The 42440-nt window shown below is 45.5% G+C and carries 44 protein-coding genes; 18 read left to right on the forward strand and 26 right to left on the reverse strand.

Annotated features, from left to right (window positions below):
* Positions 1-46: 46 nt before the first annotated feature.
* From ICN36_RS11610 to ICN36_RS11630, 5 genes are all read right to left on the reverse strand, one after another.
* Positions 47-1363 (reverse strand): Y-family DNA polymerase, encoded by a 1317-nt coding sequence (locus ICN36_RS11610; RefSeq protein WP_216228509.1) that lies wholly within the window; start codon positions 1361-1363, stop codon positions 47-49.
* Between the two features lies 1 nt (position 1364).
* Entirely contained in the window at positions 1365-1865 is a 501-nt protein-coding gene (locus ICN36_RS11615) for a LexA family transcriptional regulator (RefSeq protein ID WP_216228510.1), read from the reverse strand.
* 281 nt (positions 1866-2146) lie between these two features.
* On the reverse strand, positions 2147-2650 hold the full coding sequence (locus ICN36_RS11620; RefSeq protein ID WP_216228511.1) for a DUF1993 family protein: 504 nt from the start codon (positions 2648-2650) through the stop codon (positions 2147-2149).
* Between the two features lie 53 nt (positions 2651-2703).
* Positions 2704-6237, reverse strand: coding sequence for a UvrD-helicase domain-containing protein (locus ICN36_RS11625; protein ID WP_370623505.1), 3534 nt, complete (start codon positions 6235-6237; stop codon positions 2704-2706).
* Positions 6234-9218, reverse strand: a complete 2985-nt coding sequence (locus ICN36_RS11630) for a PD-(D/E)XK nuclease family protein (protein WP_216228512.1) — start codon at positions 9216-9218, stop codon at positions 6234-6236. The genes ICN36_RS11625 and ICN36_RS11630 overlap by 4 nt, the downstream gene beginning before the upstream one ends.
* 110 nt (positions 9219-9328) lie before the next feature.
* Here ICN36_RS11630 and trxA point away from each other — a divergent pair, with 110 nt between their 5' ends.
* The 5 genes from trxA to ICN36_RS11655 all read left to right on the forward strand — a co-directional run bounded on the left by trxA (position 9329) and on the right by ICN36_RS11655 (position 14923).
* The gene (gene trxA, locus ICN36_RS11635; RefSeq protein ID WP_062309025.1) at positions 9329-9655 is read left to right on the forward strand and encodes a thioredoxin TrxA; all 327 of its coding nucleotides are present in this window, start codon (positions 9329-9331) and stop codon (positions 9653-9655) included.
* A 254-nt stretch (positions 9656-9909) separates the two neighbouring features.
* Positions 9910-11172: a transcription termination factor Rho gene (gene rho / locus ICN36_RS11640; RefSeq protein ID WP_011903147.1), complete on the forward strand. Its 1263-nt coding sequence runs from the start codon at positions 9910-9912 to the stop codon at positions 11170-11172.
* A 200-nt stretch (positions 11173-11372) separates the two neighbouring features.
* The gene (locus tag ICN36_RS11645) at positions 11373-11720 is read left to right on the forward strand and encodes a type B 50S ribosomal protein L31 (protein WP_068948267.1); all 348 of its coding nucleotides are present in this window, start codon (positions 11373-11375) and stop codon (positions 11718-11720) included.
* 89 nt (positions 11721-11809) lie between these two features.
* Positions 11810-13528, forward strand: coding sequence for a glycosyltransferase family 39 protein (locus ICN36_RS11650; RefSeq protein ID WP_216228513.1), 1719 nt, complete (start codon positions 11810-11812; stop codon positions 13526-13528).
* Between the two features lie 3 nt (positions 13529-13531).
* Entirely contained in the window at positions 13532-14923 is a 1392-nt protein-coding gene (locus ICN36_RS11655) for an MATE family efflux transporter (RefSeq protein WP_216228514.1), read from the forward strand.
* A 21-nt stretch (positions 14924-14944) separates the two neighbouring features.
* Here the strand turns inward: ICN36_RS11655 and ICN36_RS11660 are convergent, their stop codons facing one another.
* The 7 genes from ICN36_RS11660 to ICN36_RS11690 all read right to left on the reverse strand — a co-directional run bounded on the left by ICN36_RS11660 (position 14945) and on the right by ICN36_RS11690 (position 20672).
* A complete protein-coding gene (locus ICN36_RS11660; RefSeq protein WP_216228515.1) occupies positions 14945-15988 on the reverse strand; it encodes a hypothetical protein in 1044 nt (347 codons plus the stop codon).
* 35 nt (positions 15989-16023) lie between these two features.
* Positions 16024-16614: a penicillin-binding protein activator LpoB gene (lpoB, locus tag ICN36_RS11665; protein ID WP_216228545.1), complete on the reverse strand. Its 591-nt coding sequence runs from the start codon at positions 16612-16614 to the stop codon at positions 16024-16026.
* 57 nt (positions 16615-16671) lie between these two features.
* Positions 16672-17028, reverse strand: coding sequence for a YcfL family protein (locus ICN36_RS11670; RefSeq protein WP_216228516.1), 357 nt, complete (start codon positions 17026-17028; stop codon positions 16672-16674).
* 11 nt (positions 17029-17039) lie between these two features.
* Positions 17040-18797, reverse strand: a complete 1758-nt coding sequence (locus ICN36_RS11675; RefSeq protein ID WP_255531320.1) for a COG3014 family protein — start codon at positions 18795-18797, stop codon at positions 17040-17042.
* Positions 18798-18914: 117 nt separating this feature from the next.
* Positions 18915-19910, reverse strand: coding sequence for a tripartite tricarboxylate transporter substrate binding protein (locus ICN36_RS11680; protein ID WP_216228518.1), 996 nt, complete (start codon positions 19908-19910; stop codon positions 18915-18917).
* Positions 19911-19943: 33 nt separating this feature from the next.
* On the reverse strand, positions 19944-20507 hold the full coding sequence (locus tag ICN36_RS11685; RefSeq protein ID WP_216228519.1) for a disulfide bond formation protein B: 564 nt from the start codon (positions 20505-20507) through the stop codon (positions 19944-19946).
* Positions 20508-20513: 6 nt separating this feature from the next.
* Positions 20514-20672: a DUF5993 family protein gene (locus ICN36_RS11690; RefSeq protein WP_216228520.1), complete on the reverse strand. Its 159-nt coding sequence runs from the start codon at positions 20670-20672 to the stop codon at positions 20514-20516.
* Between the two features lie 87 nt (positions 20673-20759).
* Between ICN36_RS11690 and ICN36_RS11695 the strand changes: the two genes are divergently transcribed.
* Positions 20760-21539 (forward strand): enoyl-CoA hydratase/isomerase family protein, encoded by a 780-nt coding sequence (locus ICN36_RS11695; protein WP_216228521.1) that lies wholly within the window; start codon positions 20760-20762, stop codon positions 21537-21539.
* Between the two features lie 32 nt (positions 21540-21571).
* Here ICN36_RS11695 and ICN36_RS11700 read toward each other — a convergent pair whose 3' ends face one another.
* From ICN36_RS11700 to ICN36_RS11710, 3 genes are read right to left on the reverse strand one after another with little or no spacing between them, the layout of a single operon-like run.
* Entirely contained in the window at positions 21572-22621 is a 1050-nt protein-coding gene (locus ICN36_RS11700; protein WP_216228522.1) for an alpha/beta fold hydrolase, read from the reverse strand.
* A gap of 21 nt (positions 22622-22642) precedes the next feature.
* Entirely contained in the window at positions 22643-23335 is a 693-nt protein-coding gene (locus ICN36_RS11705; RefSeq protein WP_216228523.1) for a fumarylacetoacetate hydrolase family protein, read from the reverse strand.
* A 38-nt stretch (positions 23336-23373) separates the two neighbouring features.
* A complete protein-coding gene (locus ICN36_RS11710; RefSeq protein ID WP_216228524.1) occupies positions 23374-23652 on the reverse strand; it encodes a SemiSWEET transporter in 279 nt (92 codons plus the stop codon).
* A gap of 106 nt (positions 23653-23758) precedes the next feature.
* On the opposite strand from ICN36_RS11710, the gene ICN36_RS11715 reads away from it, so the two are divergent.
* A complete protein-coding gene (locus ICN36_RS11715; protein WP_216228525.1) occupies positions 23759-24760 on the forward strand; it encodes a tripartite tricarboxylate transporter substrate binding protein in 1002 nt (333 codons plus the stop codon).
* A 12-nt stretch (positions 24761-24772) separates the two neighbouring features.
* On the opposite strand, the gene ICN36_RS11720 is transcribed toward ICN36_RS11715, so the two are convergent.
* The 6 genes from ICN36_RS11720 to ICN36_RS11745 all read right to left on the reverse strand — a co-directional run bounded on the left by ICN36_RS11720 (position 24773) and on the right by ICN36_RS11745 (position 31153).
* Complete coding sequence (locus ICN36_RS11720; protein WP_216228526.1) at positions 24773-25570, reverse strand: transporter; 798 nt, start codon at positions 25568-25570, stop codon at positions 24773-24775.
* 211 nt (positions 25571-25781) lie between these two features.
* Entirely contained in the window at positions 25782-26825 is a 1044-nt protein-coding gene (locus ICN36_RS11725; RefSeq protein WP_216228527.1) for a fumarylacetoacetate hydrolase family protein, read from the reverse strand.
* A gap of 96 nt (positions 26826-26921) precedes the next feature.
* Entirely contained in the window at positions 26922-28835 is a 1914-nt protein-coding gene (locus ICN36_RS11730; RefSeq protein WP_216228528.1) for a ferrous iron transporter B, read from the reverse strand.
* On the reverse strand, positions 28828-29073 hold the full coding sequence (locus ICN36_RS11735; protein ID WP_216228529.1) for a FeoA family protein: 246 nt from the start codon (positions 29071-29073) through the stop codon (positions 28828-28830). The genes ICN36_RS11730 and ICN36_RS11735 overlap by 8 nt, the downstream gene beginning before the upstream one ends.
* Positions 29074-29305: 232 nt before the next feature.
* Positions 29306-30061, reverse strand: a complete 756-nt coding sequence (gene modA, locus ICN36_RS11740) for a molybdate ABC transporter substrate-binding protein (protein WP_216228530.1) — start codon at positions 30059-30061, stop codon at positions 29306-29308.
* A gap of 51 nt (positions 30062-30112) precedes the next feature.
* The gene (locus ICN36_RS11745; RefSeq protein WP_255531321.1) at positions 30113-31153 is read right to left on the reverse strand and encodes a substrate-binding domain-containing protein; all 1041 of its coding nucleotides are present in this window, start codon (positions 31151-31153) and stop codon (positions 30113-30115) included.
* Between the two features lie 69 nt (positions 31154-31222).
* Between ICN36_RS11745 and ICN36_RS11750 the strand changes: the two genes are divergently transcribed.
* A complete protein-coding gene (locus ICN36_RS11750; RefSeq protein WP_370623510.1) occupies positions 31223-32038 on the forward strand; it encodes a substrate-binding domain-containing protein in 816 nt (271 codons plus the stop codon).
* Positions 32039-32126: 88 nt separating this feature from the next.
* On the opposite strand, the gene ICN36_RS11755 is transcribed toward ICN36_RS11750, so the two are convergent.
* Complete coding sequence (locus tag ICN36_RS11755) at positions 32127-32708, reverse strand: hypothetical protein (RefSeq protein ID WP_255531322.1); 582 nt, start codon at positions 32706-32708, stop codon at positions 32127-32129.
* A gap of 171 nt (positions 32709-32879) precedes the next feature.
* On the opposite strand from ICN36_RS11755, the gene ICN36_RS11760 reads away from it, so the two are divergent.
* From ICN36_RS11760 to ICN36_RS11780, 5 genes are all read left to right on the forward strand, one after another.
* A complete protein-coding gene (locus ICN36_RS11760) occupies positions 32880-33317 on the forward strand; it encodes a GNAT family N-acetyltransferase (protein ID WP_216228532.1) in 438 nt (145 codons plus the stop codon).
* A 6-nt stretch (positions 33318-33323) separates the two neighbouring features.
* The gene (locus ICN36_RS11765) at positions 33324-33755 is read left to right on the forward strand and encodes a YbgC/FadM family acyl-CoA thioesterase (RefSeq protein ID WP_216228533.1); all 432 of its coding nucleotides are present in this window, start codon (positions 33324-33326) and stop codon (positions 33753-33755) included.
* 20 nt (positions 33756-33775) lie between these two features.
* Entirely contained in the window at positions 33776-34354 is a 579-nt protein-coding gene (locus ICN36_RS11770) for a hypothetical protein (protein ID WP_216228534.1), read from the forward strand.
* 144 nt (positions 34355-34498) lie between these two features.
* Positions 34499-35779: a DEAD/DEAH box helicase gene (locus ICN36_RS11775; RefSeq protein ID WP_216228535.1), complete on the forward strand. Its 1281-nt coding sequence runs from the start codon at positions 34499-34501 to the stop codon at positions 35777-35779.
* A complete protein-coding gene (locus ICN36_RS11780; protein ID WP_370623508.1) occupies positions 35780-35956 on the forward strand; it encodes an AIR synthase-related protein in 177 nt (58 codons plus the stop codon).
* Positions 35957-35969: 13 nt separating this feature from the next.
* Here ICN36_RS11780 and mmsB read toward each other — a convergent pair whose 3' ends face one another.
* Together mmsB and ICN36_RS11790 are read right to left on the reverse strand one after the other, a co-directional pair.
* Positions 35970-36848: a 3-hydroxyisobutyrate dehydrogenase gene (mmsB, locus tag ICN36_RS11785; RefSeq protein ID WP_216228536.1), complete on the reverse strand. Its 879-nt coding sequence runs from the start codon at positions 36846-36848 to the stop codon at positions 35970-35972.
* A gap of 29 nt (positions 36849-36877) precedes the next feature.
* Positions 36878-37147 carry a cupin domain-containing protein gene (locus tag ICN36_RS11790; RefSeq protein ID WP_216228537.1) on the reverse strand — a complete coding sequence of 90 codons (270 nt, stop codon included), beginning with the start codon at positions 37145-37147 and terminating at the stop codon, positions 36878-36880.
* Between the two features lie 60 nt (positions 37148-37207).
* On the opposite strand from ICN36_RS11790, the gene ICN36_RS11795 reads away from it, so the two are divergent.
* On the forward strand, positions 37208-37498 hold the full coding sequence (locus ICN36_RS11795; RefSeq protein WP_216228538.1) for a DUF1330 domain-containing protein: 291 nt from the start codon (positions 37208-37210) through the stop codon (positions 37496-37498).
* Between the two features lie 80 nt (positions 37499-37578).
* Here ICN36_RS11795 and ICN36_RS11800 read toward each other — a convergent pair whose 3' ends face one another.
* Positions 37579-37767: a hypothetical protein gene (locus tag ICN36_RS11800; protein WP_072582937.1), complete on the reverse strand. Its 189-nt coding sequence runs from the start codon at positions 37765-37767 to the stop codon at positions 37579-37581.
* A gap of 161 nt (positions 37768-37928) precedes the next feature.
* Between ICN36_RS11800 and ICN36_RS11805 the strand changes: the two genes are divergently transcribed.
* The gene (locus ICN36_RS11805; protein ID WP_216228539.1) at positions 37929-38903 is read left to right on the forward strand and encodes a tripartite tricarboxylate transporter substrate binding protein; all 975 of its coding nucleotides are present in this window, start codon (positions 37929-37931) and stop codon (positions 38901-38903) included.
* 47 nt (positions 38904-38950) lie between these two features.
* Positions 38951-40540: a rhodanese homology domain-containing protein gene (locus ICN36_RS11810; RefSeq protein ID WP_216228540.1), complete on the forward strand. Its 1590-nt coding sequence runs from the start codon at positions 38951-38953 to the stop codon at positions 40538-40540.
* A 38-nt stretch (positions 40541-40578) separates the two neighbouring features.
* Here ICN36_RS11810 and ICN36_RS11815 read toward each other — a convergent pair whose 3' ends face one another.
* Positions 40579-41628 carry a fumarylacetoacetate hydrolase family protein gene (locus ICN36_RS11815; protein WP_216228541.1) on the reverse strand — a complete coding sequence of 350 codons (1050 nt, stop codon included), beginning with the start codon at positions 41626-41628 and terminating at the stop codon, positions 40579-40581.
* Between the two features lie 164 nt (positions 41629-41792).
* Between ICN36_RS11815 and ICN36_RS11820 the strand changes: the two genes are divergently transcribed.
* The gene (locus ICN36_RS11820; protein ID WP_216228542.1) at positions 41793-42074 is read left to right on the forward strand and encodes a hypothetical protein; all 282 of its coding nucleotides are present in this window, start codon (positions 41793-41795) and stop codon (positions 42072-42074) included.
* 21 nt (positions 42075-42095) lie between these two features.
* Positions 42096-42320: a TIGR02450 family Trp-rich protein gene (locus tag ICN36_RS11825; protein WP_216228543.1), complete on the forward strand. Its 225-nt coding sequence runs from the start codon at positions 42096-42098 to the stop codon at positions 42318-42320.
* Positions 42321-42440: the final 120 nt, after the last annotated feature.

The following is a 42440-nucleotide window of genomic DNA, read 5'->3' on the forward strand; positions in this document are numbered from 1 at the left end:
GTTGTTGCTTGTTATTTACTGATTAATTGGTTTATTACTGAATTCTTTATCTAGCTACTGGAAGCTCATCCCAGCGCGTCGTGTAATTTGGTGATCTATTGTTCGATCTCATCTGCCACTCTTGTTTTGCGCCATTGGTTCCTGCCGCTGCAGATCTGATCACCGCATTACCAAAGCGGGTATTGATCTCATCTACTGCTTTCATTAAATGAGCGGACTTGCCTTTAGTCTCGATATCATCAAACAAGGATTGCTGGGCTGTTGGCTTATCGCTAATCAGATTGAGAATGACGCCGGCTTTCTTGTAACGGAAGTTCGCTTGATAAATCTGTTTGAGGCCTGCTAGCGCTGCATTCGTTAAGGTCAACGTGTTGTCTGTTGGGTCTGCCAATGGAATCGTGACGCTTTGGTGATGCTGCGGTTCATTTTGCTTAAACGGATTAGTCTGAATAAATACCGTAAGCGCGCCCGTAGTGCTGTTTTGGGTTCTGAGTTTTTCAGCTGCACGCGCTACATGGGTGGCAACAGATTCAGCAAGCTCCACCTGGCTAGTCACTAACTTACCAAAACTACGCGAGGCAATAATCTGTTGTTTGGCCGGAGCCACTTCTTCTAGCTGCAAACAAGATGTGCCGTGTAACTCATAACAAAGGCGCTCCATCACCACACCAAACTGTTGACGCATGGCTTGTGGTGAAGCTTGCAAAAGATCAAACACGCTCAGAATATTTTGAGCTTTGAGTTTCTTGGCGATTTGTTTACCAACACCCCATACCTCACCCACTTCGGTCTCACTCATCCACTGATAGAGCTCTTCTTTTGCCATGGCATTGACATCACATACACCAACGAACTGCTTGTGCTTCTTAGCCAAGTGATTAGCCAGCTTAGCCAAGGTCTTGCTAGCGCCAATACCCACACAGACTGGTAAGCCGGTGGTGTCTTTAACTTGCTGCTTGATCTTCTGGCCTAGTTCGATAGTGTCTTGATACTGTTTTAAGACAGTCTCGATTTGCAAGAAACTCTCATCGATGCTGTAAACCTCTAGATTGGGCGTGAACGCCCTGAGCACTTGGACTACACGACTACTCATGTCGCCATACAGGGTGTAATTAGATGAGTAAGCCTGAATACCATGCTTCTTAGCCAAGTCCTTCATCTGAAACCAAGGTGTTCCCATCTTCACGCCAAGCGCCTTGACTTCAGCGCTACGCGCAACGGCACAACCATCGTTATTGGAGAGCACCACCATCGGCACTTCTTCTAACTTGGGCTGAAACACACGCTCACAAGAAACGTAGAAGTTGTTTACATCCACGAGTGCGAAGAGTGGAGTTGATATGGTTGGTAAATTGGAGTTCATCTCACTTCCCCTCTTTGTTGTATCTGCCGCTAGCATTGCTGTACTTGCGCACTACTCCAACCACTACACCCCAGATTTGTAACTCGCTGCCTTCGTTAAAGGTGATGGGTTGATAGTTAGCATTTTCTGGTTGTAGCTCGATGCGGCCACGTAGTTGGTAGAGGCGCTTGATGGTGTACTCGCTATCCACTACGGCAACCACAATATCTTTATGTTTTGGCTTGAGGGCTTTATCAACGACGACTTTGTCGCCATCACAAATCCCTGCGCCCAGCATCGAATCCCCCTTCACGGTGAACATGAAGGTGGCTGGCTTGTTTTGGACGAGGTAATGGTTCAGATCGAGGCCGTCTTCGGCGTAATCTGCCGCTGGGCTAGGGAATCCAGCTGAAATCCGGTGACTGAGGAGCTTGAGCTCATAGGCGGCAAAATGGCCTGCCAAGGCTTGTGGTGCCTGGCTAAGAGTTACTTTTGCGGGGTTCATTACTTGCGTCATAGTCATTAATATACTGTATGTTTATACAGTATATGTAAAAACCGCAGAAATAAGGCTATTTTTGTTGTTTTGGGGCTATTTGCCTAATATTTAGGCAATAAAAAACCACCGAACATGCGGTGGTTTTTTATTGGGCGCCTACTTTCTGTCTTAGCAAAAAGCAAATGCCAGAATCGCAGGATCATCCAGAAAAGCATTGGATAGGTAAATACTGACTCGGTAAAGCCAAGGATTTACCTCATTAATGATTTGTGAAAAATATTCCATAGACCTATTGTAAAGGCTGCTTAGCCGCCCAAGTAATCCGTCTTCCCAACCTCTACCCCGTTATGACGCAGAATGTCATAAGCAGTAGTCACATGGAAATAGAAATTAGGAATGATCCAAGTCAGCAGATATTGCTCGCCGACAAACTCAAAATTCCATTCTTTAATAGAGAACTTAATTTCTTTTGCTTCCGTGCCATCAATTTGCTCTGGCTTGAGGCTATTGGCAAATGCGATTGTTTTGGCGATGCGTTCCTGGAGGTCCGCAAAAGTTTCCTCGTTATCTTCAAATTTAAGCGGCTCAACGCCAGCTATACGTGCCATGCCATTTTTCACCTGATCACAGGCGATTTGAACTTGCTTGGTTAGCGGAAACATATCTGGAGCAAGACGACCCTCTACCAACGTTTTGCTATCAAGGCCCTTAGCAATTGCAAACGCTTCACCCTTTTTGAGGATATTTGAAAGATTGGTGAGCATCTTTGTCAGTTGTGGGATTGACGCTTGGTACATTGAAATTGCCATGGAGTTTCCTAAGAAGAAATATGAAGCAGGATTAGTGTGCTACTCAGGCCAGTTTACTGGATCTCTTTGATTTCGCCCTTAGATGAAATCAAATAGGCCTTGTTTGGCTTGTCTTTTCTGATGCGCGTGAGTTCAGCTTGGTAGCCCTGTAATTGCTTGCGGTACTTTTCATACTTCTCGCTACCCACCTCTGGGATAGTGAGTTTGTAATCAATGATGGCCAGATGGTCGCCAAACTCTACTAAGCGATCCATGCGATAGCTCTTGCCATCTTCACTAGCGATATCGAGCTCATTCCAAGCTTGCAGCCATTCACCTGATGTCAGGTAGCGTTTGAGCTCTAGAGCATCTAAGACTGTTTTGGTGCGAGAGAGTAATGTTTTCGCATGCTCTTGATCTACAACAAGCCAATTCATAAGCTCTTGCTCGCTTGGCATAGGTGGCTTTACTTCATTACTAGAATCTGGGGTGAGGAACTCGAGCAGCCTATGGAAGTTTGCACCCTCTTCCAAGATTTCTGGATCGGAATTTCTGGCTTGCTCATCTTCACTTGCAAATACTTCAACCGTCACACCGCTCTCAATGTTAGACAGCATTTGCATATGACTTTCTTGCGCATAGCCCCAATCCAAGACAAAATCCTCGACTGCATTTTCTTGCGTAGGTTTAATCGCCTCAGACCCCTCTGTAGCCACTAATTGCTCGCCTACCTGATACACAGGCAACTCAGCCTTGCTTGCTTTGCCATACCAAGAAGTCTTATCCAAGCCACTAGGATTATTGGCAGTAGGCTTTTGGGCATCACCACTAATCCATAGACCTTGACGTGCGCGAGTCATTGCGACGTAAAGCAGGTTCCAGTTTTCTTTTTCACCGATTTGTTTCTCAGCCTCATTGATTTCGGCGCGGGGGGTAGTCAATGTTTTAGAAGTAAATAGGGATAAATGGGATGGACTCTCTTCTTGAGGCGCCCAATCAATTAAGACACCGCTATAGTCCACATTAGTATCAGTATTGTTAGCATCGAGAATGATGACAAATGGCGATTCCAGTCCTTTAGCACCATGAATCGTCATTAGGCGCACGCGCTTATGGCGATCCTCCTCTGACATCTCGCTCTCTTGATCCACTTCAACCAAGTTGTCATCGCTAGCCGCATCGACGTCACCTTCGTCGGGCGTTTCATCATCATCACCACGGCGCTTGGTATTCATCTCCTGAATAAAACGACTCAAGCTTGGGTATTGCCCACCATCTTGATTGAGTGCCACCTCTAGGAATGCATCTAAGTTCGCCAATACCTGTGGACGGTCCAATTCCTGACAGACTACGGCATATTTAAGTCGCACATCACCTTCTTGGTAAATACGATCAAGTAGGTCATGAACTGGCAAGCGCTCACCCAATAGGTGCCAATGCTGGAGATAATGCGCAGCTCCTTGTAGCTTTGCATCCTGACTATCCTGCAACGCATCCCACCAAGAACGGTATTGACCAGAGGTCATTGCTACAGCCAATTGCTGCATTTGTTTTTCCGCAAAACCAAAAATGGGGCTTCTAAGAACCTGGGCTAGCGGTAAATCATGCCGAGGTGTTACCAATACAGCAAGCAAAGCAATTAGATCATCGACCTCAAGAGTATTGAGTAAGCCACCAAGGCGTGGACTTTCGTAAGCAAGCTTTACATCACGTAGAGCTCTTTCATATTGAGGCAAGTATTTACGACGCTTTACTAGCAATAGAAAATCGCTTGCTCTAGCCTCACGCCAAATTTCCTTACCACCTTCTTTATCGGCGACCTTGCGTGTGGCGATAACTTCTTGAATCAGGCGTGCAACCAACTCGCCCTCATGCTGACGCTGAATTACTCCAACTGTTTCACTTGAATCGGCAATCGCTCCATCAAATGCACTACCCTCTCGCAACTCCTGTGTCTGCTCTGCATAGGCAATCAATGGCAGCAAATAAATCTCGCCTTGCCCAGCATAAGCGTCGGCTGGCTTACCCTCATCTGGGGTGGACCATAGTGTTTGTTGCTCTGAATATGGGTAATCAGGGGGTACTTGCTCACCCTGAAAGATTCTATTAACTGACTTGTTAATTTCAGGAGCGTTGCGGCGCGTTTTGTCCTGCTCAATGTAAGCGGCATCATGGTGTTGGTGCAAAAACTGCGCCGCACTTACAAACAATCGAGGATCGGCACGGCGAAAGCGATAGATTGACTGCTTAGGATCGCCCACAATAAATACTTTTGGCCGCTCATCACCTTCGCTATAGCCCGCTAACCAAGCTCGCAGAATTTGCCACTGCAATGGGTTGGTGTCTTGAAACTCATCTACCAATATTTGCTTGTACTTTGCATCCAGACGAGACTGAAGATATGCCGTATGCTCAGGCTCTCCCATTAATAAGCTAACGCCAACTTCTAAATCATCAAAATCACGCACGCGCATATTCTCTTTTTGGGCGTTGGCGTGTGCCATCATTGATTGACTCAGAGCAAACCAAGCCTCATTGATGGCAAAGACATCTTTCTCCGCTTGCCAGAGAAGGTATTCCTCAAAAGCGTGGCCCCAATCTTGCTTAATAGCGATGAACTCATCAATACGATGAGGCTCACCTATTTTCTCGAGATATTTTTTAGCCTCACCCAAAGGCTTATCGTTACCACTACGATATTTGAGATCTTTAGTTAAGAAAGTCGTTTGAAAGTTGCTTGCGACCTCCATCACATCACCAGCACGCTCTTTGCAGGCAATGGCAGGCAACAGATATTGCAGAAGATCGCTATCTTTTACGCTACTATTTTGAAAACAGCGCGCTAAGAACTGTAGATCGTCTAGCGCATTAGGCGCATTCCACGGAGCTAGCAATGGATTAGGTAAGCTTAACTTATGCAAGGATTGCTTTAGACGCTCTATTGGAGTGATTCCGGTTTGATTGCATTTCTTTGCAAAGAAAGTCCATGCCCCTCTTTGCTTAAAGAGACTGCTTTTACCCATTAAGAGTTTTTGCGCCTCATGTGAGCCCAAGTATTTGAGTAAGACGTCGTAATGGGCTTTGAGCTCTGGCGAGAGATCACCCCACCAATCATCAAGGCACTCTTCTTGCAGTCGCTTAGCATCTTCGCGTAGCTTGAAGCCTGGCTGAACACCCAGCGAAACTGGGGCCGCACCTAGTAATCTGCCAAACCAGCCATGAAAGGTATCGATCACGATCGGCTGTGGGTTTGCAAGTACTTGCTCATACAGTGCTTTGGCTTTAGGCAGGCGCTTTTCAGCCTGCTCTTTTTCCATTCCTCTAGCGGTGAGCTCTTTGATCAAAGAGGCATCATCACTTTTAGAAAATTGTTCCAGTAATCCATATAAGCGGTCACGCATTTCTTGCGCTGCTTTTCGCGTAAACGTTAGCGCGAGGATTTCTTGTGGCTTCACATCATCGAGCAACAGCCGTACCAGCCGCGCAACTAGCAACCATGTCTTGCCGCTTCCCGCGCAAGCAGAAACAATCACTGAGCGCTGCGGATCACAGGCCAGCTTTTCTGAGTAAGCTTGTTTGCTTGGGAACGCGCTCATGTGATCACTCACCAGATCCCCTTCCTGCAAATACCCCTTGCTTCACAGTATTGACAGACCCCTTCAGGCGCAAATGCTTGCATTGGCTTTTTAGCCCAAAGCTGCTCCACATCTTCTGTGATTTGCTCAGAGAAGAGTTGCATCATTTCTGGCATATCTACTACCTCTTGACTGCGCGTAGCCTTTTGTTCACCCTTGAAGATATCTGCCTTTAAGGCCACCCATTCAGCTTGAGTGACTTGATGTCCCGTTAACTTATGGCTTTCTTGGCCTTCATTGGCAGCCCTGGCATAGATCAAGAGCTGAGGATCATCCAAGACATGTTCGGCCCTTACTTTGACTCTCTCGAAGCGTTGATTTTTGTAGTCAATTACCGATGCAAGTTTGCAGTTGTCTACATTGACGTCATATCGATCGGCATAACCTTCAATACGAATCATTTTTAGATCACCATCGGCATCCTTAAATGGCAGATCAAAGCCAACCTTGACCTCACCATCATAGTATTGCCAACCCGCTAGCTCACGTTGCAATTGCCACTCTACAAAACTGGGAATTTGTTTTTGCCAATCTCTTAATGCGCCCATGACTCTAGCGTCACCCTCAATCAAAGCAGCAAACTCTTGCTCTGAATAAATGCTTAAGCTTTTCTCCATCCAGGCGCGCCTCTGATTTGCGTCGTCCTTAATTGACGGATTGGTATGTTCGTGAGTTTTAAGTGCTTGGTAGAAACGCTTCAGCAGTTTGTGCAAGGTTTGCCCTGCTAAGGAGGCATCAAAGCCTTCATCGAACTCTTTATTCTTGCGTAAGCCCAATAGACTGCGCACATAGTAACGATATGGGCAATCTCGTAGAGCCTTATAGGCGCTGGGGCTCATTGATAGCGGCATCGGTAGATCTTCTTCAAAATGCGCAACCGCCATCCCCATTGGCTTTGGTTCAAAAGCACGTTTTTTAAGTTGAGCCGGAATTACTTCCCACTCAATTTGATTTTGTAATCGCTGAATCCAAGCGGAGGGCCTCAATGGCTCGCCATTATTACTTTTGCTTTGCCAGAGTAAATCCACATTAGGACATGACACTAGCAGTTGTGAAAGATCTTTAGCTTGCTGTACAAACTGCATTGCTATCGTTGACGTCTTTAATAGTTGATTGAGTGCATCCGAGAAAAATAATGGTGGCTCTGAATAAGCCGGTAGCTGCTGCTCATCACAGCCCACAAATACTACTGCCTCAAAATCACGCATACGCGTAGAGCTCAACGGCAGAATACTCAGCGTGGCTTTAGCTTCTTTGCCTACCTCTTGATAGCTAGCACCCTCAATAACGGTCTTCAGCAAGCTCAACCACTCACTCAAACGAATGGGCACTTCCTGATGTTGTGTCTTATTTAAATCGAATGTCTTGAGAACTTCCAGCAGCTGCTTACCAGCCGAGTCTTTCTCAAGGTTTTGAGCCATACCAGTGGCCTGCAGATTGGCCTGCAGCTGACTATAAGCCTTGTTGCAATCAACCTTGAGGGTCATCCACTCATGATGACGCTCTCTGACAAACTGTAATAACTCAAACAATGCAGCACTTGGCAGCGCACTTGAAGTTTTTGCAGCGTTATCTTGAGCGCCTTCAATGGCTAAGTGGAAAGTTTTCCAGCCAGACTCTGCCTTACTAGCAACCAAGATGTCTTCAAGCCCTGCAATCAATCCAATGCACTCTTGTTTATCTCGATTCAGAATCTTGCCAAGATCTAAAAATGGGTTTTGCAAAAACTCGAGCAAAGTCTTCGCGCTCGGACCATCTTTGGGCGCCTTAATGAGCTCTAACCAGCTATTCAGTGCAGCAGCGGCACGCGTAGTAGATAACTTCCAACCGGTTTCATCGCGGATATTAAGTGATGGCCCAAATCGTGAAAGTAGTGCACGCGCCCTTCTTGCCACCAAACGATCTTGCGCAACTAGTGCTAAATTGGTTTTGCCATCAATGAGATGTTTCTCAATAGTTTTGGCAGCAGCCCATGCTAATTCTTCAAAACGTTTAGCGGCAATGAGTCGCCAGCCTTCATTTTGGGCTTGCTTTGTGTTTGCTAGCGCCTGAACCTGCGCCCGCTCAGAGTTTTCCGAGGCAATACACTCAGACCATAAGCCCACGTCACACCAATCCATTTTGGCTTCTACGGTTGGCGCATGCTGGGCATACTCATTAAGCAACCTACCTATGATCTCCTGATCAATTGGAGTTGGGTCGGCAGTTTCAACCCATATTAATGGCCTTGCTTGATTTACCCTTTTTGCAGTTTCAATAGCATTCAGGTGTGCAGCCATTGCAAACTGATTACGAAATGCTGGATCACTCACGCTCGCTGTATAGCGCCAAAACTCGAGCAAGACCTTAGTCTCTTGATCAACTACCTTGCGAGCCATTCCTGAATAGACTTTAGCAACAGTGCTATCTAATAACGCTTGCGCTTGGCTAAGACAGATTTCGCCAAGATTGCTTGGTTGGTTTTGATTGTGTTGAATGCATTCATGAATCTGTTTTTGCAGCTGTGGGCTCACTGCTGTTGATAAGGTGTCGCACGCCTTTACGATCGCTTGCGCCAAACCCCATGCACCAGATTCAGTTTCAGCCTTAAACCATGCCTGCAAACTTTTATGTTTACGCAATGTGGCATAGACACCTAACCATCTTTCCAAATCACTTTGCTTCTTTGGAAACTTCCATGCGCCTGGTGCAGCCTCCAGCCAATCTGTAAAGCTGATCACTTGAGGCAAGAAGGCGATATTGCTGGGCAGATCTTTTGGACGGTTTAGTTCAAGAGCTGCCCTCACCCCAATAAGTGGCCCCGCAGTACTTAGCACTACTAAAGGGCGCTGATTAGTTTGCACTGCACAATCCCAAATGCCTTTTGCCAATTGAGCAAGTGCTTGGCTATTGGGCGTAATTGCCCAAGCCTGAGGCTGCTTTTGGTCAGAAAGAATGGGGAACGACTGGGACATTAATTGGGTAATTTATCTATTTTGAGCAGAACGTTCCGCTTATTGCTAATATAAGCGTTGTAACGACATAATTAAATAACTTACTAAATAGGTCTAAATAAGGAATTTTCATGAGTGCCGGCATTAAATATGTAACTGACGCCTCTTTCGAACAAGACGTCCTCAAGTCCGATAAACCTGTTTTGCTCGATTTTTGGGCTGAGTGGTGCGGTCCTTGCAAAATGATTGGTCCGATCCTGGAAGAGCTTGCTGGCGAGTATGGCGACAAGATTCAGATCGCAAAAATGAACGTAGATGAGAACCAAGGCGTTCCTGCCCAGTTCAATATTCGCGGCATTCCTACCCTGATCCTCTTCAAAAATGGCACCGTGGCTGCTCAAAAAGTAGGCGCTTTGGCCAAATCCCAGTTGACTGCTTTTATTGATAGTCATCTGTAAATAGTCTCAGACCACAGGCTCACCCGCTGAGCCTGTGGTTTTTACCGCTTTAAACGCTTGTCACACCCTTTTTTTGGTGTAGTATTACTCAAACGCACTAATCAGTGCTCCGATTTTCAGCAATTTACCTCCCCCTTCTTTTAGCAAATTCCAAAATTCTGTTTTTCCATATCTGCGTGATCTAAATCAGCGCAGCGATACCCTAAAACATATTCCCCCATTCAAATTTATATTTATCAACACCCGAGAACCACATGCAATTAACTGAACTCAAAGTCCTCCACGTATCCGCTCTGCTCGAAATGGCAGCTAGCTTGGAGATTGAAAATACTCAACGGATGCGCAAACAAGAATTGATGTTTGCCATTCTGAAAAAACGTGCGAAGGCTGGTGAAACTGTTTTCGGCGATGGCACTTTGGAAGTATTGCCTGACGGCTTTGGTTTCTTGCGCTCTCCTGAAGCCTCTTACATGGCTTCCCCAGACGATATTTATATTTCCCCTGCGCAGATCCGTCGCTTTAACTTACACACTGGTGATAGCGTTGAAGGTGAAGTACGTACCCCTAAAGATGGTGAGCGTTACTTTGCATTAGTCAAAGTAGACAAGATCAACGGTTTGGCTCCAGAAGCTCTTAAGAACCGCATCATGTTCGAAAACTTAACGCCGTTACACCCAAATCGTGTAATCAGCTTAGAGCGCGATATCAAGGCCGAAGAGAACCTTACCGGCCGCATCATCGATATGATCTCCCCAATTGGTTACGGCCAACGTGGCTTGATCGTGGCTTCACCAAAATCCGGTAAGACCGTGATGATGCAGCACATTGCTCATGCAATTGCAGCCAATAATCCTGAAGCAATTTTGATCGTACTGCTCGTTGATGAGCGTCCAGAAGAAGTTACTGAGATGCAACGTTCTGTTCGCGGTGAAGTAGTTGCCTCTACCTTTGATGAGCCAGCAGTGCGTCACGTTCAAGTTGCTGAGATGGTGATTGAAAAAGCTAAGCGCCTAGTGGAGATGGGTAAAGATGTGATTATCTTGCTTGACTCGATTACTCGTCTTGCTCGCGCATACAACACCGTTGTTCCTTCATCAGGCAAAGTACTCTCTGGTGGTGTGGATGCCAATGCATTGCAGCGTCCTAAACGTTTCTTCGGTGCCGCTCGTAATATCGAAGAAGGTGGTTCATTAACCATTATCGCTACTGCATTGATTGAAACTGGTAGCCGCATGGATGACCTCATCTATGAAGAGTTCAAAGGTACTGGCAATATGGAAGTTCACCTTGAGCGTCGTTTGGCTGAACGCCGTGTTTACCCATCTATTAACCTTAATAAGTCTGGTACCCGCCGTGAGGAGCTCTTGGTTAAAGCTGAGAATCTCCAGAAGATCTGGGTATTGCGTAAATTGCTGGCAGATATGGACGATATCGAGGCGATGAACTTCATCGTCGATAAGCTCAAATCCACCAAAAACAATGGTGAATTCTTCGACTTAATGCGTCGCGGAGGCTAATTTAGGAGCCCCCAGAGGGCATCTAAATCCAGAATTACTGCAAATGGGGGCTTTTTAGCCCCTTTTGCACACCTTAAGAGCGCTTTGTTGTTGATTTCATGGCATAATTTCGCTTTTGCTACTTCTGTGGCTGCTTTTACAACCTGGGAAAGTATTTCAGCCAATTTGGCTCAAACGGCTACCCGCTCATAGGACTCAACATGAAACCTGGCATTCACCCCGAATATCGTGAAATCGTCTTTGTAGACGTTTCCAATAACTTCAGCTTCAAGACTCGCTCCACTATGTCTACTAAAGAGACAATCAAGTGGGAAGATGGCAATGAATACCCATTGGCCAAGATTGAGACTTCATCTGAATCACACCCTTTCTACACTGGTACCCAGAAAATTATGGATACCGCTGGTCGTGTTGAGAAATTCCGTCAGAAATTCGGAACTAAAGCTGTTGCTAAAGCTTCCGGTGATGGCGCTGCTAAAACAGCTGAGAAAAAAGCTGCTGCTGCAGAAGCTAAAGCTGCTGAAAAGCCAGCTAAGAAGAAGGCTTAATCCACTTCTATTCGCAGGGTATGTTAAATACCTGCTCTGCGAGATAATCAAGGCAGCGTTTGCTGCCTTTTTTATTTTGAACTTCACACATGGTCAAACTTACTGCCGCCGCCACTAAATCAATTCCGCGCATTGTTATTTTTGCGTTGACCCTGATTTATGGTTTTGCTGGCCTCTTCTTTCGGGACCCCTGGAAGAACGAAGATGCAATTGGCTTTGGTGGTATGTGGACCCTCTTTCGCGGCAACTCCATTGATTGGATTGTTCCGCACCTAGCTGGACGCGACATCTCGCTTGGCACGCCTTTGCCATATTGGATGGGTGCCACATTGATTAAATGGTTTGGCCCATTCATTGGCGCTGCGAATGCTGCACGTTTATATGCAGCTATTTGCTTCTTCGCTGCCGCACTGGCGATTTGGTACGCCACCTATTTATTAGGACGGCGTCGTGAAGTTCAGCCAATGGCATTAGCTGTTGGCGGTCAGCCCGACATGAAGAGCTACGGCATGACATTGGCTGATGGTGCGCTGCTCATTTTCTTGGCATGTGTAGGTCTCGCTCAGCGCGCACATGAAACTACGCCCATGATGGCGCAATTGATGGGCATCAGTATTGTCCTGTACGGCACTGTTCGCGGTTTAGATAAACCTTGGCAAGGCGGCTTATGGACTGGCCTTGGTATTGCGATCGTAGCGTTATCAAGCAATCTCACGCTAAGCCTCATCATTGTCAGCTCCACCATCATTGCAGTAATTGCTAGCAATGCGAAGTTGCGTTTTCGTTGGACACTGACGAGCACTGTTTTAGGATTAATTGGTTTTGCAATTTGGCCGCTCATTTGGTATGCGTCCGATCTACCCGTGCAATGGCGACACATTGCCGAAGAAGGCTGGCGCAATATGCCAGAAATGCGCGCCACTCCATCCATCGAATCGCTTGGTTTCTTGAGTGTGAACTTTTGGGCATACGCCTGGCCTGTCTGGCCTCTCGCCATAGTCTCCCTCGCACATTGGGGTCGAGTTAAGGAGGCAGGTGCATGGCGCGCTCCACATCTAGCCATCCCATTGAGTTTGTTTATTGGTAGCTTAATTTATGTGCTGTTCCGCCTAGAAGCAAACGAACATGACTTAATGATTTTGATTCCAAGCCTTTCGATCATTGCTGCATTTAGTTTGCCAGTGCTTAAGCGTAGTGTTATTAGCTTTATTGATTGGTTTGCGATGTTCAGCTTTACGCTGATTGCTTTAGCTATTTGGATTATTTGGCTGGCTAAAGTAACTGGGTATCCAGAATCCACCGCGGCCAATATTGCACGCCTACTCCCTGGATTTGAGAGTCAATTTAATGTGCTTGCTTTTATCGTAGCGCTTGCGATTACGGGCATATGGTTATCAGTTGTGCGCTGGAGAACTTCACGCGCACCAAAAGAAATTTGGCGCTGCCTCATCATCTCAGCATCCGGCACTACATTGATGTGGGTACTTCTGATGACTTTATGGCTACCAACTATTAACTATGCCAAAACCTATCGTCAGGTTTCTGCGCGATTGGCTCAAGTAGTTCCAACTGGTGGTGGCTGTATAGACACGAGCAACTTAGGATCTGCGCAGCTAGCCTCTTTTGAATACTTCTCTAAGCTGAACTTACGTGATGACCCCAATTGCCCTTGGATGCTGACCCACAGCCAATCTGAAGCAAAAGCATACGCTCAGCTGAATAATAAAAAGCTAACCCTGCTTTGGGAAGATCGTCGCGCAGCTGACCGTGACGAACGTCTGCGCCTCTACGAAGTTATCCCGGAATAAATCGTGTTGCGCTTTAAGCTATCGCGCCTTCGCGAGGATATCCCCTCCTTACTAAAATTAGCTGGACCTTTATTAATTGGTCAGCTTGCTGTTATTGCATTTGGTGTACTCGATACCGCCATGACTGCGCGTTATTCCGCTGACGATCTCGCTGCACTTGCCATGGCTTCAGCTATCTTCATTAGTATTTACGTTGGCCTAACCGGAGTCATCTCGGCGCTCGCACCAATCGCAGGCCAACTCTTTGGCGCTAAACGCTTTGGAGAAATCGGTGAAGAAGTTAGGCAGGCGACTTGGCTTGCTTTAGGCCTTACTGTGTTGGGCTGCTTTATTTTGCTCAATGCTGATCACTTGCTAGCCATCTCACAAGTGAATGATGCTATCGAAGGCAAAGCAAGGCTATATCTCAATATCCTGGCGATAGGTTTGCCGGCCAGCATGGCTATGCGCGTATTGATGGCGCTGCATAACGCCGTGTCACGCCCTACTGTCATTACTGTGGTGCAAATCATTGGTCTTGCCCTAAAGCTACCGTTAAACCTGCTATTCATTTATGGTGGTTTAGGCATCGAGGGTATGGGTGGGCCAGGATGTGCCGTGGCTACCGTTATCATCAACTGGTCTTGGCTGCTCATGACCTTAGGTTTTGTAATATTCGACCGCTTCTACCGACCATTTAAGATCTTTGCCCGCTTTAGCATGCCGGATTGGCATCGCATTTGGACATTGCTCAAGCTAGGTGCTCCGATTGGCTTTAGTTACTTGATTGAAGTGACCTCTTTCACTTTTATGTCTTTGTTTATTGCTCGCCTCGGAACTACAGCATTGGCTGGACATCAAATTGTGGCCAATATGGGGACCGTCATTTATATGGTGCCCCTATCACTCTCGATTGCAACGATGACACTGGTATCCCAATCGATTGGCGCTAATAAACCTGAGCGTGCTGAAGAGATTGGTTGGTCATCCGTATTGTTTACAACTACGCTTTGTATCAGTATCGGTATTGCCGTCTGGATATTTAGAATCCAATTGCTTGACTTATATGATCCGCCTGCAGAAGTGAAGGCATTTTCCATTCCTCTCTTTTTGTTTATTGCGTTTTATCAAGTATTTGATGCACTACAAATTACTGCGGCATTTATTTTGCGAGCCTATCGTATTGCGTTTTTACCTATGGTGATTTATGCCGGCTCACTCTGGGGCGTAGGTCTTGGTGGTGGCTACCTGATGGGCTTTAATGTTTTGGGCAATACGCCTGCATTCTTGCAAGGCGCCAATGGCTTCTGGGCTGGCAATAGCTTAAGTCTGGGCTTGGCTGCGTGCTTCTTACTCTACCTCTTTAGAAGAACGGCTGAGCGCTATGAGAAAACGCATCCGCCGGTAGAGGTTTAATAAAAGCCAATTTATTGGGCTTTACTTGTAAACCTTTAAAGTAGATGCATCATCATCTAGACGTCTTTTAAGATTACGCATCTGTCCAGCCGAACCGGGATTGTTGGTAATAAAGTTTTGATCACCCAAGTTCTTGCGCACATCTTCCGCTAAATCCAAAGAAGCCAACTTCATCAACTTAGCCATGCTTGGCTGATGACCTGTATCTCTGCCATCAATTTGGACATCCTTACCTTCGCCTAATGCTACAAAGGAAGCTACTATTTGAGTGGTTTTGGTATCGACGATATTAAAGTCTACTGTTACCTCAAGTGTTACCTGTTGCGAAGTAGATTTAGTTCCGGGAATATCAGCAACATTATTTGTACTAGAGATTTCAGCTAAAACGCCGTACAGCACATAATCAGCATCACCAAAATCACCAGCTTTGATGCGCTTCACAATATCAAAGTATTCATCGCCTTGATTAGGGGCTGCGGGGGTAGATTTAGCCTGCACTACTTTATAGCCAGACTTAATCAGTAAGCCACGAATCGGGTTGGCTAGATAGCGCAATTCACCATACTCATTATTGCTTTGATAGCCTGACTTTTTCATGCTTTGGGTATTGACACTTGAAGAGCTATTGCTTGGCGTTGCTGCATCTACTACAGGCCTAGGAGGAGACGCTGTGCCAGGGCTGCTTGCCTTTGGATCGGATAAATCAGTGAACTTCACTGGAAACGCAGAAGAATTTGCACCACCAGTAATGGCTGAAGCATTCGCTTTATCAGCATCAATCTCAATTGTCTTAGGCGTAATCGTAGAAGAGACACTGTTATCAGTCGTTACCCTTGTCTCTTCAATGTAAGTTAAGTTCTTACCTTCTTTTTTGAAGTAGATATCCGTTACAGCGATTGATTTGGAGTCTGCCTTGAGCGCTTCTGCACTAATCACGGGGTTCTTTGGTGGATCTGCAGGCACTTGACCCACCATTACAGATTCTGCTGGTGCTGGCGGCTTAGTGGCGCACCCACTCAGGAGGATTAGACTGACGCCGGTACAAGCTAATAAGATTTTTTTCATGTGTTGCTCAATTCTTTATGGTAATCAGCGACGTATTAACGTGTGGCAGTCTTGCGAATCTCTTTTTCATCAGCCCACTCGAGTAAACCAGATTCATTATTGATGAGGTTTAAGTTAAAGACGTAATACACATCTTTAACATCCTTAGTGTTCTTCACGATGGATGCAATCGACCCCTCGATACGATATTGCGCTCCTTGCATATTGCCAGTCTTGGCAATCGTACTGTTCTTATATAGTCCTGACTGGTTCTGTCGCTTAAGCTCATCAGTTTGATTTTGCATTTCAGTAATGCTGACCGCAAACCGCACTTGGCCACTCTTCATCAGTTGCGTACGAATCTTATCGGTAATGACGCGTGTATCGATATATTCAGAAGTCTTATTCTTGACATCGGCCAGCGTCACAATCGGCGCATCCTTACTTCCAGAAATCGCTTTTGATTGCAATAGTGATCTCGTCATTGACTCGGCAATCATCTGCAGGTCTGTAGATCCATAGTCGGCATTCACAGTCTCAACAGCTTTAGCATCCCCATAACGAACTTGCGGGCCAGAGCAAGCCGCAAGGGCTGCTACTGACAATGCAATGGCAGATAAGCGAATTGTTTTAGTGTTCATGATCATCCTTAGTATGCTCAAATTCATTTGAATATTAAATAGTAATTTAATCTTTATTGATATTTACTTGTATTGATTTAACTCAAAGCGAAAGTCGGTAGCATCTGGTGTTGGAGCTATACCCATAATAACGGTCGACTGCCCTTTCCCTGCTATTACAGGCTTCCATGCCTCTTCATCTGTCACAGTCATACCGTTTTTACCAATCCACTTGAATCGATAAGAAACGAGATTTGATTTACTGTCATTTTGAATGGTCACTTGCGCAGTCAGCACACCATTGCGTACTAGGCTTCGCATATCTGTAATTTGAATGCTATCCGTATCACCCATACGCACTGTCATATCTTTCATAGACGGGGTTGAGCTGCACGCCGCTAGAGCAAGTGCGGTCATTAAGATTGCAAAGTATTTTTTCATCTGGATATTTCCTAATTAAAAAGCTGCTGAAAACTATTTAGCAGATTGGGTGGCTCGTAAGGCTTAGCCTCTTCTATATTACTGCTAGCAGGACTATTCCTGGGGGCGGGATTGGGGTTGGAAACCGGGCTTGAAACTACAGCCGGGGCAGTCTGTGTAACTGCTGGTACCACTGGAGCAGGCTCGACAGGTTGAGGGTCCTGAGATCCGCCCCACAACTTCTTGAAGCCGGCAAAAGCACCTTCGGAGGCCTTAGGCTCTGGGGTGACTGCTGCGGGAGTCGGCAGTACTGGCGCCTTAGGCGGAAGTGCTGCCGGATCATTCGAAGTCAGAACTGTTGCTCGATTTCTGAACATCCGGATATAAACCACGTTATAGCCCCCTACTAAATTGACTGTCTGCGAAGCTGTCACTCCAGAAGGCAAAGTGTATTTAAGTACAGTAGGTCCTATTGGCAAACCCATTCTGGTCATATAGGTCTGGGCAGGCAAAGTTGACCAGTGGCGAACATCAGTCACATTAATTGCTTGCAATGTGTAACCCGTAATCATTCCAGCAATAGCGCCAATCAGCGCTGCACCGCCATTGTTTTGATTGTTCTGATTCTTTCGATTGGCTGCTTGTTGGGCTGCACGATCTGCGGCGTATTGAGCGGCTAAGGAAACCAACGCCCTGGATGAAGCTCTTAAAACATAGGCTGGCATTTCATCACGCAAGTTCTTGCGAGCCATAGCATCGATATTTGCTACCAACTCTGGATTGGCAATCCGATCTCCTAACTGAACCATAGTTGGTCTAAAACGCTCTGTAGACTTTTCGATAACTGGAAAAGTTAAAGTGACCAACCTTGAAGTGCCACCAACAGGAAAAGATTGGCTGATTTGATAGGGAACAATTTTAGGCATATACCCCGTATCAATAATGATCAAGGTGTCAGCAAAAGATTTACTGCTCTGATTTGCGATATTGGAATCGAGCTTAGCAATACTGGTTTTAAAGAAATTTACCTGTGGTCTTAACTCAATTGCCAGCCGATATCCTGGCGCAGCCAAGCTGGCCTCTCCTTGTGACTCATGAATAAAGCCCGATAGGTAATACGCTCCCGGGTTCTGATAAGAATTCTTGAGACTACGTGTTTCTTCATCATCCAACAAATTAATTGGATAGCCGCTGATATTTTGAATCCGACTCGTAGCACCTTGAGTGTTGGGATTGGTTTGTTGCTCTCGTTCTGCATTAGATACTGCAGCAACTTGGCTTTGAATAAGCTCTTCAATTATCTTCTCACGCTGAGCCATTTTTTTGGCCTCAACCATGGCATCATTCCACCGACCTTGTGAGAGGTGATTTAATGCCAAAGTTTGACTTAATAGAGTCACCTCGTAAGGCTTGGGATCGTACTCGCTACTAAAGCCTTCAGATAAAACATAGGAGCTTGTTCCTGAAAAAGAACGTCTCAGCTTGTCGCTAGTAGTCAGCTCCCAGCGACTCACTAGCTGATCTGCGGCCAGTAGGTTTTGAGTGCTACTTGGAATCTGCGTGGGCCCTTGCAGCCTTTGAACTTCACCCAGCTCCATGTAATACAAAGTGTTTTTATCTTTAAAAGCGCCCTGTATCGCGGCCGCTGTATTTTGCAGGTCGCCGTTCTTAAACTGCTCTTTAGACTCATTCATTTTGATTTGCTGGGTTTGCGTAGCGCAACCCATCAGCAAACAAACAGCCAAAGTCGCCGCGAATTTAGAAAAGTCTAATGCTGAAAATTTAGGCAAATTTAGGGACCTGGAAATGGGGTAAAGAGTAGAAAGTGATCTCAAGCAAATAGTTCTCATACCTTTAACACTTGAAAAGAGGCTGGAGCTGACAAAAAACCGTTGTTACCCTAATTGTTACTCTAATTTAGCACCCGATTGCTGCACTACCTTGCCCCATTTACTAGCTTCTGTAGCAATCAACCTGGAAAGATCTTTAGGGCTACCTGGAGCTGGATCTAAGCCGCTAGCTAAAAGACGTGATTTGACCTTTGGCTTGCTCAGGGTTTGATACACCATCTGATTGAGACGTTTTTGAATATCGGGAGGCAAATTCGCTGGCGCCATCAAAGAAAACCAAGAAATCGCCTCAAAACCCGTTAGACCTTGATCGGCTAAGGTCGGAATTTCTGGGGCAGCTTGTGAACGCTTCAGCGTGGTGACCCCCAAAGCTTGAACTTCCCCAGCTTTGATCAAAGCCAAAGAGGATGAAAGATTATCAAAGAGCATTGAGATGCGGCCACTCAGTAGATCCGGCAATGATTGTGCCCGCCCTTTGTAAGGAATATGGCGTATCTGGACGCCTGCCATTTCTTTAAATAATTCACCAGACATATGAAGCGATGTACCGACCCCAGATGAGCCGAAAGTTAATTGACCAGGCTTTGCTTTTGCAAGTTCAATTAATTCATGAAGATTAGTAACGCCTAATTTTTTATTGACGATTAATACGTTCGGCGTGCTGGCTAAAAAACTAATGGGCGTGAAATCCTTCACAGGATCAAAAGACATCTTTTCATAAAGCGCGCCATTGATCGCATGAATACCCACCGTACCAATCAGTAAGGTGTAGCCATCGGGCTCACTCTTAGCCACGAGGTCGGCACCAATATTACCGCCATAACCAGGGCGATTCTCAACCAATACCGGTACGCCCAAAGTTTGCTGCCAGCTTTCGGCTAAAACACGCGCCAATATATCGGGAGCCCCGCCGGGGGTAAAGGTCACAACAATACGTATAGCTTGCTTAGGCCAGGCAGTATTTTTTTGCACGGTTTGGGCTTGAGCTGAGAGCGCAAAAGCCCACAGTACAGCCGCAATGAAGAAGCTCTTCAGAACTTGGAAGAATGGCATATTAAAACTCAGAGCTAGACCGAATGGTCTAGATTAAAAGCCAAAGCGAGAGCGTAACCACAGCCAGCCCTCATACTTCACTGGATCATCAGCGCAGGGACCGATGCCACAATCTAGAAGTGTAGATACGAGGTTGCCAAAAACCAAAAGAATGAAAGCGATGACCAAGGCATTTGCAAACCAAGAGCGTGAGCGTACTTCGCGATTGGGCAGCATTAAGAGAATTGCTAGACCCATTAATAGTCCTGTGTAACCAACATATGCCCAGGTATAGAAATGTAATTCTAGAAATGTTTTTCCGAATCCTTTGTCACCGGGCAGAATGTGTAAGAACACCTGGCGAAGAGAAACCATCATCCCCACTATGCCGCCAATGATGCCCCATCCGTAGTGAGAAGAATGTGCACCGAAACGAATATTCAAAACCAATGCAAAACCAATAATCACAAACCCAATACGTTGCATTAAACATAAGGGGCAAGGTAGCTCACCAAAATACAGTTGATCGAAAAATGCATACGAAAGCATACCAACAACAGCCAACAATGCCAGCTGATTGCCTAGGGCCGCTAATGAAGGAAGAGAATGTCTACTCACGATCAATTACAAACTGATGTTGAGATGGTCGGTTGCGTGAACTCGGAACCAAACCAAAAGGATGCCGACGGTAATCGCCAAAACAATCAAACCCGCAAGACGTTTCTCAAACCAGACTAAAACAAGTCCGATAAAAGCCGTCAGAAAAGGTAGGAACATATACATGAGATTATTCTAGCGCAGGACTCTACCGATAAGGGTAATTCTGTAAATACAGAGCCTGGAGGAAGGTCTTTTGATTAAAATGGGCCCATGAATACAAGCTCTACCCCGCCCTGCATCGATTTAGACGTTGATGGAAAAATTGCTTGGGTGACCTTCAATAACCCTAGTGCCCGTAATGCCCTGACTTGGCCGATGTATGAAGAACTCAAAAAGATCTGCGACTCACTAGCAAGCAATCCTGAGGTTCGGGTGGTTATTTTTAGGGGTGCTGGAGATAGGGCATTTGTTTCGGGTAGCGATATTCAACAGTTTGTGGATCTCAAAAAAGATGAGGCTTATGAAATAGCTGTTGATCAAGTCTTTGCATCACTACAGCAACTGCCCATGCCAACCATTGCCATGATTGAAGGTTTGGCTGTTGGTAGCGGACTTTTAATAGCAACTGCTTGCGACTTTCGTATCTCAACAAAGGATGCCCGTTTTGGCATACCAATAGCAAAAACTTTAGGAAACTGTTTATCGCCAAGCAATCTATCTTGGATTGCAGCTCACCTCGGAATTCCGATGGTCAAAAAAATGCTGCTAACCGCTGAGCTGATTAAGGCACCAGAATTATTAGAGTCAGGATATCTATATCAAACAGCAGAGGCAACAGACATCCATGGGGCTGCAAATGCACTTGCACAGAAGTTAGCGGCTTTAGCACCCATCACGCAAAAAGCCAGCAAACTGACCTTAGCGCATTTGCTTCAAAGTAATCTTCCGGACTGCACTGAACTCATGCGTGAAACCTATAACAGCAAAGACTTTAAAGAGGGAGTGAATGCCTTCTTGGAGGGTCGACCACCTCAGTGGACCGGGGAATAAGATCGAAGATCGCCCTTAGTCTAGCGCTTGGTTTAACCCTTCGCGTTTAAGAACTCCACGACGATCTTCACAAACTGATCAGGTACCTCAACATGGGGCACATGACCTACATTGTCGATCGGGACTAGTTTTGCATTTGGCATAGCCGCTTGCACCTTCTTACCTAGCTCCGGAAAATTACCCAAGATCTTCACTGCTTCAGGTGGCGCAAAGCGTTTGCCAAATACCGTACGGTCTTTTTGGCCGATTACCAATAGAACCGGCATCTTTAATTTTGGCAAATCATTTACTACAGGCTTTTCTGCAATCATTTGATATGTAAGGACAGAGGTCTTGGCGTAAGCCGGATAGTCAGAGCCTTTTTGAACTCGTACATAAACCTCCACAAACTTTTCATAGCTCGGTTGCCAGTTGGGAAAATAGGTCTGCAGGAAACGGCGATAAGTCGTTTCTGTTTGGGCCATCTCTAGCTTCAGTAAATCATCGTTTTTCTGCGGAGGAATGTCTTTGCTGTAATCCTCAAGGCCCAATGGATTCTCAAGCACGAGTTTTTGTACAGTTTGAGGGTAGAGATGAGAAAAACGTATCCCCACCATGCCCCCCATTGAATTAGCTATCACTGAAACTTGCGCAATATGGAGAGACTTCAACAAAGCTTGCGTGTTGGCGGCTAAATCATCAAAGTGATACTCAACATCTGGCTTAGATGATTTACCAAAGCCAATCTGGTCAGGCGCTATGACACGATAACCAGCCTTAGAAAGACCTGCAATCGTTGGGGCCCAGTAATCACTGGAGAAATTCTTCCCATGAAACAGCAGCACCACACCTTTTGGCTTACCGAGTGCCGGCACATCCATATACATCATGCTGGCTGGCTGGCCCTGTAGAGAAGTCTTAAATTCTTTTAAGGGATATGGATAAGGCCATTGACTTAAGCGCAAATCCAAAGGGCTTGCATTGGCGTAAAGACTGACTGAAGGAGTTGAAGATACTTGCTCAGGGCTGGCGCATGAGACTAAGAGTATTGGTATAGCTATTGCAGAGCAAGCAACTGCAATTTTCTTAAGCAAACCGTTCATAACCCCAACTCTCTTCTGCATTTAAATTATTTTTGTCTTTAAGTTAGTTAGGCCGGCAACGCTACCCTCAAGTACGTCACCTTTCTTCACTGGGCCCACTCCTGCTGGAGTACCCGAGAAAATCAAATCACCCGGCTCCAAAGTAAATAAGGTTGAGAGATAAGCGATTGTGTCAGGCACATTCCAAATTAGTTGATTGAGGTCGCCTTCCTGACGAACCTCTCCATTCACCAACAGCTTGACGGCGCCCTTAGCGGGATGACCACATTGAGCTGCTGGAGTGATCTCACCAGAGGGTGCTGAATGATCAAACGCCTTACCAGTATCCCAAGGACGTCCCATCTTTTTCGCTTCACCTTGAAGATCGCGTCTAGTCATATCTAAACCCACTCCATAACCATAGACATGGTCTAGGGCTTTATCAGCAGCAATATTCGCGCCACCCTTTCCGATTGCAACAACCATTTCTATTTCGTGATGCACATCACTCGATAGACTTGGGTATGCCATATCTTTTCCATCTGTGACAATCGAATTCGCTGGCTTCATAAAAAAGAATGGCGGCTCACGGTCAGGATCATGACCCATCTCACGCGCATGATCAGCATAGTTACGCCCTACGCAGTAAATGCGATTGACAGCAAAGCGACGGCTATCACCTGTTACCGGCAATGAAATAACTGTTGGTGGATCAATCACAAATGCTGAGGACATAAGAACCTTTCTATGAATTTTGATAAATACATGCTCTATTACTGTTTTCTGGAAGTATGACGCAATTTCAACAACAATATACTGAGTGCCAAAGCAAAGGTCATGGCATTTGCAAGGATCAGGGGCCACTTTTCGATAATGAGCCCATAAACCAGCCACAAACCTACCCCCGCCGTAAACAAGGAATACATTCCCAAGGAGATCCCCGAGAGATCCCGAGTTTGCCAGGACTGTATTGCCTGTGGCAAAAAAGCAATCGTGGTCAAGAAAGCGGCGCAATAGCCAATAATTTCAATATGGTGGGGCTCTAGAGTCATTTATCGATTGTAGTTAGGGAAATTGCCAAATCATTGACCCAGCGCATGAATTTTATTACTGTAGATAATAGAAAATCGTAATTCAACTCACCACTAAAAATACAAAATGAGACAACACATTATTAAAGGCCTAGGCCTACTGCTTTGCAGCAGCTTAATCAGCACCCCGCTGCTTGCACAAAACAATACCGCCGCAATCAAAAGCTATCCTGACAAGCCTATTAAGCTGGTCATTCCCTATCCGCCAGGTGGAGCAACTGATGTCATTGGGCGCATCATGGCGCAAGAGTTATCCAAGTCGCTGAACCAACAAGTGATTCCAGACAATCGCGCTGGAGATAGCGGCAATATCGGCGCTGATATGGTCGCAAAGTCTCCGGCTGATGGCTACACCTTATTAATGGGTGCACTCACATCACACTCCATTAATGCCAATCTTGATAAAGACAAGATTCGATACAACTTAGAAAAAGATTTCACGCCGGTTGATGTGGTGGGTGTGGTGCCATTGGTGTTTGTAGTCAACCCTTCAGTTCCCGTAAAGAACATGAAAGAATTCATCGCTTATGCAAAAGCAAATCCAGGCAAACTCACTTTTGCCTCATCTGGTGCCGGCGCCCCACAACGCCTTGCCATGGAAATGTTTCGCTATCAACTTGGTTTAGATTTATTGCATGTGCCATACAAGGGCAGTGGTCCAGCTATGACTGACTTGGTGGGCGGTCAGGTGTTGACCATGTCTGAGACCGTTCCGGCAGCCTTGCAATTTATTCAGTCTGGTCAATTGAGGGCTCTTGCAGTAACAACTGCAAAGCGTATTAGTCAATTACCTGATGTGCCAACAATTACTGAAGCCACTGGCTTGCCGAACTTTGATGTAGTGAGCATGTTTGGTATTTTAGCCCCAGCAGGCACACCAAAACCAATCATCGATAAGCTCAGTGCAGACATTAAGATGATATTGCAACGCCCTGATGTGCAGGAGCGAATGCTTGCAGCCGGCGTTTATGTCAACTATCTTTCACCAGCAGATTCAAGCAAGCGAATTACACGAGAGATGAATATGTGGAGCAAGGTCATTAAAGATGCCAATATCAAGCCTGACTGAGACTGACTAAGGCTAATTTAATGGAATGGAAAAAATCGCTTTAAGCGTTAATGAATCCGTGCTGTTAGAAAAGCCTTTACCTACCCCAGCTTGAAACGAAATTGGTTTGCCATCGTAGTACATCATCAAGAAACCTAGTTGTTGTGTATTTTGATAATTGATAGGCTGACCAAGTTGATTTAGGTTGGAGTAATACTCCACTCCAAGAGCTAACTCAGGAGTCACCTCCCTAGATAAGCGTGTTGCCGTCGAGAAGTAAGGTGACTGATGTACATAGGGTTGGGAGAGCGGCATATCCACAATGGGGTTAAATGAGAAAAGCCACTCATCAAAATGCTTACCGATTATGAAACGTACTTCACTGTTATATCGGGACTCATCAAACTGTGGTTGTACGTTAGATATCTCTAGATTTGCGCCTGCGAAAAAAGAGTCGCCCTTATCTTCGCGAATTGGTAACCATTTCATGCGCACTTTCGTTGCTGCGTATTGAAACTTATTGTCATAGTTCACATAAGAGATATATAAGCCAGCCTCTAGATCATGGCCTAAGCCATAGGCAAACTCAGGGGTCACCCGTACACCATTATTGTTCATCACCTCACCTGGATAGGAGGGGGTTTGAATACCTCTGGGGGTGCTGTTTAAATGCACCTCAAGACTGGCTTCTCCCTTGGCATTAATTTCATCGTCGTAAACCTGAATTTCATCCTGCAGAACCGCCATGCTGATTGATGGCGAGAGAATGGCCGCAGTTAACATCAGCCCCTGGATAAGCGCTTTCTTGAGGAGGTGAGCTTGCATCTGCATGATGTGTGAGTTTAACAAGGATTAGTATTTTTTGACGTGCTTGCCTCAAAGCTAGCAAGGACGCCTAATAGCTTTCTTAGTCACCTCCTGCGCAGAAGCTGACTCCGTTAAAAAGCGGCTTTTAGGGCGGTGTTTGCAGCAAACCAAACATCTTCTCATGAGAAAAGCCACCCTAGGGCGGCTTTCTTTTTGAATGAAGATTCCGAAATAATCAAGCCAAGGTGAACTTCAGGTCGCCCAGTTTTTCTACTGAACTTACAATCTTATCACCCTTCTTCAGCCATACCTGCTTGTCTTTCGGCATACCGGCAATTACGCCTTGTGGTGTGCCAGTAAAAACAATGTCTCCTGGTTCTAATGTCCAATAGATACTGATGTAAGACAACATTTTCTGGGTGTTATGAATGAAGTCTGAAGTATTAGAGTTCTGACGCAACTCACCATTAACCCATGTCTTCACCTGGAGCTTATTGGGGTCACCTACTAAGTCAGAAGTAACAAAGTAAGGTCCAATTGGAGCGTATTGATCTAAAGTCTTACCAATCATCCACTGCCCACTCGGCAACTCTAATTGCAAATCACGTGATGAGAAATCATTTGAGGTGCAATAGCCAGCAACATAATCCAAAGTAGCTGATTCCGGAACGTTACGCATCTGCTTACCAACAACAATCAACAACTCAGTTTCATAATCTAACTTATAAGAAACTGATGGCGGTGGAATTTGCAATAAACAGTTGTGAGCCGCAAGACTATTATTGTACTTATTGAATAGCGGCGGCACTCGTGGATGAGCCATACCAACCTCATCCGCATGCGCACGGTAATTTAAGCCAACACAAACAATCTTTCCAGGGTTTTTAAACAGGCACCCGAAAGTAATGTCGGATTCTTTTAAGTAAGGCACCCCAGATTTATCGGCGCTTGCTACTACCTTATTAAATCCTAGAGCATTACCCTCTTGCAATAATTGATCTAGAGTTAGCGGCGCCGCAATCTTCATTTTCTTAGCAACAGCACGAACATCGATGACGCCTTTTGGCGTCACTACACCTAAGGTTTCTGTTCCATCCGCATTTTGGATCGAGAGAATTTTGCTGTTTTTTACCATTTCGCGTGGGCCAGTGTAAACCTCACCTCCCCAGACTGAAGTGGGGTGAGCTGAAGCCTCCTTCATTACACCCATAGTAGAGGCAGCTACTAAACCAGCCCCAGCAGCTGAAGCAGTTTTCATAAATTGGCGGCGAGAACTCATATTTATCTCCTTTTGTTGTTATCTATTTTTAACTTCAAAAGGAATACTACCCCACCCATTTATGCGGTGCTGCAGCAAATATCAACTACAGGAGATTTAACCGAGGCCCAAAAAAATCGCTAGGTGATAGGTAATAAATGATGCCAAATAGGCCAAGCCGAATAAGTAGCCCAACATAATGACCGGGATTTTCCAGCCCCCAGTCTCGCGCTTGACTGCAGCAATGGTAGATAAACACTGAGGTGCAAATACAAACCAAGCCAGCAAAGAAAGTGCAGTTGCCAAGGACCAACCGCTAGATATCAATGGAATCAGGGCATCAGCCGCATCCACACCAGAGCTAGATAGTGCATAAACCGTTGCTAAGGAACTCACCACCACCTCGCGAGCTGCCATGCCTGGTACTAAAGCAATACTGATTTGCCAATTAAAGCCGATAGGCGAGAACACATGGGCTAAGGCCTGACCAATCATTCCGGCAAAGCTATATTCGATCGGCGATCCCGTAGCTCCTTCAGGTGGAAAAGGAAAGCTAGACAGCACCCATAAACCAATGGTCATTAACAAAATAATTCCGCCAACACGACGTAAAAATATTTCTGCTCTTTGCCATAAGCTGATCGCTAAATTACCCAGACGTGGTAAGTGATAGCTGGGCAACTCCATCATCAGTGCATTCATCTTAAATTGCTCACTAGTAAAGCGCTTCAGAATCCAAGCAACTACCATGGCGCCCAAAATGCCTGCAAGATAAAGCAAGAACAATACGAGACCTTGCAAATCAATACCAGCCCATAGCTTTTGCTCTGGAATGAACGCAGAAATCAGTAAGGCATAAACAGGGAGTCGCGCGGAGCACGTCATCATAGGTGCAATCAGAATCGTCACCATGCGATCACGCGCATTAGAGATACTTCTAGTAGCCATAATTCCTGGGATGGCACAAGCAAAACTGGATAGTAGCGGAATAAAAGATCTGCCTGACAGCCCTACTGATCCCATCACCCTATCAAGCAAGTAAGCAGCTCTTGGAAGGTAGCCGGATTCTTCAAGCAACAAAATAAAGAAGAACAGAATCAAAATTTGCGGCAAGAAAATCACCACACCACCTAAGCCCGCCAAAACACCATTGATTAAAAGGCTACGTAACCAACCATTAGGCAAAAATTCAACGATCTGACCACCAAGATATTCCACGGCACTCTTGATCAGATCCATGGGTACTGTTGCCCAAGTAAATACGGCCTGGAATATGCAAAAAAGTAATACCACCAAAATAATGGGGCCAACTACTGGATGCAGTAGCACTGCGTCTAATCGATCGCTTAATTGATCGGGAATAATGCGATCGAGCTTGAGGCTTTGCAGAATTCTTTTGACTTGAATGTTATCGGTCTCAGTGTGCGCAATATGAGCAGCAACATTCTCAAGGGTGGCATCGCTTGTACCTGTTCGCAAGCCATTCAAATTACGCCAATCCAGGTTCGATAAAAACTCTTTGATCTCATCAGCACCATGAGATTGAATACCAATACTAGTGAGCACCGGCAATCCGAGCTCATTTGATAAGGCAGCAGTATCAATCTGCAAGCCTTGGCGCTTGGCGATATCCAGCATATTTAGCACCACAACACAGGGTAAGCCAAGGCGCTTTGCAGCCAATACCAAGCGCAGGTTGCGACGTAAATTCATTGCACTTAATATGCAGATAACCAAATCGGGGCGCTTCTCACCTTCAGCCCTGCCAAGCAATACATTGCATGTGACTTTTTCATCGAGCGATCTTGGATAAAGACTGTATGCACCCGGTAAATCGAGAACGCGAATGTTTTTACCGGACTCGAGGGCTAAGCGCCCTTCTTTGCGTTCAACAGTGACGCCAGAATAATTAGCTACCTTTTGACGGCTACCAGTGAGTAAATTGAATAAAGCAGTTTTACCGCAATTGGGGTTACCCAATAACGCAACGAGTGGCTCGTTCGAGTAAAAGTGAACCTTAGATTCAGACATGCGGGAGAGATTCAACCATAATCATGCGCGCTTCTGATTGACGCAAAGCAAAAGTTGAGGCACCTACGCGAACCATATAAGGTCCTTTTCCCAAAAGACCTTTGCGCAATACTGTCACTTGCTCTCCAGGTAAAAAGCCAATATCTTCCAGCTGCCCCTTAATTTGAGGGGCAGCCTTGGGGGCATTAATGTCACTAACGCGATAAAGACTGCCTAAGTCGACTTGGTCTAAATTCATGCAATATGCTTTTTAGCTGGTGTAGAGGCCATTATAACGACAAATGAGAATGAATATCATTCGTTTAAAGGGGTATTTAATTAGCAATAATGCGTCATATAAGCCCATCAGAGCTTGATCCAGAACAAAAAGAGGGGTGATTAATGGGTGCTGATGCACATTCCATTTAATCTATCTGGCAATGTACCTACCAAAACATTTTTCAGTTGAGGATCAACGGTACTGGATCAGCTCATTGAGTGGTGTAGCCATATTTTTGCAGAATCAATTTAGCTTGAGGGCCTTGCATAAAACGATATAAATCAACCGCCTCTGGTGGAGCGCCCTTTATTAGAACCATGCGCTGCTTGATAGGCTCATAGAGATTTGGATCGACTAATAAGAAACTGGTTTGCCTCACAACCTCAGGTGACCTAGCTAGTGACAACGCAGTAAAGCCAATGTCAGCGGCTCCGCTGAGTACGTAAGTCGTGGCTGCCCCAATATTGTCGGCATACACCAACTTATCTTTAGCGATATTCCAGAGGCCCTCTGCTTTTAAATACTGGACCGCTGCTCTACCGTAAGGAGCTAGCTCAGGTTTTGCGATGACCACTTTATTCGCTCTTGAAATGGCTTTGGCCATATCTGATTTGCTATCTGAGAGAGCAATACCAGATGATTTTTGAGTAATGATGGCCAACTTACCAATGGCATATACCGCGCCCTCATCTATTGTTCTGCCTTTATTAAAAAGCTCAAGCGGGAATTTCTCATCGGCTGCAATAAATAAATTAAATGGTGCCCCATTCATAATTTGCGTGGCAAAGTTACCGGACGAGCCATAGACCACTTTCATCTCTGGTTTGCCTAGAGATGGAGATGCCGCCACGATCTCTGCAAAGGCATCTTTCATATTGGCAGCAACAGCAACAGTGGCGGCCTGTGCAAATGCACCGCCCGAAAAAAATACAAGCGCAGCAAATAAAGTGGCTAGACGCATAGTCATATGAAATGCATTCTAGCGGATACGCTCAACTTTGACGACTCAACCTACAAGCTACAGCCAATCCTGTATTTGCCGATTGAGGCTAACCGCCTTGTATCCGGGGGTCTCTCCAGAAGTACTTCGTATCTTTCGAATCAGCTTTGATGATTCTGATTGCGCAGCCATCTCTTTGCTCATGGCGACAAAGAAAATTTCATCCTTAAGCGGCACAAAACCTAGGCCGTTTTCTAAAGCAATATTCTTGACGCCCAAGCCTACATCCGCCTTGCCAGCCAAAATGGCGTTGGCAATAGCCGAGTGTGTAAATTCCTCAGCCATATACCCATTAATCTCCAGTGGATCGATACCTCCTTCCATAAGTAACGTATCCAATAAGAGTCTAGTACCAGAGCCAATCTGGCGATTAATAAAGCGTACTTTTTTACCCACTAAATCTTCTATAGAGATTATATGGAGGGGGTTGCCCTTCTTCATAATCAATCCCTGAATTCGTTTCATGACCGGATAAATTTCAATCTCATTTTTTGAGAGGCGCTGGTAGATTGCTTTTGAACTCTTTTGATCGGAGACGTGATAACCGGCAATATGCGCTTCATTATTTAAAAGCTTCTCCAAAGATTCTCCAGAGCCGGCAATTTTTAAATCTATTCCCGCTACCTCTCCTACTGCCTTTTGAATCACTGAATCACTGCTAGAGAAAAATTTCCACCGCAGACTTTCAGACTTTTGAATTTTCTTAATTTCTTTTAACAAGATGTCATGGTATTGAGCATCATGCTTTAAGTATCCCGCCTGCATATCCTCAATAAATTGAATCAAAAAGATCCCAAATTCAGTAAGCTCAGATCCATGACCTTTGGTTCGAATCATTAAAGTCATACCCAATGCATCTTCGACCTGATTCACCTTGCCCCAGGCACCCCGATATGAAGTGCCTGATTTTTTACTGGCGACCACTAAAGAACTGCCCCGGCCAATATCCTTGAGCAATTGAGATAGCCAGATAAGGTCTACAGAGCTCTTCCCGTCGGTCTGAGTTTTAACAATAAGAGTTGGGCGTACTTCAATTTGCATATATGTAATATTTTGCATATTCAATAAGTATTAATGTATGCGATCATAAGACTTTAATCAACTACTTAGAGTGCAAATATGAAAAAGATGATTTGGAGAGTGCTCCTTGCTACCCTAACGACCTTGTCAGTCACTTCACTTCAAGTTTATGCCCAAGAGAAAAGTATTGTGGTCTCATCCACAACCTCAACTGAGCAGTCTGGCCTTTTTAATTACATGCTGCCTATTTTCAAGATGAAAACGGGCATTGAAGTCAAAGTAGTAGCCGTAGGTACTGGTCAAGCACTGGACATTGGTCGCCGTGGTGATGTAGACGTGGTGTTTGTTCATGACAAACCTGCAGAAGAAAAGTTTGTTGAAGAAGGCTTTTCAACCAAACGCTACGAAGTGATGTACAACGACTTTGTCTTGATTGGGCCTAAGTCTGATCCAGCAAAAATCGGTGGCGGTAAGGATGTTCAAGTCGCACTTCAAAAAATTGCTGCGGCACAAGCCCCATTTGTATCTCGTGCAGATAAAAGCGGTACACATGCAGCAGAGCTTCGCTATTGGAAAGGTGCTGGAATCGCTCCCTCATCCGGCCAATCTTGGTACAAAGAAACAGGCTCCGGCATGGGTCCCGCTCTCAATACGGCATCCGCAATGAATGGCTACATCTTGGCTGACCGCGGCACCTGGCTGAGCTTTAAGAATCGTGGCGATCTCGTTATCTTGGTTCAAGGCGATCCAAAACTATTCAATCAGTATGGTGTGATGTTGGTAAACCCCGCTAAATTTCCTCATGTGAAAAAAGCACAGGGTCAAGAATTTATTGACTGGCTTATCTCCAAGAATGGTCAAGATGTGATTGCCAGCTACAAGATTGATGGCGAGCAGCTCTTTTTCCCAAATGCCAAGAAATAGCATATTCAATAAGTAAAAAAGCCCGCAGATGCGGGCTTTTTTATTGCCGGTGGACTACCCGGCAAACTGCATACTGATTACTGAATACTTACTTCTTAGGTGTAACAAAACCAATAGCTGTGTCGTCAACGAACTCAACCATCACGTCATCACCTGCTTTGAATTTCTCAAGACCTAAAACAGATGGGTCCACTTTAACTTTTTGCTTCTCGCCGCTTGGCATTGTGAAAGTAACCATACGTGTCTTTTGATCAATTGTTGAAATCTTTACAGTGGCATAAACCGTTTCTGTAGTTTCTTCAAACGGCTTAGCAGAACCTTTGCCGGCTATAACTACAGAGCGCAAACCAGATACTCCTGGCTTTTGATCCTTACCAACAGCAGTCAAACCAACTGCAATCGCTTGAGCATGCTCAACCAAAAATACATCGCCCTTTTTAACTTTATCCAAATCATTAATGGATTTAGATACGTTCATTTGCACCAAATTACCGTTAGCATCTTTCAATACAACGATGCGCTTCTTGGCATCTACTGAGTCAACGGTTGCGCTCAAAACTGCAACATCAGCTGCTAAAGGCATCATCTTTGCAGGAAGTTGTGCAAAAACAGAACTTGCAAAGGCAATGCCAACTGCAGCAAACAAACCAGCTAATAAAGATTTCTTCAAGATAACTCCTAATTGAGTAAAAGGTTTCAGACGGGCTCAATTCAGAGCCACAATCCATTGTAACCATGGAAAGTGGCACTTTTGGTGCGGAATCGAACTATATGCAAAGCCTAGACAACCCCCTTCTTTGGTAAATTGGGGTTATTAATAGCTCTTCGAGACACCAACCCTGTGGAAATACTGATAAAACCGTGGAATGAAGCGAAAGCGGGCGCTTTTTTGGTGCGCCAGGAAGTTTTTATCCACGAACAAAGAGTTCCGGCCGAACTCGAACTGGATGAATTAGACTCATTGGCCACCCATGCCCTCGCCTACATAGATGGAAGCTGTATCGGTACCGGTAGGCTGGTAGATTTAGGTAATGGACGAGCTCAAATTGGTCGTATGGCGGTTTTAGCCCCCTTCAGAAATCAGGGGGTAGGCAAGCAAATTCTAGAAAAGCTGATTACCCTGGCTCAATCACAAGGAGCAAATTCCATCGTCCTTCATTCTCGGGTGCTTGCCATTCCCTTCTATGAAAAACTCGGCTTTCAGGCACAGGGTTCTATCTACGATGAGGCGGGTATTCCTCATCGTAATATGATCCTTTTATTATCAAATTTGATTTAACAAGCAATGACTACTAGCAACCCAAACTCCCCCGCCTTTACTTACACACATCGCGTTTGCTATTCCGATACCGATGCCGCTGGATTTGTCTATCACGGACGCTACCTAGAGATATTTGAGCGTAGTCGCGCAGAGTGGCTTGCTCAGCGTGGCCTTAGCCCAACCAAACTTAGCAACGACATGAATATCGTCATGCCTGTTCGTGAACTCACGATGAACTTTTATAAGCCAGGCCGTCTTGATGACATGCTGTATATCGATCAAGTGATTGAGTATCGCGGACGCACACAGATATCCGTAAAACAAACTGCACAGAGAAAAATTTCAGGGAGTGATGAGTTAGAAATCATTGCCAGCGCCCTATTACACATAGTCTGTGTAGATACCAATACCCTCAAACCAAAAGCTTGGCCAGATGAAATATTTCTTGCTAATTAATGTTGGTGAAGGAGCGCAATATGTCTGATGGAAAATTACTGACCTTTGTTAAAGAACTCAGCGTTTTGCTTGAGCAGCAACCAAGTGAAGAGCTTGTTTTTACTGATGGTAAAAAAATGCTGGAGAAACTGATTGCAGTAGACGATTGGCTACCCGAAGAATTTACCAAACCCCATCCACAGTATTACCAACAATATCTCTTATATGCCGATCCACTAGATCGATTTTCTGTCGTGAGCTTCGTATGGGGTCCTGGGCAAAAAACACCCCTGCACAATCACACCGTTTGGGGAATGATTGGTCAGTTGTGCGGTCAAGAAAAAGGCACACCCTACTATCGCCAAGCGGATGGTAGCTTCAAGGCAGGAGAGGCTTGCGTTAGCCCGCCCGGACACGTTGATACTGTGTCACCAGGCACTCATGACATTCATGTGGTGGAGAACAGTCTGAGTGATCAGACATCAATCAGCATTCATGTATATGGTGGCAATATCGGGCGTATTCATCGCTCAGTCTTTGATCCTGTCACTGGAGCAGAAAAATCCTTTGTATCTGGTTACGCCAATACTGTTGTTCCAAATCTCTGGAATCCAGCGTAATCTGCCAATTCTCAAGCTTTTTGGGGTTGATGACTTAAAATAGAGTCTCTTACTGCAAACGCTCTAGCGCAGCAGCTCACCCCATTGACCGGGATAGTCGATTTTTAAATACGTTGAGTACGGGTCAATACTTTATTGGTCCCTATGTTATTTACAGATCTTGGTTTATCAGAACCCATTCTTCGTGCTATTTCAGAAGAAGGCTATACCAGCCCTACCCCGATTCAAGCAAAATCGATTCCCGCTGTTCTTAAAGGTGGCGATCTTTTAGCTGCAGCACAAACCGGCACAGGTAAAACTGCTGGCTTTACCCTGCCGATTCTGCAACGATTAACTTCAAGTAAAGCAAGCTCAGGCAAACGTCTGTTGCGCGTCCTAATTCTGACGCCAACTCGTGAGCTAGCTGCTCAAGTACAAGAATCGGTAGTGACTTATGGCAAATACACTGGCTTGAAGTCCACAGTGATCTTTGGTGGTGTTGGTGCCAACCCTCAAATTAAAGCTATCGCTGGTGGATTAGATATTTTGGTTGCTACCCCAGGTCGCTTATTAGATTTGATGTCTCAAAATTGTGTATCCCTCAGGGATATTGAAATCTTAGTTCTCGATGAAGCGGATCGCATGCTCGATATGGGCTTCTTACGTGACATTAAGAAAATCTTAGCCGCCCTTCCAAAGCAGCGTCAGAACTTATTATTCTCAGCAACCTTCTCAACAGAAATCAAAGCTTTGGCCGACGGCTTATTAAATGCGCCTGAGTTAATTGAAGTGGCTCGTAGCAATAGCGCTAACGAGGCGATTGCCCAATTGATTCACCCGGTAGACAGAGCAAACAAGCACCCACTCCTAGCCCATCTCATTCAGAGCAATGACTGGAAGCAGGTACTAGTCTTTACTCGTACTAAGCATGGTGCCAATAAATTAGTGACTCAATTAGAAAAAGATGGCATTACCAGTATGGCCATCCACGGCAATAAAAGCCAATCTGCTCGCACCAAAGCTTTAGCGGACTTCAAAGCAGGTAAGTTAACCGCCTTAGTTGCTACTGATATTGCTGCACGCGGTATTGATATTGACCAACTCCCCCATGTCGTGAATTACGACCTTCCGAATGTGTCTGAAGACTATGTCCATCGTATTGGTCGTACCGGTCGCGCAGGATCAAATGGTGTAGCCGTATCTTTGGTGTGTGTTGACGAACATCAAATGCTCAAAGACATCGAAAAACTCATTAAGCAAAAACTCCCACAGGAAGTGATCGCCGGTTTTGAACCGGATCCTAATGCCGTGGCTCAACCGATTCAGCTACGTAGCCAACAACACCAGCAATCCAGAAAGCCAAGACCCGCAGGATCAGGTGGGGCTCCTGCGAAAAAGGCTCCTGCAAAGCGTAGCAGCCCTCCCAAAAGAAGCTTTAACCGTTAATTGCGTCTACGTTTAATACTCATAACCAATCCACAAACTAGTGGCGGCTTATTGGTGTCATGCAGCCCTGATAGCGTGAAAGAAGTATTAGATATTTTTAATCAGCACCAATTCTTGGGCGCCCGCGTCATTGGTCAAATGAGCAAGCGCCAAGAAAAACCTTTGGTGGTTTCTTAGGTTATTTCTTGGGTTATTTCTTTAGATTAAACACACTAGAGAAATCCAGCTGACCATTACCTGCTTTGCTGTGATTTTCATACAGTTGCTGGGCCAGCTTTCCTAGTGGGATGCTAGCATCTAGGTTCTCCGCATTCTCCACTGCCAGACCTAAGTCTTTGAGCATGAGGTCGACACCAAAGCCGCCTGCGTAGCCTTTTGAGGATGGTACGTTATCCATGACGCCCGGGCATGGGTTATATAACTCTAATGCCCAATTGCGCCCAGAGCTTTTTGACATGATGTCGGACAGTACTTTAGGGTCCATGCCATTGGCAATTCCCAAGCGCAATGCCTCACTAGTACCCAGCATCTGAATACCCAACATCATGTTGTTGCAGACTTTGACGGTCTGCCCGGCCCCATTAGTGCCAGCATGAAAGATATTCTTACCCATCTTCTCTAGCAATGGACGTGCGCACTCAACCGCGCTTGCATCACCACCAACCATAAACGTTAATGTGCCAGCCTGCGCGCCAGCAGTCCCACCTGAGACAGGTGCATCGATCATGACAACACCCTTTGCCTTGGCCGCAGCGGCAACCGCTTGTGCCACCTTTGGTGAAATCGTTGAGCAATCAATCAGAAGTGTCTTAGGATTGGCATTTGCTAGCAAGCCAGTATCGCCAAGGTACAAACTCTCCACATGGCGTGAAGCCGGCAACATGCTGATTAATATATCAGCATCTTTTGCAGTAGCGTTTGCATCGTCTGCAACGATGCCACCTGCAGCAGCAAATGCATCAAGCTGACTCTTTACTAAATCAAAGCCAGTAACTTGATGTCCTGCTTTGAGTAAGTTGAGAGCCATTGGTAGACCCATATTGCCAAGCCCAATAAATCCGATTTTCATATTGTTCCTAGTTATATTATTTTGCTGCTCTACTCTTTTCTTGAGGCCAAGTACTTAACACCCTCTGGACCATACGATTCCGCATGAGGCTGCTTAAAACTTAACTGAAATATATCGCCGGCCTTGTAAACCGTACTCTGACTATTGGTGATGATAGTGATACTTCCCTCAATGACAAGCGCCCTAACCTCAAAAGGATGCTCGTGATCATCTAGGTGACTATTGGGGGCCTGCTGCACCTCTACTGGCTGAGGAAACCCATCCTGATGAAGGATCTGTAAAAATTGCTCTGTATTCATATCTTTACTATAGCGTGGATATACTCTCTTGGCATTTGGCAATCTATATAAGGAATCGTGATGGTTAAAGTAATTGGGCTAATGGAACTGATAGACCAAAGCGCTTTTGAGCAATACCGCTCTCAAGTTGGGCAAACGGTCGAGCTCTACAAGGGCTCCATCAAAAACCGTGGCTCGGTAGCTGAACTATTCTGGAATGAATTAGGCATTGTATCTTTCAATACTTTTGTAGAGCTGGAATTTCCCAGTACGCAAGACGCTCACGCTTGGGCTAATAGTTCTGAATACCAATCGCTTGTACCAATTCGTAGCAAAGCTATGAAGCTCACTCTATTTAGCGTAGCTATCTAAATTGACTATTAACTAGTGTTCAGGAATTAAAAAAGCCTAGCTCGTTAAAGCTAGGCTTATCAATCAGTCTGGAGTGAGAATTACTTCTTAGCTTCCATCGCCTCTTTAGCGGCAGTGATTTCTTTGCGACGCTCTTTGCATGCGCCAGCGATTTCTTGCAAGGCCTTGCGTGCGCGAGCAGCAGATGCCTTAATACCTTTTTCAATAAATTTTTCGTTTTCAGCTTTGTACGCCTCAAAAGCAGCCAACAATGTATCGTGTTGTGACATCTCGTCTCCTGTTAACAAATGAATATTTATACTGACAGCGGAGTCAGTATATCCCCATAAAAAGCATAAGAAATCGCCCCCCAAATCAGGGATAACTCTTATATTAGCGTGTTCAGCCACAATAGATTCATATCCTCATAAATAGCTTGGAGACACGCAAAATGCTCAGAAATGTCCTTCTATTGCTGATTGGCGGACTAATTGCACTTTCAGCCAATGCTCAAACAAGCTCCTGGCCCGCTTCTAACAAGCCGATTACCTTTATTAACCCCTTCCCGCCAGGCGGGGCTGTAGACGCTTTTGGACGCCCTCTAGCCAAGCAACTTTCCACCCAATTAAACGACTCTATCGTGGTTGATAACCGTGGTGGTGCAGGTGGGACCCTGGGTGCTGCAGTAGCAGCAAAAATGGCACCCGATGGCTACACCTGGCTTCTTGGTGCGGTGCATCATTCAATTGCGCCCAGCATGTACACCAACCTGTCTTATGACATCACTAAAGATTTTGAGCCTATCGCGATCATTGGTAGCGTTCCTCATGTCATCGTTGTGAATCCAAACAAGTTTCCAAAGAATGATTTGAAATCCATCATGGAAGAGATTCGCAAGCATCCAGGAAAATATAACTACGCATCTACAGGCAATGGCACATCACAGCATTTAACCGGTGAGTTATTCAAGATGCAGAACAAACTGTTTATTACGCACATTCCTTATCGTGGAACAGGACCAGCATTGCAAGATCTCGTGGCGGGTCAAGTTGATATGATGTTTGACACACTCGCAGGTGCAGCGCCATTCATCAAGAATGGGCAACTGATTGCAGTAGCAGTAGCAACCTCTAAAAGAGTTGATGCATTTCCAAATGTGCCAACCGCTCAAGAGTTGGGAATCAGCAATTTCATTGTATCGAGTTGGTATGCTATGTGGGCAATTAAAGGTACGCCTAAGGATATCATCGAGAAGATGAGCGCTGAAGTGCAGATAGCGCTTGCCTCACCCGAGATTAAAGAGCGCTGGGCGGCTATGGGGGCGACTGTGCCGAAGATGACACGCCCCGAACTTGTCGCCTACATCAACCAGGAAATTACACGCTGGGGTGAAGTAGTTAAAAAGTCCGGCGCCAAGTTAGATTAAATACAATAGATTCAAAAAAGTAACATTCAAAACAATTAAGAGACAGCATGAGCATTCAGACTAAAAATTATTCATTTGTTCGCAATAAACTTCTTAACAAAGAAGAGATTGCATTATTAGATGTGCGCGAAGAAGATCCTCATGCACAAGAACATCCTCTCTTTGCTGCAAACCTTCCTCTTTCCAGAATTGAGATCGATGCTTTTGCCAAGCTACCCAAAAAGAATGTCCCCATCGTTACACTAGACGATGGCGAAGGATTTGCACCATTGGCTGCCCAGCGCTTGGTTAATTTAGGCTATACCGATGTTTCTGTATTTGAGGGTGGAGTAAAAGGCTGGAAGGCTGCAGGTGGCGAGGTATTCAAAGACGTCAATGTTCCTAGCAAGTCTTTTGGTGAATTCGTTGAATCCAAACGTCACACCCCTTCTTTATCAGCTCAAGAAGTAAAGCAATTAATTGATAACAAAGAAGATGTTGTGGTCGTAGATGTCCGCCGCTTTGATGAATACAACACCATGAGCATTCCAACAGGGATTAGTGTTCCAGGTGCAGAACTCATCCTGCGTCTTCCTGAGTTAGCCCCTAACCCAAAGACCAAAGTGATTGTGAACTGCGCCGGCAGAACACGTAGCATTATCGGGACTCAGTCACTGATTAATGCTGGCATTCCAAATGAGGTCAATGCGCTACGTAATGGCACGATTGGTTGGACCTTAGCGGGTCAAGAATTAGATAAAGGTCAAAGCAGAAAATTTCAGGAAGTGAGCGAATCTACAAAGAGTGATGCAGCAGAACGTGCTCGCAGAGTTGCAGATAGGGCTGGTGTCAAGCGCGCCAGCCTAAGCGATGTCCAGACCTGGAAAGCACAATCCGATCGAACTACTTATTTCTTTGATACTCGCACCCCAGAAGAATATGAGGCGGGTCATCTTCCAGAATTTAGATCTGTACCTGGGGGACAGTTAGTTCAAGAAACGGAGATGGTTGCCCCAGTTCGTGGCGCTCGCGTTGTTTTGGTTGACCCAAGCGGTGGTGGAGTACGAGCCAATATGCCTGCTTCATGGTTGGCACAAATGGCATGGGACGTCTATGTACTTGACGGAGTAAATCCTTCTGACCTCTCTGAAAATGGGATCTGGAAGACGCCTCTACCAAGTCTTCCAACAATAGAAACCGTAGATGCTCAGACGGTGTCTCATTGGCTCAAATCAGATAGTAATACGATTGCCATTGATTTCAGTACACATGCCAACTACGTTAAGGGACATATTCCTGGAAGTTGGTATGCCCTACGCTCACAACTGACTGAAGCTTTAAAAAAGATTCCACAGGTAGATCGCTATGTCATCACCAGCGCACCTAGCGAACTGAGTGCTTTTGCCGCCCAAGAACTGCAAACACTCACCGATGCTGAAGTTCTGATTCTTGAAGGTGGAAATGCTGCCTGGATAAAAGCAGGACTGGAGCTTGAGAAAGGCCCAAGTCACTTAGCCTCACCCCCTCTGGATCGCTATAAGCGCCCTTACGAAGGCACTAGCGTAGACCCTGCAGCGATGCAGGCATATCTTGATTGGGAGTTTGGTTTAGTCGAACAACTAGGCAAGGACGGAACCCATCACTTCTGGGTCCTCTAGGTCCTTGCTGTTGTCAGTAAAGCAACTGAGTTGATCAGTTAAACAATCTTGTTACGGATGATGCCGATGCCGGTGATATTGGTTTCCATTACATCACCTGGCTTCATAAACTCCTGAGGAGTTCTTCCAGCGCCAACGCCAGATGGTGTGCCAGTTGCAATGATGTCGCCAGGCAATAATGTTAAGCCACGCGATAGCTCGGCAATAATTGCTGGTATCTTGAAATACATTTGCCTGTAACTAGCATTTTGCTTTTCAACACCATTCACGCGGCAAATAATGCGTGTGTCATCCAAATTGACACCACCAGCAGTAACAACCCATGGACCCATTGGGCCGTGACCATCCAAACTCTTGCCTTTAAACCATTGACCGGACTGACGTTTTTGCTGAATGTCACGTGCCGTAGTGTCGTTGTAAGCAGAGTAGCCAAAGACATAGTCCATTGCATTGTCTTCAGAGATATTCTTACCCTTTTTACCAATCACCACTGCTAGCTCAGCTTCCCAGTCAATCATGGTGGAGATGCCAGCATCATAAGGAATGTTATCGAATGGACCATTCATGGTTTGAGTGCCTTTAGTAAACAGCACTGGAACCTTTGGATACTCTTTTACAGCGGTATCAGCGCGGTGCTTAAGACCCTCTTCAAAATGATCAAGATAATTCCAGCCCACACAATAAATATTGCTTTGTGGCTTAGGGATGGGTGATAGCAAAATCACATTATTAACATTGGTTAAATTACTTCCACGGCCTTTGAATAAAGTCGCCAACTCAAGCAACCCTTTATTACCAGAACCGGCCAAAGAAATCATTGAAGTAGGATCAAATGACAATTGCACTTTTTGACGAGCTGCTTCAGCAGGAATATCTACCACCATTCCGTCATTTGTTACCAAGCCCAATCTCGAAGTAGCGCCCATTTTTGGAAGGTAGTTAGCAACCCTGAGTCCAGCTTTACCAGTTAACGGCTCGACCACGATCGGCGGCTGGCCATCTGGTGCAGCAATGGCATTAGAAATAAACATGCTACCCATAGCAGCAGTTGCGCCCAATTTCAGCGCATCTCTTCGATTTGTATCCACAGCGTCTCCTTTAATATTTTTATTGGTATTTAATTAATGCTGATACGTTCTCTAAACTATCTGCTGTAAATATTAATACCAAACTCCAATCTTAGGCAGAAAATTGAGAAAATCGCTATTCTTAGGCTATGTCCTTTCCTCAAACATCTCCCTGCATTCGCCTAATGGCCAGCCTTTTAATCCTCCTGGGCTTATGCGCCTGCGAACGAGAGGTTTACACCAGCTGGAATTGCAGCTCCACTAGCGATGGAAAGATTCCCATGGTCCTGCGCAAAGCTCAAATGGAATTTAGAGGCGATAAATTGGATTACTGTGGCAGCTTGGGTAACGAAAGTTATTTTGATCAAAAGTGTCCAGCACAAACTACCCAATCTAGCGCAACATTCACACCCTCTTCAGGATTGCTCCTCCTCCAAGGGCAAGAGTTTCAGTGCACTGCTTTATAAGAATTTGTTGAGAAACTCATCATGAATCTATTAAGCCCCAAGAAATTACTCCTGACAAAGTGGACAGCGGTAAATCCTATTGCCAAACAAAAGCATTTTTTAGTTAGTAAGGTAATCCTTCCTGAGCCTCCAAGTGAAAAAATTGAGTTTGTAGAAATTGAGGCCGTCTTTTCTAAGAAGACCACGCAAATCCCTTGGCGCGACCTCACCAATAGTGAGCTTTGGTTGCAAGGCTGGATCGAGTAGGGTGAGGGATTACTCCCTCAGCCCTCTCACACCACCGTACGTGCGGTTCCGCATACGGCGGTTCAAATAGCACGCTGAAGATTTTGGTAGGTTACTACCAAAGACACCAGCCCCAGTTGT

It is taken from the genome of Polynucleobacter sp. UK-Gri1-W3 (assembly GCF_018881595.1).
GTDB lineage: Bacteria > Pseudomonadota > Gammaproteobacteria > Burkholderiales > Burkholderiaceae > Polynucleobacter.

Excerpts from the sequence above, each read along its gene's own strand:
- ICN36_RS11650 (WP_216228513.1), top strand. The coding sequence starts at position 11,810 with ATGGTCAAACTTACTGCCGCCGCCACTAAATCAATTCCGCGCATTGTT.
- ICN36_RS11720 (WP_216228526.1), bottom strand. The coding sequence starts at position 25,570 with ATGCAGATGCAAGCTCACCTCCTCAAGAAAGCGCTTATCCAGGGGCTG.
- modA (WP_216228530.1), bottom strand. The coding sequence starts at position 30,061 with ATGACTATGCGTCTAGCCACTTTATTTGCTGCGCTTGTATTTTTTTCG.
- rho (WP_011903147.1), top strand. The coding sequence starts at position 9,910 with ATGCAATTAACTGAACTCAAAGTCCTCCACGTATCCGCTCTGCTCGAA.
- ICN36_RS11630 (WP_216228512.1), bottom strand. The coding sequence starts at position 9,218 with ATGTCCCAGTCGTTCCCCATTCTTTCTGACCAAAAGCAGCCTCAGGCT.
- ICN36_RS11645 (WP_068948267.1), top strand. The coding sequence starts at position 11,373 with ATGAAACCTGGCATTCACCCCGAATATCGTGAAATCGTCTTTGTAGAC.
- ICN36_RS11690 (WP_216228520.1), bottom strand. The coding sequence starts at position 20,672 with ATGTATATGTTCCTACCTTTTCTGACGGCTTTTATCGGACTTGTTTTA.
- ICN36_RS11705 (WP_216228523.1), bottom strand. The coding sequence starts at position 23,335 with ATGTCCTCAGCATTTGTGATTGATCCACCAACAGTTATTTCATTGCCG.
- ICN36_RS11610 (WP_216228509.1), bottom strand. The coding sequence starts at position 1,363 with ATGAACTCCAATTTACCAACCATATCAACTCCACTCTTCGCACTCGTG.
- ICN36_RS11825 (WP_216228543.1), top strand. The coding sequence starts at position 42,096 with ATGAATCTATTAAGCCCCAAGAAATTACTCCTGACAAAGTGGACAGCG.
- ICN36_RS11810 (WP_216228540.1), top strand. The coding sequence starts at position 38,951 with ATGAGCATTCAGACTAAAAATTATTCATTTGTTCGCAATAAACTTCTT.
- ICN36_RS11775 (WP_216228535.1), top strand. The coding sequence starts at position 34,499 with ATGTTATTTACAGATCTTGGTTTATCAGAACCCATTCTTCGTGCTATT.
- ICN36_RS11745 (WP_255531321.1), bottom strand. The coding sequence starts at position 31,153 with ATGCAAAATATTACATATATGCAAATTGAAGTACGCCCAACTCTTATT.
- trxA (WP_062309025.1), top strand. The coding sequence starts at position 9,329 with ATGAGTGCCGGCATTAAATATGTAACTGACGCCTCTTTCGAACAAGAC.
- ICN36_RS11680 (WP_216228518.1), bottom strand. The coding sequence starts at position 19,910 with ATGCCATTCTTCCAAGTTCTGAAGAGCTTCTTCATTGCGGCTGTACTG.
- mmsB (WP_216228536.1), bottom strand. The coding sequence starts at position 36,848 with ATGAAAATCGGATTTATTGGGCTTGGCAATATGGGTCTACCAATGGCT.
- ICN36_RS11765 (WP_216228533.1), top strand. The coding sequence starts at position 33,324 with ATGACTACTAGCAACCCAAACTCCCCCGCCTTTACTTACACACATCGC.
- ICN36_RS11710 (WP_216228524.1), bottom strand. The coding sequence starts at position 23,652 with ATGACTCTAGAGCCCCACCATATTGAAATTATTGGCTATTGCGCCGCT.
- ICN36_RS11670 (WP_216228516.1), bottom strand. The coding sequence starts at position 17,028 with ATGAAAAAATACTTTGCAATCTTAATGACCGCACTTGCTCTAGCGGCG.
- lpoB (WP_216228545.1), bottom strand. The coding sequence starts at position 16,614 with ATGATCATGAACACTAAAACAATTCGCTTATCTGCCATTGCATTGTCA.
- ICN36_RS11620 (WP_216228511.1), bottom strand. The coding sequence starts at position 2,650 with ATGGCAATTTCAATGTACCAAGCGTCAATCCCACAACTGACAAAGATG.
- ICN36_RS11615 (WP_216228510.1), bottom strand. The coding sequence starts at position 1,865 with ATGACTATGACGCAAGTAATGAACCCCGCAAAAGTAACTCTTAGCCAG.
- ICN36_RS11805 (WP_216228539.1), top strand. The coding sequence starts at position 37,929 with ATGCTCAGAAATGTCCTTCTATTGCTGATTGGCGGACTAATTGCACTT.
- ICN36_RS11695 (WP_216228521.1), top strand. The coding sequence starts at position 20,760 with ATGAATACAAGCTCTACCCCGCCCTGCATCGATTTAGACGTTGATGGA.
- ICN36_RS11725 (WP_216228527.1), bottom strand. The coding sequence starts at position 26,825 with ATGAGTTCTCGCCGCCAATTTATGAAAACTGCTTCAGCTGCTGGGGCT.
- ICN36_RS11730 (WP_216228528.1), bottom strand. The coding sequence starts at position 28,835 with ATGTCTGAATCTAAGGTTCACTTTTACTCGAACGAGCCACTCGTTGCG.
- ICN36_RS11790 (WP_216228537.1), bottom strand. The coding sequence starts at position 37,147 with ATGAATACAGAGCAATTTTTACAGATCCTTCATCAGGATGGGTTTCCT.
- ICN36_RS11800 (WP_072582937.1), bottom strand. The coding sequence starts at position 37,767 with ATGTCACAACACGATACATTGTTGGCTGCTTTTGAGGCGTACAAAGCT.
- ICN36_RS11735 (WP_216228529.1), bottom strand. The coding sequence starts at position 29,073 with ATGAATTTAGACCAAGTCGACTTAGGCAGTCTTTATCGCGTTAGTGAC.
- ICN36_RS11660 (WP_216228515.1), bottom strand. The coding sequence starts at position 15,988 with ATGAAAAAAATCTTATTAGCTTGTACCGGCGTCAGTCTAATCCTCCTG.
- ICN36_RS11820 (WP_216228542.1), top strand. The coding sequence starts at position 41,793 with ATGGCCAGCCTTTTAATCCTCCTGGGCTTATGCGCCTGCGAACGAGAG.
- ICN36_RS11700 (WP_216228522.1), bottom strand. The coding sequence starts at position 22,621 with ATGAACGGTTTGCTTAAGAAAATTGCAGTTGCTTGCTCTGCAATAGCT.
- ICN36_RS11750 (WP_370623510.1), top strand. The coding sequence starts at position 31,223 with ATGATTTGGAGAGTGCTCCTTGCTACCCTAACGACCTTGTCAGTCACT.
- ICN36_RS11795 (WP_216228538.1), top strand. The coding sequence starts at position 37,208 with ATGGTTAAAGTAATTGGGCTAATGGAACTGATAGACCAAAGCGCTTTT.
- ICN36_RS11715 (WP_216228525.1), top strand. The coding sequence starts at position 23,759 with ATGAGACAACACATTATTAAAGGCCTAGGCCTACTGCTTTGCAGCAGC.
- ICN36_RS11770 (WP_216228534.1), top strand. The coding sequence starts at position 33,776 with ATGTCTGATGGAAAATTACTGACCTTTGTTAAAGAACTCAGCGTTTTG.